A 57671-nucleotide genomic window follows, 5' to 3' on the forward strand; every position below is an offset into this window, starting at 1 on the left:
TCGGATGCTTATATTTCAGAAATCACTCAACGTTTGAATCATCGCCCAAGAAAAAGACTCGGATTTAGAAGCCCGAGTCAGGTATTATTCCAAGAACATGGTGTTGCACTTCAAATGCTAATCTAAGAACTGAAAAAACCAAGTCTAGGCTTGGGTTTTTTATTACCGTGACATTTGTTTTTAATCGAGATAATCATCTGTCGGAATCGGTAATTCTTGCAAGCCACGGCGTAGCGTATCGGACCATTGCTTACTCAGTTGGCGGAAATAAGGATCTTCTTCATAAATCCGTTTACCGTTCGGAATATGCAAGGAATCTTTTTTATAGACAACCGTGTCAAGTGGCATGCCTACAGATACATTGGAGCGCAAAGTCGAATCGAAAGAAATAAGGCTACAGCGTACCGCTTCATCTAAAGGCATATCATAAATCAAGGCACGATCGAGTATGGGCTTACCATATTTACTTTCACCAATTTGAAAATAAGGTGTATCTTCCGTTGCACAGATAAAATTGCCTTGCGGATAAATATTGTAAAGTTGCATTTCTGCACCTTGAATTTGCCCACCCAGCAGAATACTACAATAATAATTGCTTTGTTCGTGTGTATTGGCATCTTCAACGACATCAGCAATGACTTTTTTTAGTGTATGTCCAACCAGTTCAGCCATTTCGAACATGGTATTGACACTATATAAATTCGGCTCTTGCTTCAATTCCAGATGATTGTTCAGATGGCCAATCACTGCTTGGGTTGTCGCTAAATTTCCAGATGTTTGTATCGTAATAAATCGATCATTTTCAATACCAAAAGTATAGAGTTTACGAAATACAGAAATATGATCCACACCCGCATTGGTTCGGGTATCACTTACAAAGACTAAACCATCTTTTAAGCGCAGCGCACAACAATAAGTCATGAGAACTCCTTATGACTTTTAAATTTCAGCAAGCGAGCACTTGAACAATAGAGTGCATCGACTCAATACCACCGCGCTCTCTTATGCCTCGTACTGGTGCAACATCCCAATAATCACGGCCAATTGCCACATAAATATGTGAATTAGGCGTAAATAACTGATTACTGGTATCAAAACAATACCACGTATTTTCCAAAAAAACTTCTGCCCAAGCATGACTAGCAAGGTGAGCCGTATTTGGCACAAATAAGTAACCCGAAACATAACGTGCCGGTAAACCTAGATATTTACACATGGCAATAAAGACATGGCTATGATCTTGACAAACCCCCTGCCGACATTGAAAAGCCTCGATTGCAGAGGTCTGTACAGAAGTTTGATCCGGAGTATAGGGAATATAACCCAGTATCGCTTCAGACAGCGCAATCAGGTTAGCTCGATTGACTCGAGGAACGTAGCATTCCGCAAAGCTCTTCATTTCGGCATTACATAAAGTGCTGAAAGTCGGTTGCAGAAACAGCTTAGGATTAATATCTGTTTCTACACCAAACTGGGTAGTTTGATTTATTTCAACTACGCCTTGCGCCATAATGCTCATCTGGTTATAAGACTGCCGCTGTGAACTGGTGATCCAGATATTATTAAATGCATCGCTCTTAATTTCTTTCTGTCCTGGCACACTTACATCCCAACAATAAACATGCTGGTGAAGATTGGAAACTGGTGTCATTTTAATGTACTGAATACTGTTACACGCCACATCACTATAATGATAATGAGTTTGGTGATTAATCATCAGTTTCATCCATCGACCTCAAACAGGTTTTGTATGTGATCACTAAAGTGATAAAAATTCATACTGTCTGGATTTAATTTGAGTTGCTGCCAAGCACCCTCTAGTTGGTCCCAACCAATCTGTGTCAACAAATCCACAACTTTATGTATATTGTTCAGCGTTTCATCATAATCCTGTTTCAAGCGAATTTGCCTATCCAGCTGTTCTATATTTTGACCCAGACTGAAAAACAGGAAAATATCTTGTTGTTCAGCTTCAATAACTTCATAGCATTCTGCCGCAACATCACAAATATACGCCGCATCGTCATTGGCATTTTTAATCAGCTGATTTAGTTCCGCATAAGCTTTGGCAGAAAGCACTCCTCTTAAGTCGTGCACATTATTTTTAGCATATTCAAATTGCTGACTAAATGAGGCTGGTTGCTCTGTATCCATCAACAATGAATTTAATGAACTTGCATCAAAAGCAGGTAAGCAAAAAGCATGTGCATATGCCAATGCTTCATCATTATCCAGAAATGGGAACTGCCCACATGCATACTGAATCCGTGTCAAATATCGACCTAACCAAAAAATATGTTGAGCATTACTATTTAATAAAATCATGATTTCACTCCCATGGTTAGATGCTTATGAATGAAGATTATCCACCACCCAAGTGTCTTTAACCCCTCCACCTTGTGAAGAATTCACCACCAGCGATCCAGCCTGCATGGCTACACGGGTTAAACCTCCCGGTACAATTTCGGTCCGATATGGTGAGCTTAAAACAAACGGTCTTAAATCAATATGACGTTCAGCCACACCAAAATCAGTCAAGGTTGGGCAAACGGATAAATCCAATGTCGGCTGTGCAATATAAAGATGAGGTGCAGCAATAATTTTATCGCTAAATTCTTCAATCTGAAGGCTTGAAGCTTGTGGTCCAATCAACATGCCATAACCACCCGAACCTTGAGCTTCTTTCACCACCAGTTCTGGCAAATGAGACAGGACATAATTTAAATCTTCAATTTCACGGCATTGATAAGTCGGCACATTCTTCAAGATTGCCTGCTCACCCAAGTAAAAATGAATCATTTTATCAACATAAGGATAAATGGATTTATCATCTGCAACACCGGTTCCCGGCGCATTTGCAATCACCACATTGTGCTGTAAATACGCAGACATCAAGCCTGGAACACCCAACGTGCTATCTGGCTTAAAGCATAAAGGGTCTAAATATGCATCATCGACTCTTCGATAAATTACATCAACCCGCTGTCTACCACGGATGGTTTTGACATAAACATTATCGTTCTCTACAAAAAGGTCACGTGATGTCACTAAAGGCACATCCATTTCTCTTGCCAGAAAGGAATGTTCATAATACGCGCTGTTATAACGTCCAGGTGTCAATACCACAATAAATGGATTATCTACATAGGCATTTTCAGCCAGTATTTCTTTAAGCAAATGAGGGTATTGTTCAATGCCCAGAATATTGTTTTGCTGAAAAAGTTCCGGCATCAACTTTTGACTGATTTTGCGACTTTCCAGCATATAAGACACCCCCGAAGGCGTTCTTAAATTGTCTTCCAATACATAAAATTCACCATGACGATCACGTATAATATCAATCCCACTGATTTGGCTATAGATTTTGCCTTTTAAATCGTGCGCATACATATGCGGCTGATAGGCTTCATGAGTCAATACCTGCAATTCAGGCACAATATTGGCTTTTAAAATATCCTGTTGATGATAAATATCATGTAGAAACAGATTTAGCGCACGCACCCTTTGCGCACAACCCAGTGATACTTTGTTCCATTGTTTTTTCTCGATAACACGTGGAATCAGATCATAAGGAATAGTTCGTTCAATACCTTCCGATTCACCATAAACGGTAAAGGTAATTCCTTCGTAAAGAAAATGATCTTTTGCAGCCTGATTTAATAATTTCAATTCATCTAATGTGTGCTGAGACAACCAATGTTCTATTTTTTGGCAGGTTTCGCCTGGCATCGCTTGATCATCAATCAGCTCATTAAAAAAATGTGATTTAAACTGTTGAAATAACGTATTTATTTTCGCCTGACCTGCACGAGTTCCAAGACTATTTGCAGCCCCGTTATGATTTGCGAAATTTTCCACTGATGGAATCGAATTTGTATCTTGATCTTCTTTAAGCATACAAACCTCGTCATTGTTATCTATTGTAAGTAGAATTAAGCAACAAGCATGCCAGTCATCATTTTGTTTATTTATCCATTATAATCCAGCCCATTCAATGGTAATTTTGAACGAACATGTATCAAAATATAGAGGTGTACAATACGGGGCTGCGGAAAATTAATCTCTGTTTGCACCAATGTATATTTTTAGAATGGCAGGCATGAAACACAAAATTTAGTGATTTGAATTTTTCATCCTGCATGTTTTAGCATAAAAAAATATACTGTTTTTTATTGTGTTCATCTTTTAATGGATATATAAACAACCTACTCGATTTTTAATTTTAGTTATGTCCTCACAAGAAAAAGAAACGTCCAATAGCCTGTATCGCCAGTGGCAAATTTTATCTCGTCTTTCTACCGGGAAATGGATGGGTACCCGAGAATTACAAGAAATTTTGCAACGCGAGGGTATCGATATCAGCCTGCGTACCATTCAACGTGACTTGAATCAGATCTCCTTACGGTTTCCGATTGAAAGCAGCAAAACCGTGCCTCAAGGCTGGCGCTGGCGTTCTGATGCACCTATTCAAAGCTTGCCACATATGACCAGTTCTCAGGCAGTCACCTTTATGATGGTCGAAGAGCATCTCAAACATTTGCTGCCCCCTAGCCTGATTGAAGAAATGAATCCCTGGTTTGATCTGGCCCGTCGCAGCCTGTCAACTCAAAACAATGTACGGCAATGGATTAACCGTGTGCGTATTGTTCCTGCAAATCAACCTTTGATTCCTCCTGTAGTTGACAAACTGGCTCAGCAGGCGATTTATGAAGGTTTGCTACAAGACAAACAGCTGGAATGTGTGTACCAAGGACGTAGCCATTCCGGCGAAGAAAAAACCTATATTTTGAATCCTTTAGCATTGGTACAAAAAGGTGCGATTATTTACCTGATCTGCACCCGACATGACAAAACCGATATTCAGACTTTTGCGCTGCACCGTTTTAAATCAGCCGTGGTTTTAAACACACGCGCCATGCATCCAGTCAACTTCGATATTGATGCTTATATTGATTCTGGCGCATTAGGCTTTAGGGTCGATTACAGCAAGCCTACTGAAAATATAGCCTTAAAACTGATTATGACTGAAGATGATGCCCATTATTTTGATGAAAGCCAGCTCAGTCGCGACCAAGTCATCGAAAAACTGGAAAATGGTATGGCACAAGTGACTGCAACCGTGCCTTTTACTTCACAACTGGCATGGTGGTTAAGAAGCTTTGGTAATAAAATCCAACATATTGAACCCGTTGAAGTTTCCAACGCTGTACGCCAAATTGCAGATGAAGAACTTCAATAAAAAAAGTCCCAATATTTGGGACTATAGAGTTTTTATCTTTGTATCTACAAATTATTTTTATAAATTGGACTAGATAAACATCAAACTTTATACCTTTACCCCAATACAAAGCTTGATAGCTGCTGCTGATATTTGTGGAGTAATCTGTATATCGCTTTAGCAAGCCAGATCTCCAGAATTATATCGAATTGATTTCATCGTCATATGATTACCCTCTTGTGATTTGGTAAAATTAATGTAGCCCCAAATCACATGATTGTGAAATCATAAGATCAGCAAGCCAAAGCTGAATTTTTATTAAGCATTTGTTATGCATTGCTATGATGCTTCATTCATATTGACCAGTTTTAGACCTTCTAAAAAGTCATTTCCATATTCTACTCTCTAACTAAATCTTTAAACGTGTTTTACAAATTAGAACTTGTGCCATGTATATAAAATAGGCAGATTTAAGTGATTCATAATTATATGGAAAACGAGAATGCCAGGTCCTGTTCAGATTGTTAGACATCGGCTTTTAAATACTTTTTTCTCACGTTACTCAGTCTGGTTTACTTTTATTTTCATAGCCTTGACCATCAGCGGCTTCCGGATTATTTACGCACCGCATTATATTTATTATTTTATTTCAGATACTTTACTGAATTCCTTATGGCTAATTTCCGGTATACTGACTCTGGTTGGCTTATATGACATCTTACAAAACAAACATTCCATTCTAAAAAACTACCCAATTATGGGACATTTTCGTTTTATCTTTGAAGATTTTCGCCCTGAAATTCGTCAGTATTTTATTGAAGCAGATCAGGATGCACTGCCTTTTTCACGCATGCAGCGCAGTTTGGTCTATCAACGGGCAAAAAATGAAAATGCCGATAAACCTTTTGGGTCAATTATCAATGTTTATCAGCAGGATTATCGCTTTATCACCCATTCGATTACCCCCTGCCAACCTGCCGACCCGGCCAGCTTTCGTATCCAGATTGGCAATCATCAATGTCTGCAACCTTATAGTGCATCCATCATGAATATCTCTGCGCTAAGTTTTGGCAGCTTGAGTGCCAACGCGATTCGGGCATTGAATCTGGGCGCGAAAATGGGCAATTTTTACCACGATACTGGTGAAGGCAGTATCAGCCCCTATCATCTGGAAAATGGTGGAGATATCGTCTGGGAACTCGGTAGCGGGTATTTTGGATGTCGCACATTGGATGGGAAATTTGATCCGGAAAAATTTAGCCAGCAAGCCCGGTTACCGCAAATCAAGATGATTGAAATCAAGTTGTCCCAAGGTGCCAAACCCGGACATGGCGGTATTTTACCAAAAGAAAAGATTTCAGAAGAAGTGGCTCAAATTCGTGGGGTGAGTCGAGAGCATGATTGTGTCTCTCCTTCCAAGCATTCGGCATTTCATACCCCGATTGAAATGATGCAGTTCATTCAACAGCTACGTGAATTGTCGGGTGGTAAACCGGTCGGATTTAAACTCTGTATTGGCCAGCCCTGGCAGTTCATGAGTATCGTCAAAGCCATGCTGCACACGCAAATTGTGCCTGATTTTATCGTGGTGGATGGTTCTGAAGGAGGAACCGGTGCTGCGCCCATTGAATTGATTGACCATATGGGCACACCTTTACGCGAAGGCTTGCTATTTGTGCATAACACCCTTGTGGGTGCAGGACTAAGAAATCAAATCAAGATTGGTGCCAGCGGCAAGATTATTACGGCGTTTGATATTTCCAGCACCATGGCCATTGGCGCCGATTGGGTCAATTCAGCACGTGGTTTCATGTTCGCGGTCGGTTGTATTCAGGCTCAAAGCTGCCATACCAATCAGTGTCCTGTGGGTGTAGCCACTCAAAATCAGGAACGGCAAAAGGCACTTCACGTACCAAGCAAAGCCGTCCGAGTGTTCAATTTTCATAAAAATACCATGCTGGCCCTGTCAGAAATGATTGCAGCAGCAGGTTTAAAACATCCTGCATCCATCCAAGCTCATCATTTGGCGCAGCGTATTAATGACCGTGAAATTAAAAATTATGAACAACTACATTTCTGGCTTAAGGAAGGTGAATTACTCCACTGTGAAGCCAATTATACGGAAAACTTCTATTATAAAATGTGGAATTTGGCTCATCCCGAGCAATTTTAACAATACCAACAACCGAAATGAAAAGGTCCTTATTCAATAAAAAAAGAACTCTCAAAAATACTACCATCCAATAGTTTAATTTAAGCTCGTTTTGGATACGCGAGTGTGGCAGGGATGCCACACCTTAACTATCCCTTGCGCTGCATTTTAAAGCTGTGCTTAAAACTGGCTCAGGATGTTGCGTATGAGTAACAAAGGCTCAAAATGAGAGAAATTGCCTACACGAAAACATAAAAATTTAAATAATCAAATGAGGCCGTGCTCATTTGAAAAGATCCAATATTGGACATTATTAGATTTCTAAAAATCTAATAATAGCCTGACGAACTTTGGGTATGTAAAAAAGCAGGAATTAAACCTGTTAATGCTGCTCGAATATCAGCCCGTTCATTAATCAATTGATGGGAACCTTCTTCCAGCATCAATAAAGTCTGCAGACGGAACTTGCGACGGATAAACTCAATATTGTAACGCCAGTCCACCGTCTGATCCTGAGCCCCCTGTGCCAGCCAGACCGGAATCCGGCAAGCAGGACGGTCTTCCATTTCCTGCATCCATTTCGACATCGCTAAAATCCAATCCATCCCCATCATCCGTGGCTGTAAGGGATCTTTTAGACGCACAAAACGCAGGAATTCGGGATTGTGATTATTACGCCTAAAATGACGCGGCACCTGTCGCTTAATCCGTCGGATAATGCCCAAACCAACTGAATTATGCCACCACGCCGATTTCGCCGGACGAAGTAATGGTGAAAGCAATAACACGCGATCCACATAGGGATTTTCGCGGCGCTCAGCAAACTCAAGTAAGTGATGCATCCAAATGGCACCACCTGTACTTTGTCCAATGCCTAACCAGGGTTTGGGTAACTGGCTAGCATTTTTTACATAGTGATAAACCGCGTGTAAAACCTGCTGATAATGATCAAAGTTCTTAATATTCGCAGGTGAACCATCACTAAGACCATGACCCGGTAAATCATAGGTAATGACACTGAAACCCTGTTCCAGCAATTCACGAATAATCGGCTGATAAATGCCACTATGTTCCAGATAGCCATGCAGTAAAAATACCGTACCGCGGATTTTTGCCAAAGCTGTTTGATCTAAATGCGGCTCAAAGACCTGTACATGCAATTTAAACAATGGCATTTGTACATAGCCCTGCCAATGCTCACAATCCAGCAAATGTAAACCGTATAACTTGCGATAGGACTGAATTTCTACCGAAGGTTGATAAGGTTGATTCAGATTTAGAGCTTCCAGTAACTGTGGTGTAGTTTCACGGCTTGGAACCGGCAAATCCAGCTGTTGTAAAATCGTCGGATTTAAAAATGGGATATTTGGCATTAAGGTACCTCGCGGCAATCACTGGAACCAAACCAGACATCACGAATCGTGGCTAACATTTCATAATTGGCACGGCGACTATGATCATAGTTTTGTTCACTTGGCCGCCAGTGTGTCAGATGTGTGGGGATAGGGGCTTCTACAGGTACAGTTTCAATACCATTTAATGCAAATAAGCGACGTGTGCGCGGCATATGATAACGATCGGTGATCAGAATAACGCGCGGTGCACCGCCTTTTTTCTGCAGTAATAAAGAGCTAAAACGCGAGTTTTCACAGGTATTCATGCTGCGATCCTCAAGTAATTTGGCATCAACATCATGGGCTTTTAACCAGCGCTGCATATAAGGCGCTTCAACACCACTCAACACGATAGGTAAATGATATTGCTTTTCTATGACCAAGGTTTTTTCCAGACGTAGACGGGTATACTCATTCACCACAATATCTTTGCCATTTTTATCCAGCGTCAGGCCACCACCCAGAACAATAATTGCATAGGGCTTGGAACTTTGCGGTTGTGGCTGCTCATTTTGCTCATGAATCAGTGCGATATCGTCATAAATCGTGTTATCTACAGGTTCTTCAGCAACCTTTTCCTGCTCAACTTGATGGGTCCGTAGAAAATCGAGATATTTCTCCATCAAGGCCTTATTTTCAGAACTGTTTAAATCCAGTAAATCTTTGACCGCCTGAGTCGGATCTTCCGGTTCAGATGCAGCATCAACCTGTTTGGCCAATAAAGGAACACGAGGTTTTTCCTGTTCTTCATCTTCCTGTTGCTGCGCTTCTTCAATCATGGCTTGTAGAGCTTTATAGCGTGCCTGAATAACCGTCAAATCTTGTGAATTGTGGGTTTGAATGGCTTCTTCCATCAATTTCAGATAAGCCTGTCGTGCAATCCATAATTTTGAACCCGGTTCCAGGCTTTCGTGCTCACTGAGTGCTGCCATTTGTTGGCTTTTTGCCGCGACCTGATTCACTTCAACAGGGACAAACGTATTCAGTGCCTTGACTACCCAACCAGAATAAAATGGCGAATAAATCAAAACCATGAAACAGCCGAACAGTACAAACAGCACAGAAGCTATTTGTACCAGTCGAACCATCCAATGCGATTTCGCCATAATTTTTTTATTCCAAATGTGAACGAATTAAACCGGTTTTATCAAACAATACCGGTTCAGGTTCCAATAAAATATCAAATTTTTGTTGCACATCATGCTGTACGGCATGATAGGTGGCTTGCACATCTGCAAGATTCGCCTGATCATAATTGACTAAAACTAGAGCCTGTTTATGAAACATTCCCACCATACCCAATTTTTTACCTTTCCAACCGGCTTGATCAATTAACCAACCTGCAGCAATTTTAACGCCACCTTTGGCTTGAGGGTAATGGGGCAATTGAGGAAATGTTAGTGCTAAATGGTCAAATAATTGCTCTGAAATGATAGGATTTTTAAAGAAACTTCCCACATTAGGATATTCTTTGGGATCTGGTAACTTGCTTTGACGAATCTGTATCACTTGTTTTTGCAAGTTTTCTGCCGTTTGTTCATCTCCGACAGCCTGCTTAAGATCGCCATAATTGAGCTTGAGCTGAGCTTGCTTCAGTAATTTAAAAGTTACATGAGTAATCACAAAACGCTTTGGATCATCTTTAAAAATACTGTGCCGGTAAGAAAAATTACACTCTGCCGCTTGAATGGTACTGAATTGTTCTAATTGACGATCATAAACCTGTACCGATTCGATAAACTCCCCTGCTTCAACTCCATATGCCCCAATATTCTGTACTGGAGAAGCCCCTACCAAGCCTGGAATCAGTGCCAGATTTTGCAGGCCATATAAATGCTGGGCTGTGCTCCATAACACAAAGTCATGCCAGACTTGTCCTGCACCCACTCGTATGGTTTTACTGTGCTCATCTTCAGCAATATCTTCAATGCCTTGAATATCCATATGTAGAACAAGCGCATGAATCTGTTCAGGCAATAACATATTGCTGCCACCAGACAGAATCAATACATTAAGCTGATGCTGCTTGGCATAACTTAATGCTTCCACCAAGTCTTCAGAAGACTTGACTTTAAGATAATGGGATGCAATCGCATCCAGACTTAAGGTATTAAAAGGCTTAAGTTGAATTTGAGTTTGAATATTCATGTGCTTAAACCTTTACTTCACATCAATTTGTTGTTTGAACTGTTGTTTGAAAATGCCGACCCAGGCCAGACTGCTCGATTCACACTGATCAAGTACGCGTTCAAAGCCATCTGCCCCACCATAATAAGGATCAGGCAAAGCCTGTTTCGGGTAAGTTTGATCGTATTCACTCATCAATGCAATTTTGGCCCGAATCTGACTGATGCCATATTCGCTATGCGCCTGTGCTAAAAGCGTTTCAATGTCCGATAAATTTTCATGATCCATCGCCAGAATCAGATCAAACTCAATAAAATCGTGCAGTTTTAATTGGCGTGCCCGTAATGAGGATAAATCATAGCCACGCTGTAAGGCATGTTTCTGGCTACGCGCATCGGGTGCTTTACCCGGATGGTAATTACTGGTTCCTGCCGAGTCAATGATCGTATTCAATTGTTGTTTATCACAAAAATGTCTAAGAACAACTTCTGCTGTAGGAGAGCGACAAATATTTCCTAAACACACACATAACACCTTATATGGCGTTTTGGATGACATAACAACCTCGATTACTGCTTTATTTTCAGGTGTCTTATGTTAAGTTATTTATAGGATGAATCCTATAGAACCTTAAAACAATAATCTTGAATTTGATATAAAAAAGGATGCAATAGATGAGCCATTTTCAATTTCAGACCGTTTCCAATATTATTTCAGGACTGGGCTCAATCTATGAGTTAAATGCATTGCTTCAGCAGCAACCCTATAAAAAACTGTTGCTGGTGACCGATGCCGGCATGATTCAGCAACAATTGCATTTACCGATTATTGAAATATTGGAAAGTATTCATCTTCCCTATGCAATTTATTCCAATGTTCAGGCTGACCCGGCTGAACATATTGTGCTAGATGCGGTTCAATTCGCGAAAAATGAAAAAGTGGATCTTGTTTTAGGTTTTGGCGGTGGAAGTTCCCTGGATGTAGCTAAAATTATTGCAGTTTTGGCCCATCCCGAACAACGGCAAAGCTTGCAAGACTTATATGGAGTAAATCAAGCCAAAGCCCCCCGACTGCCGTTAGTTTTAGTTCCGACTACTGCGGGTACTGGCTCCGAAGTCACGCCAATCTCGATTGTCACCACCGGTGAAACCACCAAAACTGGTATTGTGGCACCTATTTTATTTGCGGATATTGCCATACTAGATGCAACGTTTACCCAAAATCTTCCGGCCCACATCACGGCGGCAACCGGTATAGATGCCATGGTGCATGCCATTGAAGCCTATACCTCAAAAATCAAAAAGAACCCCTATGCCGATATGCTGGCCAAACAGGCATTAAGATTGCTCAATAAAAACCTGAGTGTGGTCCTTGCAGATGGGCAGAATCTGGAAGCGCGTCAAAACATGCTGGTCGGATCAATGCTGGCCGGTCAAGCTTTTGCCAATGCTCCGGTTGCCGCGGTACATGCGCTGGCTTACCCTTTAGGTGGACATTTCCATATATCCCATGGACATAGTAATGCCTTGGTGCTCACTGAAGTGTTAAAATTCAATGCACCCAATGCCAAACAGCTTTATGCAGAACTTATGTGCTGGCTAGATCCAAAAAGTACCGGCAGTACCGATGGCTTGTGCGATTTATTTATTGACCATATGCAGAATCACCTAGATAAAAGCGGACTAGTATTGAAGTTAAAAGACTTAAATATCCCTGAACAGATGCTGCAACAATTGGCGAGTGATGCGATGTTGCAAACACGACTTTTGCAAAACAACCCACGTGAGCTAACTGAGCAGGATGCCGAGCAAATTTACCAAGCCATTTATGTCTAATGTGTAATTTTGATCAATTTTAATTTGTGATACAAATCACAATTTATCTCCTAAAAAGTTTATTTAATCGCTAAATAAACTTTTTTAATTTTCATGAAAATCAGAATATTAAAATAAGTTCGATATTTAATTCACTTCATTACACTTATTTTAATTAAAAACAGTTAATTACAAATGTGATAAATAAATCAAAATTTATGTAATTTTTATTTACTATTCACATAATGCTTATTTTTTTTATTTACTATTGTTTTATCAGGTTTTCTCGGAATCGAAAACCTTAAAAATAAATAGGAATACAGCGATGCAACACACTATAAAAACACTTTTACCTATCTCATTATTTTTTGCCCTGCCATTCGCCCACGCGGCGACAAGTGATGGAAAAATTGGCGCTGTATCTGCTGGATGGTTACATGTCATGCCACAAGGCGATAAACAAGGCGTATATGGACATATCACTGATAAATCACCGGTGCTTAAAAATCAGCCAGCAACCTCGCCAAATGCCGGCTTTGAAGTGCAAGATGCCGATACAGCAGGTTTAATGCTGGATTACTTTGTCAATGACAATGTTTCACTTGAACTAGTACTGGGTGCACCACCAGAAATGGAGCTTTCAGGTAAGGGCCAAATCACCATTCCAGCCATTTTAGGCGCAGGCACAATGACTGCTGCCAACCTGGAAAAATTCGATAAAATTGCCACAACCGATGCCTATACACCTACACTTTTAGCAAAATATCATTTTGGCAATATCCAGCAAAAATTAAGACCATATCTGGGTGCCGGAGTGATGTATGCCCACTTTAGCGATGTAAAAGCAGATCCTCATGTTAATGCAGAACTTAATAGTAATGCCATTCTTGCCTTACTTAAACCAGAGCTGGGTCCGATCAAAGTAGATGATGCCTTTGCTCCCGTTGTGATTGCAGGATTAGATTACAACATCAATAAAGACTGGTTTGCGACTGCATCGGTATCTTATGCTCACCTTTCAACCAAAGCGAGTTTAGATGTTATAGGGAATACCCAACTTGGAGTGAATCCTCCTCGCGACATTATTTTACAAGGACAAAGTGAGATCGAAATTAATCCGATTGTCACGTATCTAGGCATTGGCTATCGTTTTTAATTTCTAATCTGACTCTGTCTTTTCTATCTTTGAGTTTAACTCCCCAATGGGTCATCTGTAGTTCTTTGGATGACTCTTTTTTTAAGTTGTTTTTTGACTTGTTTTTTCATCTACTTCACAGTAAAACAAATAAAATTATTTAATTATTATTCAACATGAAACAAACACCCAAACAACGCACTGATTTTTCATATTTTTTACCCATTCAAACCCGCTGGTCAGATAACGATATGTATGGCCATGTCAACAATGTGACTTACTACAGTTATTTTGATACCGCAGCTAATTCGCTACTCATTGAAAAGGCCAACTTTGACATTCGCTGTTCGCCAGTGATTGGATTGGTGGTTGATTCTGCATGCAGTTTTTTTCAGGAGCTTTCTTATCCTGAAATTATTGAGGTTGGGGTAGCAATTTCCAGACTGGGAAATTCATCGCTACAGTATGACTTAGCCATTTTTAAACAGTCACAAGATGTAGCTTCTGCACAGGGCCATTTCGTCCACGTTTTTGTGGATCGCCAAACACGAAAAAACACCCCGATTCCAGTTGAAATGCGGGATGCTCTCACTCCATATTTACGCTATTAAATTTATTTCAATTGAATATTCTGTATCTCACCATCAAAATTCTGCATTAAGTCTTTCACCGCAGCTTCATTGTGCAGCAGATCTGATGCACGCTGAAAGGCTTTGGCCTTACGTTCATTTTGCATGGTATATGGGGTTGTGGTTTCCACTTCAGCATAATTGACCTGAAAATGGGTGTTTGGCCATTCACTTTTTAAAGCCTGTTCTAAAGCATGCTGTAGCTGGGTCAATAAAGCTTCATATCGTTTAGGAATATTAAAGATTGATTCCGCATTAATCTGCCCGGTCATCACACCTTGTTGCGCCAATTCCTGTACCGCCGGTGAAAGTTCACTATTGCGGAACCAGAACTCCCACTTATCTACCGTCCACACGCCTTCTAAAACTTGTGGTTGAAGTTTCAAGATGTCTTGTGGCATCAATGCTGTATCAATCATTTCTTGAGGCATAGTTGAAACTGTTGAAGTTTCTACGGCATCTACAGCTGGCACAGAAGACAAATCAAATAGTGAATCTTGTGGAGGCGTTGCAACAGATTCTGTGACTTCAGGCTGTTTAACTTCTTGAACGGGAATCTTTGTCTGTTCTGATAATGCAGGTTCTGCTAATGGTGCAATTTCATCAAACAGGAAATCGTCACTGTTGTATTTTTCGGCTTCTTGTTCAGGTGATGTAGCCGCTAGCTCTTCATCCATACCAAATAAAGCATCATCACTCGATGGATCAAAAACAATCTGATCGGCATTCGATTCTGGTTGAACTGGTGTAGCTTCAACCATTGCTTGTACCACTTGAACTGGCTCAACTGTAGATTCAAGCTCTTGTTCTAAAAAGTCATCTGAACTTTGTTCATCCTCTATAGCCTGTACAGCAGAAGGTTCATTGAAGGGATCATCATCATAATATTCATCATCCAAATGATCGACAGCTGCAGATACAGTTTCAGGTTCTGGGCTGATGGCCTGTACTTCATCAACTTGAGGGATGCTTTGCACCTGTTGCGCTATAGGCTGCTGAGCTGGCTGAATAGGCTGATTAGCAACTTGAGTTTGTGACACCAATATTTCATTCGGTTGTAAAGGACGGAATGCCAACAGACGCAGCACACACATCTCGAAACCTTGCTCTTGGGTCACTGCAAGTTGCAAATCTGCACGTCCTTTGCACGCAACCTGATAATAAAGCTGCAAATCTTGCGCAGAAATCAGCTGTGATAATTGCATGATTTTATTATTAATTTCTGCGCTATATTTTAAGCTCAGCTCTGGCAGATATTGTAATAAAGCCAATTCATGCAAGGTTGATATCAATTGATCCAGTACCAGTGACACATCTAAAGCCTGCTGACGAAATTGCATCAACAATTCACTGACACGGGCTTTCTGGTTTTGATGAATTGCCAAGATCAAGTCATAAATAATGGTCCGGTCAATCAGCCCCAGCATATCCTTGACATCTTGGTGCTGGATTGCACCCTGCCCATAAGCAATAGCTTGGTCCGTTAAAGATAAGGCATCACGTAACGAACCTTGCGCAGATTCAGCGATTTGCCAGATCGCATCTTGGTCAGCTTTTATTTCTTCTTTGTTTAAAATATTACTAAGATGTTCTGTAATTTCATCAACTACAAGTGGACGCAAAGTAAATTGCAGACAGCGTGAAATTACGGTAATTGGCAACTTTTGCGGATCTGTTGTTGCAAAAAGGAATTTGACGTGTTCAGGCGGTTCTTCAAGGGTTTTGAGTAAGGCATTAAATGAATGCGTAGACAGCATGTGCACTTCATCGATCAGATAAACCTTGAAGCGACCTTGAGTGGGTGCATAAGGCACGTTATCCAACAATTCACGTGTATCTTCTACTTTTGTACGTGACGCCGCATCAATTTCGATTAAATCGATAAAACGGCCTTCATTGACAGCTTTACAGGTTGCACATACTTCACACGGCGTAGAGGTTACACCAGTTTCACAGTTTAGGCATTTTGCCAAAATACGTGCAATGGTGGTTTTACCCACACCGCGAGTTCCCGTAAACAAGTATGCATGATGCAACCGACCACGTTCTAAGGCACTCGTGAGTGCGCGTGACACATGGTTCTGTCCCACCAATTCATTGAAATTACGTGGACGGTATTTTCGTGCAAGTACTTGATACATGTATGCTCCTTTTTACAGGTCTAAGCATACTGTTTTTTTATAAAATAGTGAATGAATTACTTAGTTATCAGTTACACTTTGGATACTATGAATCTGATTTAAATCAACAATCTTAAAGCTGTTAGCTCCATTTTTATCCCTTTTAAAAATTACTGCATTGGTTTTACTCTGCTCTAAAAGATGATAGAGGTTCCTTTTTTCTGAATCAGCAACCAAAGTCACCTTCGGTAAATTTGAAATCTCAGCATATTTAAACTCCCCAATAATGACAGCTCCAACAATCAGAAGTCCCCCCAACAAACCTAACTTAAAATTACGCGTTAATGACTTATCTGTATTTAAAATTAGAATAGTTCCAATCATTGCTCCAAATACCATAGAAAGGATCATCGAAATTTTAATACCAATAAAGATTAGAAAAAAACCAAATAAACTGACGATTAAGCATATAAAAAGTAGTAAATTATTTTCATAAGATTTACGATTTTTAATCAATAATTTTCGAATTTCTTCAATGTTTTCATATCGAATTTTTATTTTATGTCTATTTTTTTTAGTAATCTTTCCAAAGATCGATTCTAAACCGAAAACCACAAATATACTGACAAAAATAAATGCGATCACTTTGATAACATCTAATAAATAGATAGAGGGAGGAATTAAAGACATTACCCATAAAGCATCTAAACGATAATAAAAGTATGTTTGAGTAATTACGCAAATTGATAAAGCTACAATCGTTAATAAACTAACAAATTCCGTAATACTTAATTCTTTAAATTTCATATTTTTATCAAATAATTTAAATCAATCTAAAGTATATATTTTCAATTCTTTATTCACTTAGATTAGCATTTGAAGTGCAACACCATGTTCTTGGAATAATACCTGACTCGGGCTTCTAAATCCGAGTCTTTTTCTTGGGCGATGATTCAAACGTTGAGTGATTTCTGAAATATAAGCATCCGAATACCTATTCAAATCACTGCCTTTCTTAATATATTGCCTGATTAAACCATTCGTATTTTCATTCGTTCCTCTTTGCCAAGCGCTATACGGATCAGCGAAATACCAGTCTATTTCCAGTGCTTGAGCAGCATGCTCATGCAGGCTGAACTCTTTGCCATTATCTGCAGTAATTGTCTTGAGTCGATCTTTTATTGGCTTAAGAAGGCTGATCGTTGCTTGGCAAACTTCCTCTGCTTTGCGTGAGCCACACTTTTTCAGCCATAAGTAACCTGTCTTCCGGTCTACAATCGACACTAAGGATTGCTGATGTTTCTTGCCTACAATCGTATCTATTTCCAGATCACCAAAGCGAGTCCGGTATTCAATCTCAATGGGTCTATCATGAATGCTTTTACGATTACTCAGCTGACCGCGGGTTTCAGGAAAGCCATATTTACGCTTTCTTTGATTTCTGAATCGCAGGTGATGAAAGAGCGTACCACCCTTGTTTTTATCTAGCCGTATAAAACGATAAATTGAATGCAAACTGATTGGAACATGAGAGGCTATCTGTTCAGGACTCCATTGAAGATGAAGGTAGGCAATAATTTGTACCCACATTTCAGAAGGAATTCTTTTAGGGTTGGAGCATTGACGTCTTAGGGCAATTTTATTTGCGTGTTGAGCAAAATAACCGTTTCTAGCTCGATTACGATTGATTTCCCTAGAAATGGTTGAAGGTGAACGATTCAGTCTGCAAGCGATATGACGCTTAGAAAAACCTTCACGTAACAAGGCATAAATCTGATATCTTTCTTCTAGAGTGAGATGAGTATAGTTCATGATGCAACTTTGACTTTGGTCGGTCGGAAGCAAAATGCTAGCTCATCTTGCTTCCTTCCAATAATTTAATCTCTGTTGCACTTCATTTGAGAATCTAAGTCAATAAAAAACCCTCATAATGAGGGCCTTAAAACTTAAGCTAACTTCTCTAAAACAAAATCGCTTTGCATTTGATAGCGTTTACCTGTTTGATCTGCCCGGATTTCCAAAACTTTTTCTTCCAGATCTACATACAGTAAATTGCGTTTGGCAACATGTACCAGCTCAACTTTGCTCTCATCTTTAGCATCAAAACGAAGCTGTCCCCTTAAGGTTTCAACTTCATTATGACCACTCAAACTTTCACGCGTTAAGGTGTAGGTTTTGTCTTCATGCAGTTCTAGCGCAACAGCCATGCCCGGACAGTCTTCACAACGTGAAAGACAGCCCATACACGGTGTTGTACCTTCATATTTTCCAGCCCATGCTGCAACTTGCTTTTGCGACTCTATCGATGTTTGGCCTTGATTATCTGATTGATTGGTATCCTGACAACCGAGTAATGCCGTACTCGTCATCAAAGGAATCAACATCACTTTTTTCATACAGCATCTACAACCAATAAATTTGCAGGAAAAATAACATAATTAATTGCCATATTTCCAAGCAAAATGTTGCAAATTAAAACCAGCCCTTACGACCACGTAAAACCTGATCTGCACAGCGTAAGGTTTCCTGTGTTAAACCCCATAAACGATAATCTCCGGTGATCGAAGCCACAGGGAAATTATGGGTATAGGCAAAGCTTAATCCACGTTCAGGGTCACACCACGCTCCAGAACCGTTAAATCCCATATGACCAAAGCCTTGGGATGATTTACCCAGGGTCAGTACCCGGTGATAACCTAAGCGCCAATGCAGCGGTAAAGGCATGATACGGTCACGTTTGGTGTATTGCACTGTACTCAGCTCACGCATGACCGATGGACGAATCAGTTGCTGCCCATTCCATTGACCATCATTAGCAAGCATGGCATAGATTTTTGCCAGACTATTGACTGTGAAAACGCCATTCGCCGCAGGAATGACCGCTTTTAAACCTTGATCGCTAAAAAAGGAAAAATGCTTCATGCCTTTGGGAATCATGGCATCCTGAAAGTCTTGTGAACTTTGTCCACTCAGTTCAATCAGCTTGTCGAATGGTGATGCTTTACGTGGTGTTTTAGATGTCTTGCTTTGCTGTATTGGCTTTTTATTTTGCGGAAATAATCGTGCCACACGCTGCAGTTCAGTCTCCGGTACACCAAAATATGCACCATCTAAAGCTAAAGGTTCAACCAAATAAGTTTGCATCAATTCTGCTAAAGGCTTTCCTGTAGCTCTTTCTAATACGCCACCCACTTGCCAGCCAAAGGTTAAGGGCTGATAGGCTGCCGCGGTTCCCGCAGCAAATCGGGGCTTTGCTTTAGCTACCACATCCAGCATATGCGACCAATCGGTCATTTCTACTGCCGCGGCAATGTTATTCCGGATGTCGTATAAACCACTTTGATGGCTCAGCATATGCCTTAAGGTGATTTTATCTTTACCGTTTTGCCCAAATTCAGGCCAATACTTGGCAACAGGTGTATCGTAATCCAATAATCCTTCACTGACCAAAATATGGGTCAAGGTTGAAAGTACCCCTTTGCCCGTGGAATAACAAACCGCTAAGGTATCACTTTGCCAGTTTTCAGTTTCAGATTTTTTGCCGGTGTATATATCAATGACTTTATGGCCCTGAAAATATACTGCTAAAGCTGCACCACCCTGTTTAGCTCGTGCATCCTGCATACGACTGAATTGTTGCGCCAGATCTATGAACCGTGCATCCACATGCCCTTGATAATTCTGAGTCTGGGCAAAAAGGTAATTTTTGAGTTGTTGCATCATTCCATCCCTAGAAATCAGTTTTTATCAGCTTAAAGTAAAAAAGCCTAAATCAAGAATGACTTAGGCTTTCATCTTAAAGTGCTTTCACACTTCCAGTGACATGCGGCTTTTTGTTTTTACTGTTTCGAATTGCAAATTCTGTATTTTTCGCTTCTTGCGCGGTTAAAAACTCGACTTTGGAAGGAAGATACATTGGTAGTTTAAACCAGACATCCGCTTCATAACTGTCAGGCAAGTTTAAACTGGCCAGAGCTTTGGCCTTGCTCCACATGCCGTGTGCAATCGCCTGTTTAAATCCAAAAGCTTTGGCGGTAATGGCGTGAATGTGAATCAGGTTAAAGTCACCAGACGTTAACGCGTAACGGCGGCCGGTATTTTCAGACACATTCCATTCTGCACTGACTTCATAATTCGGAGCTTTACTTTCCACCACTTTCGGTGCAGCTTTAGTTTCAGTTTTTTGGCGTGCCAGATAAGTGGTCGTACCTTCCATCACCACGTCATTCCCCACTTTAGCCGTGGTAATAAAATCAAACTGCACACCCTTATCATGTGGCTTTAAATCACCAAATTTGCATGACAAGCTCAGCTGTTCATTCACGCCGACTTTACGACTTTGTTTAATCTGATTGCGGATATGCACCAAACCTAAAATCGCAAATGGAAATGCTTCTTGCGTCATCATGTGCATTTGCAGGCTTTGTGAAAGTACAGCCAGATAAATTGCGGGAATATAGCCGTTATTTTTAAAGCCACAGACTTCGTTATACGCTTTTAAATGCTTTTGATCGACTTTGAATAAATCCACCACATATTCAACTTGCGGCAGAACTTTTTCACCTTTGGGCTTTTTGAAGATCAAGCCTTGAATCACTTTTGGATAGGCTAAATAAGGTTTTGGAAGTTGACTAAAATGGCGCGTATTCATACTGAACCTTTGAGAAGTTTTATCTTTATGAAGTTCCCTCTCTTCTTAGGAGAGGGTTAGGGAGAGGTTTTAAACTTTCCCTTTGGTTTTTTAATCCCTCCCAGCCTCCCTTTAAAAAGGGAGGAGAAGTCCCCCTTTGAAAAAGGGGGATTTAGGGGGATTCTTAAGCCCCTAACAAGCTTTGACCACAAACACGTACAACGTTGCCATTTAAACCTGTAGAAGCAGAAGATGCAAATAATGCAATGGTTTCAGCAACATCAACCGGTAAACCACCTTGGCTCATTGAGTTCATGCGGCGACCCGCTTCACGAATGGCAAATGGAATCGCTGCTGTCATTTGGGTTTCAATGAAACCTGGTGCAACTGCGTTGATCGTTACGCCATTTTTCAAGATAGGTGCAGTAAATTTCACCACACCGATCACACCTGCTTTAGAAGCAGCATAGTTAGTTTGACCCAAGTTACCGGCAATCCCTGAAATCGAAGATACGCAGACAATGCGACCATTGGCATTAAAGCCATCATTGGCTAGCAAGTAATCGTTCACACGTTCAATCGCAGACAGGTTGATGTTAATCACCAGATCCCAAAGCTCAGGCTTCATATTGGCCAAAGTCTTGTCACGGGTAATACCGGCATTGTGAACAATAATATCCAGACCGCCTTGAGCTGCTGCCGCAGCTTTGATTTTTTCACCCGCATCCGCAGCAGTGATATCAATAGCTAATGTAGAACCGCCAATTTCACCCGCTACACGGTCAAGGTCTGCTTGTTGTTGTGGCACATCTAAACAGATCACATGCGCGCCATCACGAGACAATACATGAGCAATTGCTTCACCAATACCACGGCTTGCACCCGTGACCACCGCAGTTTTACCTGCCAGTGGTTTTGCCCAGTCCACATCCACAGCATCTGCTTTAGATACACGAATCACCTGACCAGACACATAAGCAGAACGTGGTGACAAAGCAAAACGAACTGTAGATTCAAGGTTCGCCTCTGCACCTTCATCGACATACACCAGTTGAGCAGCGATACCTTTTTTGAATTCTTTACCTACAGATTTGACAAAACCTTCCAAAGCACGTTGTGCAATGGCTTGTTTAACCGTTTTTGCAGTTTCTGGTGTAGTGCCTACTACAACTACACGACCAGAAGACTGGATTTGACGGGCAATTGGATTAAAGAAAGCATAAAGCTCATGCAACTGTTCTGAATTTTGAATACCCGATGCATCAAAAATCACGGCTTTAAACTTGGATTCTTTATCACCTTCATTAAACGCACTCAGGCTTAAACCTGCTTTAGCCGCCGCTTGCTGCAGTTCTGCATTGTTACCTGCATAGCTGTTGGCATGAATATTTGCCAAAACTTGTGCAATTGAACCGGATAAAGTCGAAGCTGGCGCCGCACCAAACAAAACTGCACCCTTAACTACAGGTGTAGCAGATTCAAAACGCTCTAAGAAAGTTGGTGATGGCAAACCTAAATTTTTGATGACAAATTTACCAATAGGAGATTTTGCGAATGTTTGGTATTGATCAGTCATGTTTATTATCTCTCATACAAATTAATTTATGATGGCATTGAAGATATTCTTTTAACTTCAAGATGATGTCAGGCACTTATATTTCAATAGTTCCATCAGTTTCCACAGAATAATACTTGAGTTAAACAATGGATGTCTTGACCCGAATGCTTTGCCTAATGTCATTTTAGTCAATTTACCCTCTGGTTGATTATGCTAATGTACCCAACAAGAAGATCATCTACATGCTTGGAAAAGCCTTATGAGCAAAATAACTCAAGAAAATCCAGCAGTCGAAAAATCTGCTACGGAAACTGTGTCAAATACATCAAAGCGTACAACTCGTACCACTAAAAGTTCAGGCACAGCAACAAAGTCAGCAAGCAATACGACTAAAACGACCCAACCTCGTTCTACGTCTACTCGTAGTAAAACTACAGCTTCAGCATCTAAAACTGTTTCAAAATCAACAACTCAAACGTCTGTTCAACAGGATAAATCCATGAGTCAAAACACTGTTCGCCGCGTTGCTATTATCGGTGGTAATCGTATTCCTTTCGCTCGTTCTAATGGCGCTTACTTTACTGCTTCAAACAGCGATATGTTTACTGCAGCATTAAATGGTCTGGTGGAACGCTTTAACCTTCAAGGTCAACGCCTGGGGGAAGTGGTTGCGGGCGCAGTACTTAAACATAGCCGTGACTTTAACATGACTCGTGAGTGCGTATTAAATACTGAACTTGCTCCTGAAACACCTGCTTACGATATTCAACAAGCATGTGGTACTGGCTTACAGGCTGCATTCTTGGTTGCCAACAAAATTGCACTAGGTCAAATTGAAGTGGGTGTTGCTGGTGGTGTAGATACCACTTCTGATGCACCAATTGCTTTTGGTGACGGTTTACGTAAAGCTTTGCTTGAACTGAACATCGCAAAAACAGGTAAAGACCGCCTTAAAGCATTAACCAAAATTAATGTTAAAGATTTAATGGATGCACCAAAAAATGGTGAGCCACGTACTGGCCTTTCAATGGGTGACCACCAAGCAATTACCACGCTTGAATGGGGTATTTCGCGTGAAGCACAAGACGAACTTGCTGCATCTTCACACCAAAAAATGGCAGCAGCATATGAAGAAGGTTTCTTCGATGACTTGATTACGCCATTCTTGGGTTTAGAGCGTGACAATAACTTACGTGCAGACTCATCTGTAGAGAAACTGGCAAAATTAAAGCCTGCTTTTGGTAAAGGCGATGCGCGTACCATGACAGCGGGTAACTCTACGCCACTGACTGACGGCGCATCTTGCGTGCTATTGGCGTCTGAAGAATGGGCAAAAGCCAATGGTCACGAAGTGCTTGCTTACTTAACTTTCCAAGAAACGGCGGCAGTTGACTTTGTAGAGAAGAAAGAAGGCTTATTGATGGCGCCTGCTTATGCCGTTCCACGTATGCTTGAACGTGCTGGTATTACCCTTCAAGATTTCGATTACTACGAAATTCACGAAGCATTTGCTTCTCAGGTTCTTTCTACCCTTAAAGCATGGGAAGATCCAAAATTCTGTAAAGAACGTTTAGGCTTAGATGCTCCACTGGGTTCTATTGACCGTAGCAAATTGAACGTTAAAGGCTCATCTCTTGCAGCAGGTCACCCATTCGCTGCTACGGGTGGTCGTATCATTGCAACTGCTGCCAAGCTGCTGAATCAAAAAGGTTCAGGTCGTATTCTTGTTTCGATCTGTGCTGCGGGTGGTCAAGGTGTAACTGCGATCATTGAAAAATAATTTGAATCTTTGATTCAGGAAAGCTCCTCGATTGAGGGGCTTTTTTATTAGCTATTTTTATTTTTAAATCCTCTATATTCAGCAAGATATTTTTATATACAATTGAATTAACTTAGAATTTTAAATAATCAATGAAAAAGAATTCTGCATTTTTATACACTTTAGAGGTCACTGCACCCTTTTATTATTTTTATCTTGTTCCAGTTGCGATCGCACTCGTCATTGTCAGTTTTGATTTTTCATTTCAAGGTCTCTTTCCAACCACAATTGCATCTTCGCTTTCAAGCCAGCATAAATTTCTGAATGACTTTTTTGCACTGTGTAATTTTTTTGTGATTGGGCTTATCTTGGTTAATTATTTTAGATACCCGTTACGTCCCACACATATTAGGCAAATACGCCAGCATTACGCCACATTAAAACCGCAACAACGAGCCATATTTGGTGGGCTGAGTGTAGTATTTTTCTGCTTTATTTTAGGCTTCATCAACCTCACCTGGTTTTTAATAGATGATGAAGCGCTGCCATCATATAAGGAATGGCGTAAAGGCGATACAGTCACCTATTTACGTAGTTTCGCACATCCTTATATTTCTGCTTTTGCCATCAGTTTTCAATATGTTCTCATCGTGTTCTTAGCATTAATGTTAATCAACATACTGAATACTCAAAAATGTAGACCATGCTGAAAAACCCATGCCTAAGCATGGTTTTTTCACACGGTATTAATTATGTCGTCGATTTTACGTAATGACTGATGTTTAATTTCGCTTCAACGTAGTCATAACACCACTGGAAAATAAAGGTATACACCAAAATACACAGCGTCAGGCTCAAGTCAGTCAAAATCGCCTGCCATAAGGTCATTTCCAAGGCATAAGCCACCATCGGAATCGTGGCGAGCATGAGGCCACCTTCAAAGCCAATGGCATGCAATAAGCGGATTTTGATGGTACGTTTCAGCTGATACTTCGCTTCAAATTTTTCGAAATGCTGGTTAAAAATCATATTCCACAGCACTGAAGTCATCGCCATCGCAATACCCAGCCCGCCTGTCACGTCTAAAGGCATGTGAAAAATAAAACTCAACGCTAACGCAATGATCACCAACAGGATAATTTCATAGCTCAGTGCATGAACAATCCTGCGTTTGGAAATCAACATTTGATCTCTCGCTCTATTATTTATTTGATAAAACGCCATTATATTTTCATATTTTTGAATGTTCGAGTTAGTATCTATCAATATTATTGAAAGATAAGTCCTGAGCACACAATGAATATCAACCAGGAACAACTGATTATTTTTAAGACCGTAATTGAAACCGGTTCCTTTTCAGCAGCAGCACGAAAATTGGGCAAAGTGCCTTCTGCAGTGAGTATGTCAATTGCGCATTTAGAAATAGATCTGAATTTGTCGCTTTTCCAGCGCGTGGGCCGAGAACCCGTACCTACCCCGCAAGCACTCACGTTGTATGAAAAAACCGAACAATTGCTGATTGAGATGAATCAATGGAAACAGCATGCTTTTGCTTTGGGTGAAGGTCTGGAATCGACTTTAAATATTGTGGTGGTCTCCGAACTGTTACATACCCAATGGACAGACTATATTTGTCTGCTTGAACAGCAGTTTCCCGAGTTACAAATCAATATTTTTTCAGCGCCGCAAGAAGATGCCTTAAAAATGTTGCTCAACCAAACTGCACAATTGGCGCTGATGTTTGAACGCGAACAATTAGAAAGCCGTGAACAGTTTGTCGAACTCAAACGCGAGGCTCTGGTTCCGGTAGCGGCTATTGGCTTCCCTTTAGCCATGCTTGAACAAGTCAGTTATGAGCAAATTTTGCAAAGCCGGCAAATTGTGGTGGCCAGCCGTGACCGCAACATTAAACCAGAGTTGCTATTTTCCAAAAAATACTGGCGCACAGATAATCATTTTTCAGCCTGCTCCATGATTATGCAGGGCTTGGGCTGGGGCGTTTTACCGCTGGAAATGCTGAATCAAAATCCGCATCTTCAACAGCAACTGCAAATTCTGAACTTTCTGGATTTTACGCCCAAGTTTGAATATTTTGTCGATCTGGTCTGGAGCCGTGAAAGTCAGCTGGGTGCAGCTGCTCGTTTTTTGATTAATCACATCAGAAATTCGCGAAAAAACACAAAATAGACAGGTGTTATACGTGCTTTTTACTTTGGATAAAAGCAGATTGTGATATAACAAATAGACGGGAAATAACTTTAAGAACTAGACACCAATGACTCAATCAGCTTTAAACCAATTAAAAACCTTAACCACCATTGTTGCCGATAGTAGTGACCTTTCAGCGATTGAAAAATTCCGTCCATTGGATGCAACAACCAACCCTTCACTCATTACTGCTGCAGCCAATCAAGCTGAAAATAAACAACTTATTCATGATGCATTTGAGCAAGCTAAAACTGAAGGTTATAGCGGTGATCTTTTAATTGAACGCACGATTGACATTCTGACCGTCAAATTTGGTGTAGAAATTTTAAAACTGATTGAAGGTCGTGTGTCTACTGAAGTTGATGCTGCTCTTTCTTATGATACGGAAGCGACCATTGCCAAAGCCAAAGAATTACTGGCGTTATATGAAACCTACGGCATTGAGCAAAACCGCATCCTGATTAAAATTGCTTCGACCTGGGAAGGCATTCAGGCGGCCAAAGCCTTAGAGGCTGAAGGTATTCATTGCAACCTGACCTTGTTATTTGGTCTACATCAAGCTCAAGCATGTGCAGATGCCAATGTGACCCTGATTTCTCCATTTGTCGGCCGTATCTTGGACTGGTTCAAAAAAGCGGAAAATGTCGATCACTATCCGATAGATAAAGATCCCGGCGTACTTTCAGTCAAGCAGATCTTTCATTTCTACAAACAGCACTGCATTAAAACCGAAATTATGGGTGCCAGTTTCCGCAGTATTGATCAGGTGCTTGGATTGGCAGGCTGTGACTTACTGACGGTTTCTCCAAATCTTCTGGAAGAACTGGCGCAGGATCAACGTGAAGTGGTCGCTCAGCTGTCAACCAATCATGCTCAAGCACATTGCCAGCATCTGGTTGAAGCGTTGACCAAAGAAACCTTTAAGGCACAAATTGAACATGACCTGATGGCCTCTCAGCTGTTACAAAGCGGAATTGACGGATTTATCAAAGCACGTGACCAGTTAAGTACATTACTTCGCCAGTCATTTGACTTAGATGCTGAAATTAAAGCTTAAATCTGCTCACATTCCCCGCTAAAAAGCCGATTTTGTTATAGTACACAGGTCGGCTTTTTTCATGTCTTGAGAGTGTATTGTGTTCGGAATCACCGATCTCGCCACCTATATCATTGGTACCACCTTAATTGTCCTTTTGCCCGGTCCAAATTCCTTATATGTGATGTCCATCGCTTCACGTTTTGGTATTAAAGCCGGTTATAAAAGTGCCTTTGGCGTGTATATCGGCGACATCATTTTAATTCTACTGACAGCATTGGGTGCAGCTTCACTGCTACATAGCTTCCCGTGGTTATTTACCTTTCTCAAAATTATTGGTGCCATTTACCTCAGTTACTTAGGCATCAAACTCCTCATTGCGGCTTACCATACCTGGAATACTGTTCACTCGCAAAAGCAGATGGATACGGTTCAGGAAAATATTGAACAGCTACATCCCTTTAAAACAGCACTCACCATTAGTATTTTAAACCCGAAAGCCATTCTGTTTTATTTGTCGTTTTTCGTTCAGTTTGTCGATCCGGCCTATCCATATCCTGCGCTAACATTTACTGCACTGGCAGTGGTGTTGCAAATCATTAGCATGAGCTATTTAAGTGTGCTGATTTTTTCAGGGGCAAAACTGGCGACGTTTTTCACTCACCGTTATAAAGTGACTGCCTCATGTGTGGCAGCAGTGGGACTTCTGTTCTGCGGTTTTGGACTCAAACTGGCGACCTCTACCCTGTAAATTCAGACTCGACCAGCTCAAGGTATAAATACAGGGAAGATTCCTTTCATCATCGCTTTTCGCTTAAAAATGAAAGGCGTATGATTGGTATACTTTTCAAGCATTACAACATGATCAGCGCAAAGGAATTATGCAAAAACTTCTCCAAGACTTCTCCGTTCCTGCCCTCTTTGCAGGTTTTATTACGTTCCTTGTCGGTATCAGTGTTTCCTCGGTATTGGTGATTCAATCTGCCCAACTGCTGGGGGCTTCTACAGCACAAATCACCTCCTGGTTCTGGGCGCTGGGTTTGGGCATTGGCTTAAGCGGTTTAATCCTGTCCTGGAAGTTTAAATATCCTGTCGCAACCTCATGGTCAACCGCAGGACTGGCTTTAATCCTGGCTACAGCCAGTGGTTATAGTCTTTATGAGGCAATTGGCGCTTTTTTAGTGTGTGGCTTACTAACGGCAATTTTAGGCTTTTTAGGTATTTTTCAAAAAGTTTTAACTTATATCCCACAAAGTTTAACCAGTGCCATGCTCGCCGGTGTACTGCTAAAATTTGGTATTGCCCTGTTTGCTAGCATGCAAAATGACTGGGGCTTTATTCTGTCATTATTGGCGGTGTATGTGCTTTCTAAACGGTTATCGCCACGTTATAGCATCGTGATTACGGTGATTGCCGGTATTGCACTTTGTCCGCTGTTTTTACAGTTCCATGCCTCAAACATTCAGTTCAGTCTGGCTCAGCCGGTATGGATGGCACCTGAATTTAGCTGGTCAGCCATTTTCGGTTTGGCTCTCCCTTTGTTTGTCATCAATATGGCTTCACAATATTTACCTGGTCTGGCCATGATCAAAAGCTATGGCTATGAACCTCATGTGAACCAACTGATTGGCTGGACTGGAGCAGCTCAAACCATTTTCGCGCCTTTTGGATGTTTCTCTGTGAATATTGCCGCCATCAGTGCCGCCATCAGTCTGGATGATCAGGCCCATCCTGACAGTAAAAAGCGTTATATTGCTGGAATAAGCTGCGGCTTCTGTTATATCTTGATGGGCTTATTTGCCGCGACACTCACCAGTATTTTAATGTCTTTTCCTGGCGTATTTATTACGGCTTTGGCTGGTATTGCGCTTTTAGGCACCATTGGTCATAACATTGCGCTGGCCTTTCATCAGGCGGCTGAACGCGAAGCGGCCCTGCTGACCTTTTTATTTAGTGCTTCCGGCATTCAGTTTTTTGGTATTGGTTCAGCTTTTTGGGGACTATTATTTGGACTTGTTGTTCACTTCATTTTCAAGTTTAAAAATAAATCTTAATCCAGCTTCGCCCGATAACTTCGGGCGATTAACTTTGCTTTAAGTTGCAGCGTTTCAGCTTCATCTTCCACTTCAGTGAATGCGGTCAGCCAAATGCCATCTGCAGCATAACGTAAAATTTTCAGTTCAATATCCGAGTCGGTTTGATGATGTTTCATTAGACGTTCATTGAGCCATTGAATCCAATATTCATTAAAGGTTTTGTCTGTGAGCATGGTCATCGAAATAGCAGACCAGGAATGCTCTAAACCCAAGACCTGTTTTTCCAAGGTCACTTCAATATAGGCACGGGTAAAACTGCCATAGGGTTGCTCATCTTGAGCAATAAGTTGATCAATCACCACATCCAATTGTTGCAAAAGCGACACCACCATCGACTCCAGTAATTTTTGCTTACTGGGAAAATGATGAAACACGCCGCCTTTGGTCACGCCAACCAGATCCGCAACCGCTTGTATAGATACCCCATTCACACCCTTTTCTGCTGCCAAAGCAATCGCATGTTGCAAAATTGCCTGACGGATGACTTGGGGTTCTTTCTTACGCTGATGCGGATTGTCGAGCATTCACGAATGTCCTGTAGAATTTGAAAAAAGATTAATCACCACGACACCCGAAACAATCAAGGCAATCCCAAGCATGGCAGGCAGATCTAAACTTTGGCGAAAGATAAAGTAGCCAATTAAAGCGGTGAGCACAATCCCCACCCCAGCCCAGATTGCATAAGCAATACCCAGTGGAATGACTTTAATCACTTGGGACAATAAATAGAATGCCAATGAAAATAAAACCACCACCACCAGCGAAGGCAATAATTTGGTAAAACCTTCAGACTTCACCAGAAATGTTGAACCAATCACTTCAGAAATAATGGCACATGCCAGCAGTCCATAAGCCAATAATATTGAATTCATCTGTTAAACCCATAAACATACCCAACGGTTGGTATGTTATGTTTTTAGCATTTTTTCTGCAAGCCTATTTTTTAGTTTCTAGCTCTTCTAAATTTTAATTTGAATGTTGACTGAGAAAATCTAAGGTTTTGGCAAAAGTCTGCTGGCTGGCTTTTTTACCCATCATGAATTGATATTCATGCACTAAAAATTCTTTCGAATTTGGATAAAAGACCTCTGTTACCGCGATGTTCTGGTTGATTAAGGCATTCACAAAAGGCACAGACTGGGTTCGGGTTAAAAAGTCCTTATTGCCCCCACTAATGAATACCGGCGGATAATTGGCCGTTAAATATTGAATGGGAGAAATACTTTTTAAAAATTCAGCATCATCTTTTTTATTGCCAGTATAAGCTTGGACCAGATTCACTACGCCCCATTCAATCAGTTTAAGTTCATCCGGTGCAGTATTAATAAAAGCATTCATGTCATAAATACCACAATGCAAAATTAAACCTTTCACCTGCTTACGTTGAATTAAAGGTTGAATACCCGACTGCCGGGCAAAATCTGGATTACTCAGCAAGGCGGCATAATGGCTGGCTAAATTAGCACCGGCTGAGTCACCAGCCAAATACAGTTGATTGGCATTGATATGATAATCCGCAGCATGATCATTAAGAAATTGTAAGGCCTGATTAATTTGAAGCAATTGCTGAGGATAAATTGTTTCTGGTGCAAACTGATATTCTACCGAAACCACATTATAGCCTTGATGGGCTAAACGCTTAAAATAGCCACGGGCATGTTCTTTAGAACCGGATACCCAACCTCCACCATGAATCCAGATCACCGTTGGACGCGGCTGCAATTGCAGCACGTTTTCGGGCTGATACACATCCAGCGTTAAACGAGGGTCTGTCGAATAGACAATATTTTTCTGTACTAAAATATTGTCTGGTGCATGCTGATCAATAAATTTTTTCTGAACATTGGTTGATGCATTGAATACCGTGGCAATCACTTTGGTACTACTTTGAGTATTCTGACAACCACTACTGTGTAGTGCGGCAATTAAACACAAACTTAGGCTTAAATATTTTGAATACACCATCTTTCCTGTTCAGTTTCTTTTCCCAATTTTTAGGAAATTTTTTTATGTAAAGGCATTTTAATCTTTGTTTAAACATTTAGAAATACTTAGACAATGCCGATATTCCACCTCCTTCCTGCCATAAATCACCATGCAGAATGTTGAGTTTTTAACTCAGTTTTTACTGCCAAGCAGTACACACTTATATTTATGATTTTTATATAATTTAATGAATTTTAAAACAATTTTCATAGTCTAAATTGAACATTACAAGACAATGTGCTATGTATAAATGAATAGCAACACAATAAACTCCAAGGAACAATTCTCATGTCTTATCAAAATATTTTAGTTCCAGTTGACGGCTCTGCCATTTCCTTATCTGCTGTTAAAAGTGCAGCACAAATTGCCAAGGGCTTTGGCGGTAAACTCACCCTGATTAGCTTAGTTACTGAAGATCCATTTTCAGATGCAGACTTTTATTATCCATCTCCAATCATGAAAGAATATTTTGTAGAAGCGTTTGCCAATGCCGAAAAAGCATTAAAACAAGCTCAAGGCATTGCAGCTGAAAATGGCATCACGGCGGATACTCAAGTTGTGAAAGGCAATGTTTCTGAAGAAAGCATTATTGAAACAGCCGAAAAGTTGAAAATTGATTTGATTGTTATGGGTTCACATGGCCGTAAAGGTTTTCAGAAATTTTTAATGGGTAGCTTTGCTCAGGATGTTCTAAAAGGAACAAAACTGCCTGTACTCATTGTCAAAGAATAAAGCTAAACAAATGAACCCTTCATATACTGCGGGTTCATTTTACAGAGGCCTGACTTAAAACGGTCATCATGACTGGCTATAAAGAATTATTCATTCGATCTATTCAACAATATCCATAAGGAAAATTTAATGACGTATAAACATATCTTAGTCCCAGTAGATGAATCACCCATTTCTTATGCAGCCGTTGAACAAGCATTAACTTTAGCCAAGTCTTTAAACTCTCAAGTGACTTTAACCAGCGTCATCGCTGTTGATCCCTTTGTTGGTGTAGATTTCTATAAAGTCGCACCTGCTATTACCGATTACTTTATTCAAGCTGAAAAAAATGCACAGTTACGACTGGCCGAAATTAAGCAATCCTTCCTTCGTGATGGTATTGATGTAAATGTCAAAGTCATTCGTGGTGTATCACCTGCTGATGGCATTATTCATGTTGCCGATGAAGTGGGTGCAGATTTAATTATTATGGGTTCACATGGCCGTACAGGATTTAAAAAATTAATGCTCGGTAGTGTGGCACAGGCCGTATTAACCCAGTCACCTATCCCCGTATTGATTATGAAAGTTTAAACAAGCCAAAGTCCCTCTCTCAAGGGACTTTTTTTTAGGCTGACCTATAGTAATTTTGACGAGTAGATTGGGATGTAAACTTGCTGAAGCTCATGATTAAACTGATTAAGTCAGAAGATTTTTAAAGCTTTAAAACAAGGAACCACTAGCCTATTTATTTACTAATATGCTGATGTAAGGTCTGCAGATAAATTTCAGCTTCCAGTTTATTATCAAACGCTTTTTGATAAGTCCCCATAGCCTGTATATTGTTTGGAGTGTATTCGATCTGTACCAGAAAATTTCCGTCAGTGGCATTTTTTGAAACTCTTATCGCAATAATATGTTGAGCGTTCAAATAAAAACCATCTTCAATTTTAACTAACAAAACCAATCTCCAGCTTGCTGAATTAAGATGACGGACTCATGACACCACAGTCCGTTAAATGACAAAAGCCCATCTTTAGATGAGCTTGTGTGTCATTATCTTACGCCATAAATGTGATTTAATCGACAGTTATTACTTTATTATTCAACAAAAAATACATTCATATCATTCAATCTTTCATTTAGTTAATCTAAACACCTGTATAGTCATTTAGCATTCAGGATAGCTCTAAATTAAAAAAGCCTTTTCTCAGTCATTACCAAGAAAAGGCTTTTTAATGATTAAAGTAATGCTCAGTTAGACACTCAGCATACTGTTCAAGGTTTCGGAAACGTTTTTAGATTTTACTTGTGGTTTTAAGGCTTCAAGTGCAGCTTTTACTTCACTGCGCTGAGGTTCTGCCAAAGTGTACCAGCGAGAAAGCACTTGCAGTAAACGCGAACCGACAATCGGGTTTTTCTCGTCCAGATATTTCGCCAGATCAATATAATGCTGAACACCAAAACTCCATGTATTAACAGGATTGGCATTTAGACCACCACTCACCGCACGAATACGGTTTGGTACTTTCAAATCATAATCAGCATGTGATGTTAAGACCTGAATCGTTTCAGCTGTCGCTTTCGGATGGGCTGCCTGAACCATGAACCACTGATCTAAAGACAAGGCTTCTTCTTTAAAGCGATCATAAAAATCAGCCAGAACATCTTTGGCCTGTGGGGCATCATTCCATACCAGCACTTTCAGTGCACCCAAACGTTCAGACATGTTGCCGGTGTTTTGATACTGCTCATGCGCCAAATCAAAAGCAGAAGTATCACCCTGACGAGCCATCATATTCAACATGATGTTTTTCAATGCACGTACACCCATTGCTTGAGAAAATTCATGCTGCAGCTCCGGATCTAGGGCCGCATACGTTTCTTTGCAGAATGCACCTAGTTCACGCGCCAGAGTATTTACCAGTGCATTACGCTGCTCTTGAATCACCGCAGGTTGATATTCACTGTCGATACGGCTACCCAAATAACCTTCGGTTGGGATATCAAACAAACGAGAAGCCAGTAATGGATCTTTTTCCACCAAATCCGGCAAGGTATTTTTAATGGCTTCGATATAAATACCAGCCTCATGACCTTCTAACAAAATACGCTCAAGCAAGGTTTGCGTCGCTTGCCATTGGTTAAAGCCATTGGTTTCATATTGAATCAAGAACGCCAGCTCTTCATCTGAATAGTTAAATTCCAAATTAACCGGTGCAGAGAAGTTACGTAGCAAGGACACTACAGGTTTCGCAGTGACTCCGCTAAATTCAATCGTAGCTTGCTCTTGGTCAAACAGATACACACCATCTTTCACCCCATTTTCAAACAAGGCAGCAGATTGCAGGCTTAACTGTTCACCGCTTGCAGCATCGAACAATGCCAAGGCCACAGGAATAGGTACTGCTTTTAAGTTTGGATATTTAGGATGTGCTTTCAAACTTTGTTTAAAGCTCAAACGATAGGTTTGTTTCGCAGCATCATATTCGCCTTTGGCTTCCAGTTTTGGCGTACCCGGCTGGTTATACCAGGTCAGGAAGTTGGATAAGTCCACACCTGAACCGGCTGTCAATGCAGCCACCCAGTCTTCGACTGTAACGGCCTGACCGTCATGACGGCGGAAGTATTCGTCTGTACCTTGACGAAATTTTACCTTGCCAAGCAAGGTCGACATCATGCGGTTAATTTCCGCACCTTTTTCGTACACGGTAGCCGTATAGAAGTTATTAATTTCAACAAAATGATCCGGACGTGGTGGATGAGAAAGTGGACCTGAATCTTCCGGGAACTGATGCGCTTTTAATACTGCGACATCATCAATACGTTGTACCGCAGCAGACTGCAAATCTTCCGAGAAAGACTGATCACGGAATACGGTCAAGCCTTCTTTCAAGCACAGCTGGAACCAGTCACGGCAAGTAATGCGGTTACCGGTCCAGTTATGGAAATATTCATGTGCAATCACCGACTGTACACGCATGATGGCAGCATCAGAAGTATATTCTTCATCAGCCAGTACACATGAGGTATTAAAGATATTTAAACCTTTATTTTCCATTGCTCCCATATTGAAAGCACTGGTTGCCACAATCATATAATTGTCTAGATCGTATGGGCGACCATAATGTTCTTCATCCCATTGCATCGAATGTTTAAGCGCTTCCATGGCAATGTGACATTTTGGAATATCTTTTTCTTCAGCGTAAATTTCAAGCGCAACGTTACGGCCTTCAGACGTCACATAGGCATCTTTTAAGACAGCCAGATCACCAATCACACAGGCAAATAAATAAGATGGTTTTTTAGTCGGATCTTGCCAAATGGTGTAATGACGACCTTCACCAGTCTCACCCGCTTCCATCAAGTTACCGTTGGCCAGCAGCACTGGAAATTTTTTATCCGCTTCGACACGGGTAGTAAATACAGACAAGACATCTGGACGGTCCGGATAGAAGGTAATTTTGCGGAAACCTTCTGGCTCATTTTGGGTTACGAATAAATCACCACTGGCCTGATATAAACCTTCAAGTTGGGTATTGCTTTCAGGATGAATAATCACCTGGGTTTCAAGCGTGACTTGATCTGGTGCCTGGGCAATCACCAGCTGTTCTGCATCAAGCGTATAATCAGTTTCAGACAGCGGCTTGCCATTTAAAATAATCGATTTTAATTCCAGATCACGGCCCAACAGGATTAAATCACCTGCTGTCTGGCGCTTCATTACCAAAACTGAATTTACTTTGGTATGGTCATCATAAACTTGAATATCCAAGTTGATCGAATCCACCAGAAAAGAAGGTTTTTGATAATCTTTTAAATAAACAGTTTGGTCTGCTTCAACCACTGGGTTAGCCGCGATATTCATATAATGTCCTGATCCTGTATTCTTAAGCCAAAACTTTGTTGTTGTAAAATGCTTCGATCATACGACAACTTTCACAATCTGTCTGTGCTATTGCTTTGAGTTATATATGGGCACTTTGCCTATCATTTTCAATTCGTGAAATGAACATCAACACAATTAATCTGCCAGTTGCTTATTTAATATGCATTGCTCATCCAACCATCTGATTTAACTCTAATGTGTCTGAACAAAATAAATAGACAATCTATGTATTTTGATATCTCTTTATATTATTTGAGTGAAATTTATAGGGCTTATAAAATTGATTAACTCAAAATGACACTTATTTTCAAGATGAGTACATTTTGAGCACGTTTTTTGCTTGTATATCTCTGTGCGAAGCGCACTATAAAAATTAAGCCAAAATTAAAAAGAGGTGTCCTATGTATCTAAAAGACCATATTGTTCGCGTAGAAAATATCAAAACCATGCAGACTCTGGATGCAGCAGGCATCGATCATAAAGTTATTGCCATGTTCATGAGCTGTGAAGGCATTCCAATGCAATCGGTCGATATTTGTGCAATTTTAAATAACTACGATGCTTTAGGAAGCAAAAAACTTCCTTCTAAAAAGGTTCAGGCTTTAATTAATGCAAAGCTCATGGGAGAGGAGGATGAATCATTACCTTGCCCCGCCTCTTATTAATACTTCGTTTTAACATAAGGCTTTCATCCCCTTCTTGGTAGAGATAAAAGCACAGTTTTTATCTCTATCTCAATTAGCTGATTCCATGGAGTCATATATCTCAATCCATAACATCTCTTGTGCTAAAACTTAACTGAATGATGCTCCCTTCAGCATTATTCCATCACGTCCCGCTTAAAGACATGTGTATAATCAATAAGACGATAAACCCGACTTGCGATTGACTCATTTCATGCTTCTTCAGATTCTGCAAAAACAGCTCGATGAAAGTTCATCATGCCCTTTATGTCAGGCATCCATGTTCTGGATTGAAGCAGAACAGTATGATCAAGCTATAAATTTTCATGAATGCAGTCACTGTCAGCACCGGGTTTTCGAAGATGCGCGGCATACCTGTCACTGTGACAAATGTTTGGCCAGTCGTAAAAGAATACTCGCAGAAACACGCCTGCAAGAACAACGCAAACTGAAATCCAAAGATAAAGATGCTGTCGAGTACCGACTAGATCAAATCAGTTTTCTAAATAAATTGTTTTTACTGAGTCTTTTAGACAATCAGGTGCAGGAACATACTACGCATCATGAATACATAGACTGGGAAAGTATTAAATACCATGCCATCACCCCGAACTATCTATTCCAGAATTATTTGATCAAGCAGCTGGTCAAAGAGCAAATCCTGATTGCCAAAGATTTTGCATCCGAAGCCCACCATTACTATGTCAATGTTCGTCTAGACGGTTATTCAGAACCGAGTTTGTTTAGTATTACCCAGCAACTGCGTAACTGGTTCTATGAAAATTTAACCATGGGCGTGCCCTTTAAAAGCGCCGATGAAGTCAAGAATGCGCTTTATCTGGTGCTATATCAAGAAATTATCCAGTTCGCCCAATTCTACTGTCGCACCTGGGGCATCCAGATTGCTGGCAATAACAGTTTCCAGACCTTTTGCTACCGTTTAATGGACTCACTCGCAGTTGGGCAGATTTATTATCTGGTACAAACGGCTCTGGAATATCTGTATCAGCAAAAGGCCCTGCAAGTACGCAATGAAAACTTTATTAACACCAATTTATTAAAGAAAACTTTGCAGCAATATCGCGAACGTGCCGTGACTGAAAAATGGGAAACGTCGACCCTGCCACGTCCGCACAATATTCCATTCAGCAAGATGAGCGAAATCCTGTTGTTCCGTTTTCTGGGCTATGATGAAACGATCTTTTTCCAACCGCATTGGCGACTGTGGAAAAAGATTGAACCACGGTTAAGCTTTTACTCACAAAAGCGCTGTATGTATTGTGGTTCCAATGATCTAACCGTGGATTATGATGCTGAAAATTATGTGACCTTGTGCTGTCGCAACTGTAAGCATCAAGACCACTATTTTACCCAATAGCATTTCACCCGCTAAATGGTGATTGATATGTCTAGTTTCTCCGATTCAACTCTCTATCATTTAAGGAATAATCCCATGGATCAAACTTCAGCATTGGTCGAGCAGATTGTTGAAGCATGGACACAACTGCAAACTCAGCAGCCTTTGGTGCAATGTATTACCAACAGTGTAGCCGCAAATTATGCAGCCAATATCTTACTGGCTGCTGGCGCATCCCCGGCCATGATTGATAATCCATTCGAAGCTGAAAGTTTTACCACGATTTCAGCTGCACTCAGTATCAATCTGGGGACGCCGACTGATGCGCAGATGCAGGCAATGCAAATTTCTGCCAAGACAGCGCAGCTTAGCGGTACACCTTGGGTACTGGATCCTGTCGGTTATGGTCCCATATTAAAATGGCGTTCAGACATGGTTGATGAACTATTGCAATATCATCCCACTGTTATTCGCGGGAATGCTTCAGAAATCAGTACCCTTGCCGGCAATCAGGTAGTTTCCAAAGGTGTAGATAGTACACTGGATAGCGCAGATGTTTACCATCAAGCCAAAGTGTTGTTAACCCAAGCCGAATGTATTGCCATTTCTGGCGAGTCTGATTTCATTTTGACCCGGGCACTAGATGCTGTTATTCAAGTCAACGGCGGCTCATATTTACAGCCCAAAGTCACCGCAACAGGTTGCGCCTTGGGGGCATTAATTGCAGCCTATTGCGCTGTCACCTCACCGACTATTGCCACCATTGCAGCACATAGCCATTTTGCCATTGCAGGAAAACTGGCCTTTGAAAAAGCCCAGACGCTGGGACAGTTCAATGTCGCTTTCATGGATTATATTCACAGTTTAAATCCAGATTTAATCCAGCAATATGCAGATATTAAAATTATTGAACTCTAGACTATACTGTTAATCAAACATTTGTACTCAGACCAGACTTAATACACATGACGATCAAACGATAAATTAAAGATCGTCTCTAAAATGGTTTTCAAATCCAGTTTGCAGATACAAAGCAAGCCCATACCATCAAAATAGTCAGGTACATGCTGCATAAAAAAATTGCTATGCGGCGTAGCCTTATTTCTTAATCGTTGAATATGCTTAGGTGTGGTCTGTGGCATCACGTGAGGATAGACAAAAATATCTTCACGACGCTTGCTGACCTCCTGCTTACGTTGCTGCATCAGCTGCAAAACTTTTAAATATTCTTGCGGTATATCCTTACCTACACGTGGAAAAAAATTTTGTGAGCGAGAAGCGAAAAGAGTATAAACCTTGGGCTGTATTACAGTGGGAACAAACCATAATGGTATAGTCGGGTGCCGAATACGATGATTAATCGCAATACGAATTGCAGTTTTCAGGGTTCTATTGCCTTTGCGGTAGGCAGGTAAAATCCCCGCCCGATTACTCACCACAAAAATTGGATTACCCGCTAAAGATAGTTTGAGTATTGGGATAATATTCTGTCCAACGATTTCATTTTTATGATGATAATGAATAACGAGTACTGAAACTGCATCTTTATCATAGACAAAATTATAAATTTCTTCTTCACAAAAATCCGGGAAAATTTGCTGATCAAATTCACACATGGTTTTAAAAAATCGATGTTTTTGTTCAGTTGCCAGTTTTGCAAAATCTATTATGGTTTCTGTAATTCCCATCACATTGTTCCATTTTTCTTATACATATCAATTATTCATGATCTTTGCTTGCATCTCTATCACTTAAAATGGTGATTTAAGCCCCATTTCAGCATTTTTTCATCATGCTTCTTTATGCTGTATGGTTAAATTTCAAAAAATACTGCCATACATTCCCAATAAAAAAGTCCAACAGCTCAAGTCTGTTGGACTTTTCCGATCAGCTAAAAGAATGGATTAAAGATATCCAAATCCTTTTAACTCTCAACCACAATGCCTCAAGGATAGGTAATCAGCACCGACTTAATCCGGTTATCTTCCATTTCAGTCACTTCGAATTGAATTCCACGATATTCCAGTTGAATCCCCAGACTGACCTCGCCATGCGTTTTATCTAAAATTAGACCCGCAAGGCTAATGTAACCCGCCTCTTCTTCAACCAGATCCATCATGCCCAATTCTAGTTCAAGTTGATACACATCCAGCATACCTGAAGCTTTCCATGTATGATCATCAACTTTTACCAAATCCAGCTGCTCATCGGCATCAGGAAACTCACCAGCAATCGCCTCAAAAACATCAAGTGGAGAAATCAGCCCCTGTACATTCCCAAACTCATCACTTACCAATACCAATGAACCTTTTGAAGTCCGCAGAGTATTAATAGCATCTATCACTTTCATTTTTTCAAAAATATAGATCGGACGATGACGTTTGATCAAGGCTTTAAGTTGTTCTTGATCTTCAAGCACATCAAGCAATTCCTTAGCCCGAACAATAGAAAGTACTTTGTCCAAACTGCCACGGCAAACTGGAAACAAGCTATGCGGGACAGACAATACCTGTTCACGAATCTGTTCGGCACTGTCATCCAGATTGACCCAGGAAATCTGTGTTCTAGGCGTCATGATTGAGGCAACGGATCTTTCAGCAAGAGTCAGTACTCCACCAATCATATATCGCTCTTCATCAGCAAATGCTTCTTGAGCCTCAAAGTGCTGGGCACTATCAGCCAGAGTTTCCACTTTACCCCCCATCAATTTCAAAATAGAGTCTGCAGTGCGGTGGCGTAATGGAATTTTAGAGGCATTCTTAACAGCATTGCGTTTTGAAAACTGGTTAAATACTTCGATCAAGATTGCAACACCAATACCCGAATAGATATAACCTTTAGGAATATGGAAACCAAAACCTTCAGCAATCAGGCTGATACCAATCAGCAATAAGAAGCTTAAGCACAGGATCACAACAGTTGGATGGCGGTTCACAAACGCAGTTAACGGTTTAGAGGCAATCAGCATGACAATTACAGCAATCGTTACTGCCGCCATCATCACATAAATATTATCCACCATCCCAACAGCAGTAATGACCGAATCTAGGGAAAATACGGCATCCAATATAATAATTTGTGCTACTACTGCCCAAAAACCGGCATAAACCACGGAAGATGTCGATTGTACTTCAATCTTTCCTTCCATTTTTTCGTGCAGTTCTGTGACAGCTTTATAGACCAGAAATAGTCCGCCGAAGAGTAAAATTAGATCTCGCCCCGAGAAGCTTAAATTTGCTATCTCGATAATCGGCTTAGTCAAGGTAACGAGCCATGAAATGACTGATAAAAGCCCTAAACGCATAATCAATGCAAGTGAAAGGCCAATGATACGTGCTTTATCACGTTGTTCAGGAGGAAGTTTTTCTGCCAAAATGGCAATAAAGACTAGGTTATCAATCCCTAGAACAATTTCTAAAATAATAAGGGTAAGTAAACCAATCCAAATTCCCGGATCCAATAAAAACTCCATTAGTTTATTACTCCGATTTCAAGAATTTGGTTAAAAGCAAATTTAAACCGACACGGCGACGGATCCATATAAGTGACCTTTTCAACAATAGATAATTTATTATGCACAATCTGTAAAATTTGTAATTATATTTTTGTATTTAAAGAGCTACAACTAAGTTCAAAGCTGAAATCTTGTTCACTTTTATCTTTTAATTTAAGTTAAATGCAAAAATACTTTAAAAAAATACATGTTAATCTTTTATTTAACCTAATGCAGTTGAACAGTAACTATAAATAAACTTATGTTTTTTTATTGAATAATATAATTTTTATAAATTGCTTTTAATACCTATAACATGCTCTTCAAAACATTTTACATTCAAACAATTTTTCAAATGCAATATCACAACATCATTACATTCTGACTTAGCTATTTTCATTCGTGTATTTGTTTCGATAGCCTACCTATACTCTGCTAGCAAAAGATTTTAAGTATTAAAAATATCAATTATTTTTCAAATAGATAACAAAAAATATATGCAATCTTTTTGATAAAACATGCGTAATCTTGATTTTTTGTAAGGAAACTTATTAATATAACTTTCCTTATTGCATTATAAGAAACTTGATATATATTAATAATAAAAATGAGTATTGGTTGGCAAATCTAAAAAAAACAGGATGCCCATCAATCCATCAAACTACAACAATGTCCTAGAGGCAATAACCATGACTAAAAAATACAATAAATTCTTACCTTCTTCTGAAGATTTCACTTTAGAAAATTTTCCATACTACTGGGTAACACAAGTTCACGCCCAATATGTGCAGAATGTTGATCATGCCTTAAAAAAATATGGATTAGACAATTCTCGTCGTCGTATTTTACTATCCTTAAAATGCAAACCCCATGCAAGTGTTTCTGATCTTTCTGAAATGGTGGTTTCAAAAATGTCGACCACAACAAAAATTGTTTATCGATTAAAAGATGAAGGATTAGTTGAAACCTACTCTTGTGAAGATGATGCACGTATTACACGAGTCATTTTAACTGATAAGGGACAACAGATGATCATCAAAATTAATGATCTGACAAATGTAGTTTTAGAACAGTCTTTTGATGGACTGACGCCATTACAAATCGAAAAAATGATAGAAAGTTTAAAATTTATTTTTAAAAATTTAGCACGATAATTTATAGATTATAAATCTATAAAAATAAAATTTATGCATTTTTCTCATAAATTTCTTAAAATAATGTTACAATAATAAAATACAAATACAACAATTAATTGGGGAGAAAAACTCAATGACAAAAAAATACAGTAAGTTTTTACCTTCTGGGGAAGATTTTAAATTAGAAGATTTTCCATACTACTGGATTACGCAGGTACATGCTCAACAAGTACAGAATGTAGATCATGCCCTAAAAAAATATGGTTTAGATAATTCTCGCCGCCGTATTCTTGTTGCATTGCAGTCAAAACCGCATGCAAGTGTATCCGATCTTTCAGATATGGTCGTATCCAAAATGTCGACTACAACTAAAATTGTATATCGATTAAAGGATGAAGGCTTGGTGGATACTTACTCTTGTGAAGATGATGCTCGAATTACCCGTGTAGTCCTCACAGAAAAAGGGAAACAAATGACACAGAAGATTAATGATCTCACGAATGTGGTTTTAGAGCAGTCTTTTGAAGGTCTAACACCATTACAAATTGAAAAAATGATGGAAAGCCTTAAACATATTTTCAAAAATTTATCGCATTAATTTTGCTTAATCAAAAAAATTCAGCTGGGGACTGGTTTTTCTGATTATCGCTTTAGGAACATGTGAGCATTCAAACTCAGCCTCCGGAAATCCTTCTACAAAAGAATGAATATCCGGAGAGTTCCAGCCAAGCCATTCATCTAAACGCTCGTGTGGAATTACAATCACTGAGCGTTTAACACTTCCAGGTTCATGAAACTCCTTCATCATAGGGTGATCTATCGCATCCATCGTAATCATGGTTGCTGAACGAACAATTTCATCTCCTAACCGCGCGATCTCATATAACGCTGCGATATAAATCGCATTACCATCTTTACGCCTTACTCCCCAGCGCTGGGGTTTAGAATCAAAATATTTTGACTCATAAAATTCATTGACGGGTATTACTCCAAACTTACACTTCATTATTGCTTCGCTAAAGCTTGGTTTTTGCAGGAGTGTTTCATTTCGGGCATTGTAGGTCTTAAGAGCAATATTTTTATCTTCTGCCCATTTTGGAATTAAACCAAAATGTACCTTACGCCATTCCAAACCCTGATCTGATTTAAACAGCAAGGGCAACTCATAGTTCGGATAGACTTCATCTGGATATTCAAATGGAATATCAGGAAGATTTAAATCCCGTATCTGATCTAGAGTAAGTGGTTTGAAGTTAGCACACATACGATAACATTTAGCAGAGAACACGGCTCATTATAACGTCGTGCCCTTGTTTTTACTTTTACCTCATCGCTGGAAACGTTAACCAATGTGTACGGCTAAATTCTTACAAAATCCACTGTCTATTAAAGCACCGTAGCCCAGAGTTTTTTTACCACTAAATGTGCATTGGCCTGATCTCAATCTAATAGCCTTGCTATACTTCTTTGTATCTACAACCAGCGCAAATTGCAGATTTAATCTGGGCATAAATTTTATTTCAGATCAGACCTATTTTATTCAAACGATTACGTTTGATACCATCACAGAACAAATTCACTTTTGCACGTCATGTTATCTTCATGCAATAAAAAAGCCCCTGCTGAGGCTTTAAAATTTTATAAATCTGTATTTAAACAAAGGTTAGGTATTAACTCGATTCAGTTTTTGCATAGCAGCATATAAGCGCCAATAAACAAAAAAACTAAAAACTGGATCAATACAGGCATCTTTATATAAATTGATTTTTTCCAGTTCTTCTGTGCTCCATCGTTCCGAAAAGCCCATCCAAACAACATCAAGCAGCACGATAACTGCAATAAAAATCACTAAAGTTTTAAGCACTATTGGCAAATACAGAGCAAAATAACGGTTGAGAAATTGCTGTCCATTTTCTCCGCCATTTATCTTAAATATAGCATTAGTCCAGCTAATCAACAGGCCTAAATTTACTAAAAAAACAGCAAAATTCAATCGTACAGGCTGCTCTGGAGTAATCACCACTAAAAAGAATGACAGCAAGATTAAAATGCTGCTTGCAATATAATAATTTTTATATTGTGCCTGTGTGATGCGATTACTTTTTAAGTCTTCAATTAGTTGGTTTACATTCCAAAAATACATACTGTAAATACTCAATTTTTTATATTCTTTATAAATTAAAAAAAGCCTCCGAAGAGGCTTTTTTTAATTTACAGGATTAGTCACCTGTATAACCTTTTAATTTTAAACGTGCAGCATGTAGAAGTGGCTCTGTATAACCAGAAGGTTGTTCACCACCTTTAAATACCAAGTCATACGCAGCTTGATATGCATAGCCGTCAAAGTTTGGTGCCATTGGCGTATACAGTGGATCATTGGCATTTTGCTCGTCCACAATTTTCGCCATGCGCTTGAACACTTCTTCAACTTGCTCAGCCGTTACGATACCGTGACGTAACCAGTTCGCAACGTGTTGTGAAGAAATACGTAAAGTTGCACGGTCTTCCATCAAACCAACGTCGTTGATATCTGGAACTTTCGAACAACCCACACCTAGATCAACCCAACGAACCACATAACCTAAGATACCTTGTAGGTTATTTTCCAGTTCTTTGGTTTTCTCTTCAGCAGTCCAGTTTGTATCTGTTGCTAATGGCGGTGTCAACAAATCATCTAATGATAATGGCTGAGTGTTCAATAATTCTTTTTGACGCTCAGACACGTTGCATTGATGGTAATGGATTGCGTGAATTACAGCACCAGATGGAGATGGAACCCATGCACAGCTTGCGCCAGCTTCTGGATGCTCAATTTTGGTTTTGTACATGTCAGCAAGCATATCTGGTTTTGGCCACATTCCTTTACCAATTTGTGCCTTACCACGTAGACCCGCTTGAAGACCGATCATTACGTTACGGTTTTCGTACGCAGGGAACCAGATTTGTGACTTCACTTCGCCTTTACGAACGAATGGACCAGCTTCCATAAATGTATGGATTTCATCACCTGTACGGTCCATGAAGCCCGTGTTGATGAAGATGGTACGATCTTTCGCTTGAGCGATACAGTTTTTCAAGTTCACAGATGTACGACGTTCTTCATCCATGATCCCGATTTTCAAAGTCTTCGCTGGTAAACCAAGGGCTTGTTCAGCACGCTCGAATAACTCAACAGCAAACGCCACTTCTTCTGGACCGTGCATTTTTGGCTTAACGATGTACATCGAACCTTTACGAGAGTTCTTGTTTTCGTTTTCGCCTTTAATGTCTGCAAATGTCAATAATGGAGTAACTAACGCATCCATAATACCTTCGTAGATTTCAGCACCATCTACAAGAATCGCAGGGTTTGTCATCAAGTGACCAACGTTACGAAGAAGCATTAACGAACGACCGTGAAGAGTCGTTTCACCACCGATTAAGTTTTTGTGAGTACGGTCTTTGTTTAAAGTACGTGTAACCGTTTTACCATTCTTTTCGATAGACTCTGAAAGTGTACCTTTCATTAAGCCTAACCAGTTACGGTAGCCTTCAACTTTCTCTTCAGCATCTACAGCTGCAATTGAGTCTTCCAAGTCTTGAATTGTGGTTACTGCAGCTTCAAGTACAAGATCTTTTACGCCAGCAGCGTCAGTTTTGCCAATTGGGCTGGTTGCATCAATTTCGATAACAACGTGTAAACCATTGTTCAAAAGTACGATTTCAACTGGTGCGGCTTCATCGCCATTGAAACCAACAAATTGAGCTTCTTTCGCTAAAGTCGTCGTTGAACCATCTTTGAGCGTTACAGCTAATTTTTTGCCTTCGACCGCATATTTGGTTGCATCTGCATGCGAACCGTTTGCCAGCGGGAAAGTTTCATTTAAGAAGTTTTTAGCAAATGCGATAACTTTGTCACCACGAACCGGGTTATAGCCCTTACCTTTTTCCGCGCCACCTTCTTCAGAGATGACATCGAAACCGTAAAGTGCGTCATACAATGAACCCCAACGTGCATTCGCAGCGTTTAAGCAGTAACGTGCATTACGCACAGGCACTACCAATTGCGCACCAGCCAATAATGCGATTTCTTCGTCTACATTTTCTGTGCTGATTTGGAAATCTTCTACTTCTGGTAATAAGTAGCCAATTTCAGTAAGGAAAGCTTTGTAAGCTTCGAGTTCAAATTTGTTGTTGCGGTGCCATTCATCAATTTTCGCTTGAATGTCGTCACGCTTAGCCAATAGTGCTTTGTTCTTTGGGCTAAGATCGACAACGACTTGTTCAAAGTTTTTCCAGTAAGTTTCACTGTCTAAACCCGAACCCGGTAATGCTTCATTTTCGATGAAATCGTAAAGTTCTTTAGCAATCGCTAACTTGCCTTTTTGAATACGTGCAGTCATTGTCTTTCCTGATATTGCTACTTTTTATAACAAGAGATTCTAGTATACCGATTTATACCTAGCTGAATAGTACTATCACATTCCTAAATAGTGACCATTTTTCAATAAATAAATATAGCCATCATTCAATAAAATAAAGATCAGGAATGCAACATTATTATCTGCCTGAATACCTTTTTATAGTTTATAAAGTTTTTTAAATGTCGAAATTAGACTTAAGTGCAGAATTTTGCATTAAAACCGCGCAAAAGCCTTATTTCTTTTACTCTCGAGCAAAGATTAAGCCACGAATATCACAAAATGTCGATAAAACAATCAAAGAATTTTTATTAAAAAAGCGCCTTTCGGCGCTTGATATTTAGCTCGCTTCTGAAGCTGAACCTTGTATTTGTCGGTGTTCAGAATTCAGATAATCATCGGACTGCATTTCAAGTAAACGTGAACGCGTGCGTTCAATTTCGAAAGCCAGTTTCTCGCCCTGATAAATCTCAATAATACTGTCTTCCGAAGTGAGCAGCAGCTTGACACCGCGATCATAAAACTCATCGACCAGGTAGATGAAACGGCGCGTGCCTTCAGACAGATAATCTGTCATATGCGGCACATTGCTGACCAGCACGGTATTATAAATATTGGCAATCTCAATAAAATCTGCCGGGCTACGTGGCTTCAAACACAATTCTGAATATTCACACCACAACACATCTTCAGTATGACCAATCGTTTCTACAATACGGTTATTGATGATAATTGGCTCTTGTGACTGGGTTTGAGTTTGCGTTAAGGCAGTGAAACGCTGTGCAATCCAGAGCTGATGTTCATGTGTCAATGGGTGCTTGAACAGTTGCGCTTGCTTGAGCACACGTAAGCGGTAATCTACGCCAGCATCCACATTCAAAATGACACAGTTCTTTTTCACCATTTCAATAGTCGGCATAAAACGGTCACGGTGAATGCCGTTTTTATATAAACCATCTGGCGCAATGTTTGACGTTGCCACCAAAGTAATGCCACGGGTGAACAACTTCTGGAACAATTCACTTAGAATCATGGCATCTGTGACATTGGAGACAAAGAATTCATCAAAACAGATCACCACAGCCTGCTGGTAAATCTGATCTGCCACCAAATCCAGTGGATTTCGCTGTCCCGACAATTTATTCAGCTCGCGATGTACATGCTGCATAAAATGATGAAAATGCATGCGCATTTTACGACGAAACGGAATCGACTCAAAAAATTGATCCATTAACCAGGTTTTACCACGCCCTACACCGCCCCACATATAGACACCTTGCGGTGATGTTTGACGGCGAAAACGACGAAACGCTTTTTTTGATGCTTTAAAGCGCTGAATCAATTCCTGCCAGACACGATCCAATTCATGTACAGCTTGAGCCTGTGCTTCATCCGGCATGAACTGACCAGAAGATAGTGCTTGAGCATAACGCTCCGCAGGTGACAAAGGAGTAAAGGCTGTGCTGTGCTTAGAGTTTAATTCTGACATATCATTGAATACTATTTTAGGCTATTAAAAGTATAGCGAAGATTGAGATGGAATATATAACACTTTGGCATTAATATACTTAGGCTATTTACAAAACTATTTAAAATACTGGCGTGGACTGTATCCAAACCATCTTTTAAAAGCATGATTAAAAGCTGCCGGTTCTGAATAACCAAGTAACTCCGCAATCATTTCTATAGAGTACTCTTTATATTCAATCAACCTTAAAGCTTTGTCTTTAATCAGTTGTTCACGAATCTGTTTATAACTGCTTTGCAATTGTTGCAATTGATGCCGCAATGTCCGTTCTGGAATCTGTAAGGCTTGGGCAGTTTCTGCCATGGTCGGCATAACACCCTGCTGTAATTCCAAGTAATCCTGTACCCGCTGTACCAATGAAGGCACCGGCTCATCTACCTTTAATCGCTGCAATTCGGCCATGCATTTATTTTCATAGATTTTGAAAGTCATTTGATCTGTCGATGGAATTTGCACACTTAACAATGCCTGATCAAACCAGAAGGCTGCACAAGAACAACCAAACTGTAAATCAGCACCATAATATTCATGATACTTCTCTAAAGATTGCTGATCTTTAGGCGCTGCAAATGGCAATTCAATATGCATGTGAGGAATAGGCAAACCCATCATCTGATAAAGATCCCGAATAAATTTATAGCTTCCAGAAATCTCACATTGTGCTTGCAGCAATCCCAGATCACTCTTTAAATCTTGAGGGAAGTAACACAAAGCCACCAGATCTTCTTGATATTTCAGACTTAAAGATCCGGTTAAATAAGTTAAGGCCTGAAAGTGAATACCCTGCTGCAAAGCGATATGCAGATTATCACTGGCGACCAACAGCATCAGCAAGGGACCGTAGCCCGCAAGTGTATAATGCTGCCCAATCAATAAACCAACTTCTGGTGCAACGCCTTCGCCTATCACTTTCAGCACATCCCGTTCCAGACCAGGATAAATCGTTGAACTTGGATCCAAAGCTTCTGCGCGCAGCCCAATACTTAAAAGCTTATGATCAACCGGTACTCCTGCTTTACGCATACCTTGAACCAAATACATCAAGCTGAGTACTGATCGTTTCATAACACTTTCAAAAAAAGATAACCCTTAATTTTTACTATAATTTTTTACCCTTGCAAATTGCCGAATCTATCAATTTTCTGGATATAACTTTGTGCGAACAGCTAATCTCTACCTTCCATATTTCAATAGCCAAAAATAGAGGTTAAACAGACGGAATACGTGATGGATTAAATCCATATGCGCAGCTTACTAAGCACATAGACTGGTACACTTACCCTTTACCCCCTTATGAAAATTTACATTCCAAGCTAGTCATATCAATGTCTTTTGGTCACAGAATAGACCATTTAATATTCTGGCTAATCATCCTCTAAATTAAACTGCAGGAATTACTGCAGGCTCAAGGTTTAATCGTCATAATACACAGGTATTTATTAATCTTTATTATCCTATGCAATCCTTTTGGTTGATTTTCCAGTTACTCATTTGTTTGGTACTTGGATTTGTCTTGGCTAGACGTTTACCGCAATGGTTAGAACGCATTGCCTTTAAAATTCTGCCCTATTTTACTTATATCTTACTCATTGCAATTGCCATTGAGTTTACCCAAACATTGCATACCATTGCCCAACCTTGGCAAATTTTGAATCATGCTGCACTTTTAGCCTTTTTGACCAGCATAGGCGCATTTATCTGCTGCTATGTATTATTCAAACTTTTAGGCTACCAGCCTAGTCATGGCAAAGTCTCTATGAGCTTAGTCAGTAAGTCGCTTATTAATATCAGTTATGCTTTTATTGCTCTTGGAGTGGGTTATACACTCTCTGAATCTGTCGCAAACCTAGGCTACACCTTGCACCTGAGTACATGGCATCTATTGTTGGTGTTCATGTTCTTGATTGGTTTGGACCTTGCCTACTCACCACTAGACAGATCCTGGTTAAACTGGAAAATTTTATTGGTGCCTTTGGGTTGTATCCTTGGGTCACTAATGGGTGCATTTGTTACAGCTACACTCATTCAAGATATCAGTTTAAAAGATCTGATTATGCTATCCCAAGGTTATGGTTTTTATTCCATGACTGGGATTGTAGTGACTGAACTCAAAAATGCGCATTTAGGCAGTATTGCGCTGATGAATGATTTGTTTAGAGAAATCCTAGCGATTGTGTTTATGTATATTATTGGCTGGCGTTACCCACGTTCTGCAATTTCTTCAGCAGGTGCAACAGCGATGGATGTCACCCTGCCAATGGTGAAACAGGCTTGCGGTAATGACTTTATTCCGCACGCGATGGTGAGTGGTTTTATTCTTTCTGTACTTGCGCCAATTTTAGTGAGTGTATTGGCGGCCTTATAAAAATCGCTCCTTGCGCAGCAGTGCTGCTCACCCTTTAACAAAGGCAGGAAGTCCCCCTTTAAAAAGGAGGGATTTCTCCTCTCTCCCTTTGGGAGAGAGTTAGAGAGAGGGCGAATACTTACAACGTCGCCAAAATATCTTTCAAAGTCTGACGCGGATTTTCTGATTTGGTAATTGGCCGACCAATAACCAAATGTGTAGAACCATCTATCATTGCTTGTTTCGGTGTCACAATACGTTTTTGATCGTCCGCAGCAGAACCCGCTGGACGGATACCCGGTGTCACCAAAGCAAATTTAGAGCCCAAAGTTTCACGCAGCATTTTCGCTTCTTGAGCTGAACAAACTACACCATCCAAACCACTGTCTTGAGTAAGTTTCGCAAGACGCTGCACCTGTTCAAATGGCTCAATATCCAAACCAATATCTTTTAAGTCTTCACGCCCCATTGAAGTCAATACAGTCACTGCAATCAGCTGAGTAGGATAGTTTCCAGCCTTCAGTCGCTCCACACAGGTTTCCATCATCTTGCGTCCGCCAGATGCATGAACGTTGACCATCCATACACCAAGGTCTGCTGCTGCACAAACAGCTTGAGCTGTAGTATTTGGAATATCATGGAATTTCAAGTCCAGAAAAACTTCAAACCCTTTGTCATGCAATGCCTTCACCACACTTGGGCCTTCATGAGTAAATAGCTCTTTACCAACTTTCACCCGACATAATGCAGGATCCAATTGTTCTGCAATCGTTAACGCGTCATATTGGCTTTTAGCATCCAGTGCAACAATGATACTCAAGAGACTTACCTTCACTCAGACAAAAAATTGAGCTTATTATAAGAGTTATTCCAAGCTTTCACAAAGCGATAAAACCATGTTCATTCAAGTTATTATTTTAAATCTCACGTACAGAATTAACGTATAAAAAAACACCCTGAAGAAATTTCTTCAGGGTGTTTCAAAACTTTTAAACCTTTGGTTTTAAACTGATAGAGTTAAAACCTAAAATAATACCCAAATCTGACACTATAAAGGATTAGACGATCTGTCTTCCGGATGGATGTCTAAAACCGTTTTTTCATGTCTGCTATGGGCTGCTGCCTCAGCTGCTGCCAGCTGTGCAGCTTGTATTTGTTCTTTGCGAAGATGTTCAATGTCTTTACGTAGTCGTTTAATTTCCCAGTTATTTTGAAATACCCGAAAAATTTGTACCCCTAACAACAAACCTAATACCACACCTAAAGCCAAGGTCAATAATAATAACAGACCCAAACGCATTGCCGGCACCTGAGTAAACAACAGGTCAACCGTAAGTTCGGTACCATTTTGTAGTACAAGGGCTAATGAATAGCCAAAAAGTACTATTAATAATGCGACTAAAACGTAACGCATAAACACCCCATAATTTTTTATGACTATGCAGATTCGTTTACCGCATCACGTAATGCTTTACCAGGTTTAAAGTGCGGAACTGCTTTAGCAGCGACCTCAACAGATTTACCTGTCTTAGGATTACGACCCACACGTGGATCACGGTGATGCAAAGCGAAACTACCAAAACCACGAATCTCAATACGATTATCAGATGATAACGCGGCTATCATTTGATCAATCATAATTTTAACAGCTTCTTCAACCAAAGGCTCTGCTAAGTGTGGATTTTTTAGGGAAATCCGCTCTATTAAGTCAGACTTATTCAGTGCTTCCGTAGTCATCTGCGACCTCTTTAATTATCAAGCTACTTTGTAGATGATCCGATAATAACCTGTTTAAATACAAAACGGTAGCGTAATAAGTTAATACTACGCTACCGTTTACAGTATTTGTGTAAAAAGTATTAGTTAATTTACATTAACAATACAGTTTAACGCCTACTTAGTGGTTCATTTGAGCTTTGATCAAATCACCAATAGTCTTAGGACCATTGTCTTGACCAGTAGTTGCTTGACGTAAGTTAGCAACTGCTTCTTTCTCTTCAGCTTCGTCTTTCGCTTTGATAGACAAGTTGATAGAGCGAGATTTACGGTCTACATTAATGATTTTAGCTTCAACTTCTTGACCAACTTCAAGGAACTTAGTTGCATCTTCAACGCGGTCGCGGTTGATTTCAGATGCTTTAAGAGTCGCTTCAACTTCGTCAGCTAACTTAACAGTCGCGCCACGAGCGTCAACTGCAGTTACAGTACCTTTAACAAGCGCACCGCGTTCGTTAGCAGCCAAGAAATCGTTGAACGGATCGCTGTTCATTTGTTTGATGCCAAGGCTGATACGGTTGCCTTCAGCGTCTACAGACAAGATAACCGCTTCAACAGTGTCACCTTTCTTGTAACGACGGATAGCTTCTTCGCCTTGTTCGTTCCAAGAGATGTCTGACAAGTGAACTAGACCATCGATACCGCCAGGTAAACCGATGAAGATACCAAAATCAGTGATTGATTTGATAGTACCTGAAACTTTTTCGCCTTTGTCGTGGTCTTTAGCAAACTCTTCCCATGGATTAGCACGAGTTTGTTTGATACCAAGAGAAATACGACGACGTTCTTCATCAACTTCAAGAACCATAACATCAACTTCGTCACCAATCTGAACTACTTTAGATGGGTGGATGTTTTTGTTAGTGTGATCCATTTCTGAAACGTGTACTAAACCTTCAACGCCTTCAGCGATTTCAGCGAAACAACCGTAATCAGTAAGATTAGTTACGCGCGCTTTAACGATAGAACCTTTAGGGTAACGGTTCATGATCGCTAACCATGGATCTTCGCCTAATTGTTTAAGACCTAAAGATACGCGGTTACGTTCGCGGTCAAATTTAAGTACTTTAACAGTAACTTCTTGACCAACTTCAACAACTTCTGAAGGGTGCTTGATGCGTTTCCAAGCCATGTCAGTGATGTGAAGAAGACCGTCGATACCACCAAGGTCAACGAATGCGCCGTAATCAGTAAGGTTCTTGATAGTACCTGTAACTGTTTGACCTTCTTCAAGCTGAGCAAGAAGAGCTTCACGGTCAGCTGAAGATTCAGCTTCCATAACAGCACGACGAGATACAACAACGTTGTTACGTTTAGCATCAAGTTTGATTACTTTGAATTCTAACTCTTTACCTTCAAGGTGAGTAGTGTCACGGATAGGACGAGTGTCTACCAAAGAACCTGGTAAGAACGCACGAACTGGACCGATGTCAACAGTGAAACCGCCTTTAACTTTACCAGAGATAACACCAGTAACGATTTCGCCGTCTTCAAAGATTTTTTCAAGTTTAGTCCAAGTTTCAGCACGTTTAGCTTTTTCACGTGATAAAACTGTTTGACCCATACCGTTGTCAAGAGCTTCAACAACAACGTCAACAGTATCACCAACTTGAACTTCAAGTTCACGTTGGTCGTTTAGGAATTCAGCGCGGTCAACAATACCTTCTGATTTAAGGCCAGTGTCAACTGTTACCCAGTCAGAGTCGATGCTTACTACAACGCCTTGGATGACAGCACCCTTTTCAACGTTGAGGTTTAATTCGCTTTCTTCAAAGAGGGCTGCAAAAGATTCGGTCATGATATTTCCGATAAGTCAGCGGTCTTGGATCAGACAAGGCCGGTTTAATTAAGCGTCTACATAGTCCATATTGAACTGATCAAGCTATGCTTCTGCTGAAAAATTCTTTAATTTGTTAATTGTTGATCGACATAATTTGTCATCAACTTGAATACATCATCAATGCTTAAATTAGAGCTATCGATAATATACGCATCCGAAGCAGGCTTGAGTGGCGCGACTGTGCGCTCCATATCTCGTTTATCGCGAGCTTCGATATTAACTAAAATGTCGTTTATTTTAGCATCCAGCCCCATCCCCTGCAACTGCTTTACACGACGCTGTGCACGAGATTCAGCCGATGCCGTCAAATATATCTTGGCTTGCGCCTCTGGAAAAATTGAAGTGGCCATATCACGACCATCAGCAACCAAACCAGGCGCTTGAGCAAATGCATGTTGACGCGCCAATAAAGCAGCTCTAAGTGCAGGAATTGCTGCAACTTTTGAAGCATACTCTCCCACGCGTTCAGTACGAATCTGTTGTGTTACATCAACTGATTCTAGTAATACCGTCATGCCAGTTTGAGTTGTAACAAACTGTATGTCTAAATTTGTTGCAATTTGGGTACAGGCTTCAAGTTCTGTATCTAACTTTTCAAGCAAGCCTTTATTAAACAATGACAGCCCCAGCAATCGATACAGCGCACCTGAATCCAATAAATGATATTGGTAATGCGACGCCAGTTTTGCCGCTAATGTGCCTTTACCCGAACCACTTGGCCCATCAATCGTAATAATATTTACTGTCATTGCCTTTTCCGCCATTCCCTATACAGTTTTTGCGAGTTTAGAAAAACCAAGTTTAATCGCTGATTTAAGCTGTGCAAGGATTAATTTACTGACAAAAGGTGCACGTGCTTGTAATTCAATCGTATAAGTCACTAAAGTTTTCTCACCATCAACGCGCTGAAATTGAATCACGCCCAAATGATGCTTCACCAATGGGTTTTTAATAATTTTATATTCAATGCGTGAATTCGGCTCAAGCAGTGTAATTTGCTCTTGGAGTGGCTTAACTGGGCCAAACCCCATACGACGCACAGACCCAACTCCATCCGGACGCTCAGGATCTGCTGAATCTTTCACACGCACAACCTGCACTGGCGCAAAAGCCACGTTATAAGTTGCATGTTTAGACAATAGTTCAAATACCTGTTCTACTGGCGCATTAAATTCTTTTTGTATGGTAATAGAGTTCATAGTAGATCCTAAAAGTTATTGTGCTGTTTTATGAAATAGAAATAGCAAATATCATACGCTTTAGCCTTGATCATTTAAGGCCTTTTCTTGTAATTTTTGCTGTCTTTTCTGCTCACGACGCATTTTAAAAAACAGGCTGAGTTGCTCTGAACATTCGCTATGCAAAACACTCTGCTCAAATGCAAAGACATGATTGTAGTAACCCGTTTCAAATAGTCTACGTGCACTGACCAGAGAACCGGCTTTGGGTTCTGTTGCCCCAAAGACCACTCTGGATACACGCGCATGAATTAATGCTCCAACACACATGGTGCAAGGTTCTAAAGTGACATAAAGCACCGAATCGTCAGGCAACCGATAATTATTCAAATGCGCACAGGCTTGGCGCAAGGCCTGGACTTCCGCATGTGCCGTCGGATCACTTAAAGAGATTGGGGCATTATAGCCTGCCCCAATAATTTTATTTTGACTAACAATTACCGCACCGACTGGAATTTCCTGTTTTGATGCCGCAATGGCAGCTTGCTCATAAGCAAACTGCATCCAGTATTCATCAGTCAATTGTGTTGCATCAGTCATAGATTTAGCTAATGATTCCATAATGTTTTAACAGATCATTCCAGCTTTGAATATTTGTTACCGGAGGACAGTCAGATAAAATTGCCTTTAAAGAGCAATCACTGCCTTTTTTCCATTCTGGAGAAAGATCCTTATCTACCAACCGAGCACGAACACCTTCCACAAAGTCAGGATGGCGAATCTTCCAGTCAGAAATTTGCGTTTCCAGTTCAAACACTTCATTCCACGAATGAACATGTTTACCCCATTGCCATAACAACCACGTTAATGCAGCAGTCGCTGGAGAACCCTTTTGCAGGTTTTCACTGGCTTGACGCAACCAGTCACTGCGCGCATCACTTAAGCCAATAATCGATTCGTAGTCATGTTCAAAACTCACCCCACGGCAAACACTTTGAATGACATCCAATGAGTTCTGCAATGGCCCCGGACCAACCGGACGGTGCATACTGTTCAGCGTATCATCAATGGCGCGGTAATCCCCTGCAGGATAATGCCCCCAGTCAATATTGAGGACTTTTTCCAGCACGTTATCACGCTGTGCATCGCAAATATGAGTCGCCCAGCCAATACCATAAGCACCCGCAGAGGTCATGATTGACCCCGTCAGACCGGTAAACAAACCAATGGCACCACGGTCTGCCAAGAAGCGTGTCGCCCCCACATCCGGATATAAACCAATATTGATTTCAGGCATTGCCAACCGCGAATAAGGTGTCACCAAACGAAACGGTGCAGCCATAAACAAGCCCAATCCACCACCCATCACATAACCTTCACCCCAAACCAGGACAGGCTTGGCATAATTATGTAACAGCAAATCTAAAGCATATTCTTGCTCAAAGAATTTATTTGCAGTATCTACTTCATCATT

55 protein-coding genes (1 of these 55 running past the window's edge) are annotated in these 57671 nt (G+C 40.4%); 19 read left to right on the plus strand and 36 right to left on the minus strand.

Annotated features, from left to right (window positions below; genetic code table 11):
* Positions 1–180: 180 nt before the first annotated feature.
* From FB6_RS06055 to FB6_RS06070, 4 genes are read right to left on the minus strand one after another with little or no spacing between them, the layout of a single operon-like run.
* Positions 181–921: a proteasome-type protease gene (locus FB6_RS06055; protein ID WP_174559142.1), complete on the minus strand. Its 741-nt coding sequence runs from the start codon at positions 919–921 to the stop codon at positions 181–183.
* 25 nt (positions 922–946) lie between these two features.
* On the minus strand, positions 947–1726 hold the full coding sequence (locus FB6_RS06060) for a transglutaminase family protein (RefSeq protein WP_174559143.1): 780 nt from the start codon (positions 1724–1726) through the stop codon (positions 947–949).
* On the minus strand, positions 1723–2325 hold the full coding sequence (locus tag FB6_RS06065) for an alpha-E domain-containing protein (RefSeq protein WP_174559144.1): 603 nt from the start codon (positions 2323–2325) through the stop codon (positions 1723–1725). Before FB6_RS06065 ends, FB6_RS06060 begins: the two co-directional genes overlap by 4 nt.
* A gap of 24 nt (positions 2326–2349) precedes the next feature.
* Positions 2350–3897, minus strand: coding sequence for a circularly permuted type 2 ATP-grasp protein (locus FB6_RS06070; protein WP_174559145.1), 1548 nt, complete (start codon positions 3895–3897; stop codon positions 2350–2352).
* A 331-nt stretch (positions 3898–4228) separates the two neighbouring features.
* On the opposite strand from FB6_RS06070, the gene FB6_RS06075 reads away from it, so the two are divergent.
* Positions 4229–5239 carry a helix-turn-helix transcriptional regulator gene (locus FB6_RS06075; RefSeq protein ID WP_174559146.1) on the plus strand — a complete coding sequence of 337 codons (1011 nt, stop codon included), beginning with the start codon at positions 4229–4231 and terminating at the stop codon, positions 5237–5239.
* A gap of 481 nt (positions 5240–5720) precedes the next feature.
* Positions 5721–7391 carry an FMN-binding glutamate synthase family protein gene (locus FB6_RS06080; protein ID WP_174559147.1) on the plus strand — a complete coding sequence of 557 codons (1671 nt, stop codon included), beginning with the start codon at positions 5721–5723 and terminating at the stop codon, positions 7389–7391.
* Between the two features lie 308 nt (positions 7392–7699).
* Here the strand turns inward: FB6_RS06080 and FB6_RS06085 are convergent, their stop codons facing one another.
* From FB6_RS06085 to FB6_RS06100, 4 genes are read right to left on the minus strand one after another with little or no spacing between them, the layout of a single operon-like run.
* Complete coding sequence (locus FB6_RS06085; protein ID WP_174559148.1) at positions 7700–8743, minus strand: alpha/beta hydrolase; 1044 nt, start codon at positions 8741–8743, stop codon at positions 7700–7702.
* Entirely contained in the window at positions 8743–9870 is a 1128-nt protein-coding gene (locus tag FB6_RS06090) for a YdcF family protein (RefSeq protein WP_174559149.1), read from the minus strand. The genes FB6_RS06085 and FB6_RS06090 overlap by 1 nt, the downstream gene beginning before the upstream one ends.
* Before the next feature lie 7 nt (positions 9871–9877).
* Positions 9878–10912 (minus strand): UDP-N-acetylmuramate dehydrogenase, encoded by a 1035-nt coding sequence (murB, locus tag FB6_RS06095; protein WP_174559150.1) that lies wholly within the window; start codon positions 10910–10912, stop codon positions 9878–9880.
* A 12-nt stretch (positions 10913–10924) separates the two neighbouring features.
* Positions 10925–11449, minus strand: a complete 525-nt coding sequence (locus tag FB6_RS06100) for a low molecular weight protein-tyrosine-phosphatase (protein WP_174559151.1) — start codon at positions 11447–11449, stop codon at positions 10925–10927.
* Between the two features lie 116 nt (positions 11450–11565).
* On the opposite strand from FB6_RS06100, the gene FB6_RS06105 reads away from it, so the two are divergent.
* From FB6_RS06105 to FB6_RS06115, 3 genes are all read left to right on the plus strand, one after another.
* On the plus strand, positions 11566–12726 hold the full coding sequence (locus FB6_RS06105) for an iron-containing alcohol dehydrogenase (protein ID WP_174559152.1): 1161 nt from the start codon (positions 11566–11568) through the stop codon (positions 12724–12726).
* 304 nt (positions 12727–13030) lie between these two features.
* Complete coding sequence (locus FB6_RS06110) at positions 13031–13861, plus strand: OmpW/AlkL family protein (protein ID WP_174559153.1); 831 nt, start codon at positions 13031–13033, stop codon at positions 13859–13861.
* Positions 13862–14016: 155 nt separating this feature from the next.
* The gene (locus FB6_RS06115; RefSeq protein WP_174559154.1) at positions 14017–14451 is read left to right on the plus strand and encodes an acyl-CoA thioesterase; all 435 of its coding nucleotides are present in this window, start codon (positions 14017–14019) and stop codon (positions 14449–14451) included.
* A 2-nt stretch (positions 14452–14453) separates the two neighbouring features.
* On the opposite strand, the gene dnaX is transcribed toward FB6_RS06115, so the two are convergent.
* From dnaX to FB6_RS06150, 7 genes are all read right to left on the minus strand, one after another.
* On the minus strand, positions 14454–16610 hold the full coding sequence (gene dnaX / locus FB6_RS06120) for a DNA polymerase III subunit gamma/tau (RefSeq protein WP_174559155.1): 2157 nt from the start codon (positions 16608–16610) through the stop codon (positions 14454–14456).
* Between the two features lie 60 nt (positions 16611–16670).
* A complete protein-coding gene (locus tag FB6_RS06125) occupies positions 16671–17396 on the minus strand; it encodes a hypothetical protein (protein WP_174559156.1) in 726 nt (241 codons plus the stop codon).
* Positions 17397–17453: 57 nt separating this feature from the next.
* Entirely contained in the window at positions 17454–18401 is a 948-nt protein-coding gene (locus FB6_RS06130) for an IS30 family transposase (protein WP_174559157.1), read from the minus strand.
* Positions 18402–18535: 134 nt separating this feature from the next.
* Positions 18536–18985: a copper resistance protein NlpE N-terminal domain-containing protein gene (locus FB6_RS06135; RefSeq protein WP_174559158.1), complete on the minus strand. Its 450-nt coding sequence runs from the start codon at positions 18983–18985 to the stop codon at positions 18536–18538.
* A gap of 76 nt (positions 18986–19061) precedes the next feature.
* Positions 19062–20309: a serine hydrolase domain-containing protein gene (locus FB6_RS06140; protein WP_438819958.1), complete on the minus strand. Its 1248-nt coding sequence runs from the start codon at positions 20307–20309 to the stop codon at positions 19062–19064.
* A 76-nt stretch (positions 20310–20385) separates the two neighbouring features.
* Positions 20386–21240 carry a MaoC/PaaZ C-terminal domain-containing protein gene (locus tag FB6_RS06145; RefSeq protein WP_174559160.1) on the minus strand — a complete coding sequence of 285 codons (855 nt, stop codon included), beginning with the start codon at positions 21238–21240 and terminating at the stop codon, positions 20386–20388.
* Positions 21241–21403: 163 nt separating this feature from the next.
* Positions 21404–22795, minus strand: coding sequence for a 3-oxoacyl-ACP reductase (locus FB6_RS06150; protein ID WP_174559161.1), 1392 nt, complete (start codon positions 22793–22795; stop codon positions 21404–21406).
* 241 nt (positions 22796–23036) lie between these two features.
* On the opposite strand from FB6_RS06150, the gene FB6_RS06155 reads away from it, so the two are divergent.
* Together FB6_RS06155 and FB6_RS06160 are read left to right on the plus strand one after the other, a co-directional pair.
* Positions 23037–24557 (plus strand): acetyl-CoA C-acetyltransferase, encoded by a 1521-nt coding sequence (locus FB6_RS06155; protein WP_174559162.1) that lies wholly within the window; start codon positions 23037–23039, stop codon positions 24555–24557.
* Between the two features lie 131 nt (positions 24558–24688).
* Positions 24689–25246 carry a hypothetical protein gene (locus FB6_RS06160; protein ID WP_174559163.1) on the plus strand — a complete coding sequence of 186 codons (558 nt, stop codon included), beginning with the start codon at positions 24689–24691 and terminating at the stop codon, positions 25244–25246.
* A gap of 40 nt (positions 25247–25286) precedes the next feature.
* Here FB6_RS06160 and aceI read toward each other — a convergent pair whose 3' ends face one another.
* Positions 25287–25721 (minus strand): chlorhexidine efflux PACE transporter AceI, encoded by a 435-nt coding sequence (gene aceI / locus FB6_RS06165; protein WP_174559164.1) that lies wholly within the window; start codon positions 25719–25721, stop codon positions 25287–25289.
* A 111-nt stretch (positions 25722–25832) separates the two neighbouring features.
* Between aceI and FB6_RS06170 the strand changes: the two genes are divergently transcribed.
* The 4 genes from FB6_RS06170 to FB6_RS06185 all read left to right on the plus strand — a co-directional run bounded on the left by FB6_RS06170 (position 25833) and on the right by FB6_RS06185 (position 29834).
* Positions 25833–26723 (plus strand): LysR family transcriptional regulator, encoded by an 891-nt coding sequence (locus FB6_RS06170; protein WP_174559165.1) that lies wholly within the window; start codon positions 25833–25835, stop codon positions 26721–26723.
* Positions 26724–26811: 88 nt separating this feature from the next.
* A complete protein-coding gene (tal, locus tag FB6_RS06175) occupies positions 26812–27801 on the plus strand; it encodes a transaldolase (protein WP_174559166.1) in 990 nt (329 codons plus the stop codon).
* A 79-nt stretch (positions 27802–27880) separates the two neighbouring features.
* Positions 27881–28531: a leucine efflux protein LeuE gene (leuE, locus tag FB6_RS06180; protein WP_174559167.1), complete on the plus strand. Its 651-nt coding sequence runs from the start codon at positions 27881–27883 to the stop codon at positions 28529–28531.
* Between the two features lie 130 nt (positions 28532–28661).
* Complete coding sequence (locus FB6_RS06185; RefSeq protein WP_174559168.1) at positions 28662–29834, plus strand: benzoate/H(+) symporter BenE family transporter; 1173 nt, start codon at positions 28662–28664, stop codon at positions 29832–29834.
* On the opposite strand, the gene FB6_RS06190 is transcribed toward FB6_RS06185, so the two are convergent.
* The 3 genes from FB6_RS06190 to FB6_RS06200 all read right to left on the minus strand — a co-directional run bounded on the left by FB6_RS06190 (position 29831) and on the right by FB6_RS06200 (position 31841).
* A complete protein-coding gene (locus tag FB6_RS06190; protein WP_174559169.1) occupies positions 29831–30400 on the minus strand; it encodes a TetR/AcrR family transcriptional regulator in 570 nt (189 codons plus the stop codon). The two genes, FB6_RS06185 and FB6_RS06190, sit on opposite strands and share 4 nt — an antisense overlap.
* Entirely contained in the window at positions 30401–30748 is a 348-nt protein-coding gene (locus FB6_RS06195) for a DMT family transporter (RefSeq protein ID WP_174559170.1), read from the minus strand.
* 94 nt (positions 30749–30842) lie between these two features.
* On the minus strand, positions 30843–31841 hold the full coding sequence (locus FB6_RS06200; protein WP_174559171.1) for an alpha/beta hydrolase: 999 nt from the start codon (positions 31839–31841) through the stop codon (positions 30843–30845).
* 309 nt (positions 31842–32150) lie between these two features.
* Between FB6_RS06200 and FB6_RS06205 the strand changes: the two genes are divergently transcribed.
* Positions 32151–32594, plus strand: coding sequence for a universal stress protein (locus FB6_RS06205; RefSeq protein WP_174559172.1), 444 nt, complete (start codon positions 32151–32153; stop codon positions 32592–32594).
* Between the two features lie 129 nt (positions 32595–32723).
* On the plus strand, positions 32724–33167 hold the full coding sequence (locus FB6_RS06210; protein ID WP_174559173.1) for a universal stress protein: 444 nt from the start codon (positions 32724–32726) through the stop codon (positions 33165–33167).
* A 154-nt stretch (positions 33168–33321) separates the two neighbouring features.
* Here the strand turns inward: FB6_RS06210 and FB6_RS06215 are convergent, their stop codons facing one another.
* The gene (locus tag FB6_RS06215) at positions 33322–33534 is read right to left on the minus strand and encodes a hypothetical protein (RefSeq protein ID WP_174559174.1); all 213 of its coding nucleotides are present in this window, start codon (positions 33532–33534) and stop codon (positions 33322–33324) included.
* A gap of 297 nt (positions 33535–33831) precedes the next feature.
* Positions 33832–36441: an aminopeptidase N gene (pepN, locus tag FB6_RS06220; RefSeq protein WP_174559175.1), complete on the minus strand. Its 2610-nt coding sequence runs from the start codon at positions 36439–36441 to the stop codon at positions 33832–33834.
* 422 nt (positions 36442–36863) lie between these two features.
* Here pepN and FB6_RS06225 point away from each other — a divergent pair, with 422 nt between their 5' ends.
* From FB6_RS06225 to thiM, 3 genes are all read left to right on the plus strand, one after another.
* Positions 36864–37127 (plus strand): hypothetical protein, encoded by a 264-nt coding sequence (locus tag FB6_RS06225; RefSeq protein WP_174559176.1) that lies wholly within the window; start codon positions 36864–36866, stop codon positions 37125–37127.
* Between the two features lie 232 nt (positions 37128–37359).
* The gene (locus tag FB6_RS06230; RefSeq protein WP_174559177.1) at positions 37360–38523 is read left to right on the plus strand and encodes a hypothetical protein; all 1164 of its coding nucleotides are present in this window, start codon (positions 37360–37362) and stop codon (positions 38521–38523) included.
* Between the two features lie 75 nt (positions 38524–38598).
* Positions 38599–39420, plus strand: a complete 822-nt coding sequence (thiM, locus tag FB6_RS06235) for a hydroxyethylthiazole kinase (protein ID WP_174559178.1) — start codon at positions 38599–38601, stop codon at positions 39418–39420.
* 38 nt (positions 39421–39458) lie between these two features.
* Here thiM and FB6_RS06240 read toward each other — a convergent pair whose 3' ends face one another.
* Together FB6_RS06240 and FB6_RS06245 are read right to left on the minus strand one after the other, a co-directional pair.
* Positions 39459–40190 carry a hypothetical protein gene (locus FB6_RS06240; protein WP_174559179.1) on the minus strand — a complete coding sequence of 244 codons (732 nt, stop codon included), beginning with the start codon at positions 40188–40190 and terminating at the stop codon, positions 39459–39461.
* Positions 40191–40447: 257 nt separating this feature from the next.
* Positions 40448–41974, minus strand: coding sequence for a TerC family protein (locus tag FB6_RS06245; RefSeq protein ID WP_174559180.1), 1527 nt, complete (start codon positions 41972–41974; stop codon positions 40448–40450).
* A gap of 710 nt (positions 41975–42684) precedes the next feature.
* On the opposite strand from FB6_RS06245, the gene FB6_RS06250 reads away from it, so the two are divergent.
* Both FB6_RS06250 and FB6_RS06255 read left to right on the plus strand, forming a co-directional pair.
* On the plus strand, positions 42685–43149 hold the full coding sequence (locus tag FB6_RS06250) for a MarR family winged helix-turn-helix transcriptional regulator (protein WP_174559181.1): 465 nt from the start codon (positions 42685–42687) through the stop codon (positions 43147–43149).
* 115 nt (positions 43150–43264) lie between these two features.
* On the plus strand, positions 43265–43729 hold the full coding sequence (locus tag FB6_RS06255) for a MarR family winged helix-turn-helix transcriptional regulator (protein ID WP_174559182.1): 465 nt from the start codon (positions 43265–43267) through the stop codon (positions 43727–43729).
* A 6-nt stretch (positions 43730–43735) separates the two neighbouring features.
* Here FB6_RS06255 and FB6_RS06260 read toward each other — a convergent pair whose 3' ends face one another.
* The 5 genes from FB6_RS06260 to FB6_RS06280 all read right to left on the minus strand — a co-directional run bounded on the left by FB6_RS06260 (position 43736) and on the right by FB6_RS06280 (position 50124).
* Positions 43736–44395: an SOS response-associated peptidase gene (locus FB6_RS06260; protein ID WP_174559183.1), complete on the minus strand. Its 660-nt coding sequence runs from the start codon at positions 44393–44395 to the stop codon at positions 43736–43738.
* A gap of 399 nt (positions 44396–44794) precedes the next feature.
* Positions 44795–45274, minus strand: coding sequence for a hypothetical protein (locus FB6_RS06265; RefSeq protein WP_174559184.1), 480 nt, complete (start codon positions 45272–45274; stop codon positions 44795–44797).
* A gap of 76 nt (positions 45275–45350) precedes the next feature.
* Positions 45351–47513, minus strand: coding sequence for a malate synthase G (locus FB6_RS06270; protein ID WP_174559185.1), 2163 nt, complete (start codon positions 47511–47513; stop codon positions 45351–45353).
* 358 nt (positions 47514–47871) lie between these two features.
* Positions 47872–49020 carry a cell division protein ZapE gene (gene zapE / locus FB6_RS06275; protein WP_174559186.1) on the minus strand — a complete coding sequence of 383 codons (1149 nt, stop codon included), beginning with the start codon at positions 49018–49020 and terminating at the stop codon, positions 47872–47874.
* A 96-nt stretch (positions 49021–49116) separates the two neighbouring features.
* Entirely contained in the window at positions 49117–50124 is a 1008-nt protein-coding gene (locus FB6_RS06280) for an AraC family transcriptional regulator (protein WP_174559187.1), read from the minus strand.
* Positions 50125–50515: 391 nt separating this feature from the next.
* Between FB6_RS06280 and FB6_RS06285 the strand changes: the two genes are divergently transcribed.
* Complete coding sequence (locus FB6_RS06285; protein WP_174559188.1) at positions 50516–51424, plus strand: lysine exporter LysO family protein; 909 nt, start codon at positions 50516–50518, stop codon at positions 51422–51424.
* Between the two features lie 118 nt (positions 51425–51542).
* Here the strand turns inward: FB6_RS06285 and pyrF are convergent, their stop codons facing one another.
* The 8 genes from pyrF to FB6_RS06325 form a co-directional block, all read right to left on the minus strand.
* Positions 51543–52238 carry an orotidine-5'-phosphate decarboxylase gene (gene pyrF, locus FB6_RS06290; protein ID WP_174559189.1) on the minus strand — a complete coding sequence of 232 codons (696 nt, stop codon included), beginning with the start codon at positions 52236–52238 and terminating at the stop codon, positions 51543–51545.
* 213 nt (positions 52239–52451) lie between these two features.
* On the minus strand, positions 52452–52817 hold the full coding sequence (locus FB6_RS06295; protein WP_174559190.1) for a lipopolysaccharide assembly protein LapA domain-containing protein: 366 nt from the start codon (positions 52815–52817) through the stop codon (positions 52452–52454).
* A gap of 23 nt (positions 52818–52840) precedes the next feature.
* Entirely contained in the window at positions 52841–53140 is a 300-nt protein-coding gene (locus FB6_RS06300) for an integration host factor subunit beta (RefSeq protein ID WP_174559191.1), read from the minus strand.
* Between the two features lie 160 nt (positions 53141–53300).
* Positions 53301–54977 (minus strand): 30S ribosomal protein S1, encoded by a 1677-nt coding sequence (rpsA, locus tag FB6_RS06305; protein WP_174559192.1) that lies wholly within the window; start codon positions 54975–54977, stop codon positions 53301–53303.
* Positions 54978–55084: 107 nt separating this feature from the next.
* Entirely contained in the window at positions 55085–55768 is a 684-nt protein-coding gene (cmk, locus tag FB6_RS06310) for a (d)CMP kinase (RefSeq protein WP_117007573.1), read from the minus strand.
* Positions 55769–55786: 18 nt separating this feature from the next.
* A complete protein-coding gene (locus tag FB6_RS06315) occupies positions 55787–56218 on the minus strand; it encodes an SRPBCC family protein (protein WP_106985795.1) in 432 nt (143 codons plus the stop codon).
* A gap of 60 nt (positions 56219–56278) precedes the next feature.
* Complete coding sequence (gene tadA, locus FB6_RS06320; protein WP_174559193.1) at positions 56279–56797, minus strand: tRNA adenosine(34) deaminase TadA; 519 nt, start codon at positions 56795–56797, stop codon at positions 56279–56281.
* Positions 56798–56801: 4 nt separating this feature from the next.
* Positions 56802–57671: the 3' portion of an enoyl-CoA hydratase/isomerase family protein gene (locus tag FB6_RS06325; RefSeq protein WP_174559194.1), read on the minus strand. 255 nt of this gene lie beyond the right edge of the window; the window shows 870 of its 1125 coding nt (coding positions 256–1125); its start codon lies beyond the right edge, outside the window; it ends in the stop codon at positions 56802–56804.

The sequence above is a fragment of the Acinetobacter bouvetii genome (assembly GCF_902753875.1).
Classification (GTDB): Bacteria; Pseudomonadota; Gammaproteobacteria; order Pseudomonadales; family Moraxellaceae; genus Acinetobacter; species Acinetobacter bouvetii_A.

Excerpts from the sequence above, each read along its gene's own strand:
- FB6_RS06055 (WP_174559142.1), bottom strand. The coding sequence starts at position 921 with ATGACTTATTGTTGTGCGCTGCGCTTAAAAGATGGTTTAGTCTTTGTA.
- FB6_RS06060 (WP_174559143.1), bottom strand. The coding sequence starts at position 1,726 with ATGAAACTGATGATTAATCACCAAACTCATTATCATTATAGTGATGTG.
- FB6_RS06065 (WP_174559144.1), bottom strand. The coding sequence starts at position 2,325 with ATGATTTTATTAAATAGTAATGCTCAACATATTTTTTGGTTAGGTCGA.
- FB6_RS06070 (WP_174559145.1), bottom strand. The coding sequence starts at position 3,897 with ATGCTTAAAGAAGATCAAGATACAAATTCGATTCCATCAGTGGAAAAT.
- FB6_RS06075 (WP_174559146.1), top strand. The coding sequence starts at position 4,229 with ATGTCCTCACAAGAAAAAGAAACGTCCAATAGCCTGTATCGCCAGTGG.
- FB6_RS06080 (WP_174559147.1), top strand. The coding sequence starts at position 5,721 with ATGCCAGGTCCTGTTCAGATTGTTAGACATCGGCTTTTAAATACTTTT.
- FB6_RS06085 (WP_174559148.1), bottom strand. The coding sequence starts at position 8,743 with ATGCCAAATATCCCATTTTTAAATCCGACGATTTTACAACAGCTGGAT.
- FB6_RS06090 (WP_174559149.1), bottom strand. The coding sequence starts at position 9,870 with ATGGCGAAATCGCATTGGATGGTTCGACTGGTACAAATAGCTTCTGTG.
- murB (WP_174559150.1), bottom strand. The coding sequence starts at position 10,912 with ATGAATATTCAAACTCAAATTCAACTTAAGCCTTTTAATACCTTAAGT.
- FB6_RS06100 (WP_174559151.1), bottom strand. The coding sequence starts at position 11,449 with ATGTCATCCAAAACGCCATATAAGGTGTTATGTGTGTGTTTAGGAAAT.
- FB6_RS06105 (WP_174559152.1), top strand. The coding sequence starts at position 11,566 with ATGAGCCATTTTCAATTTCAGACCGTTTCCAATATTATTTCAGGACTG.
- FB6_RS06110 (WP_174559153.1), top strand. The coding sequence starts at position 13,031 with ATGCAACACACTATAAAAACACTTTTACCTATCTCATTATTTTTTGCC.
- FB6_RS06115 (WP_174559154.1), top strand. The coding sequence starts at position 14,017 with ATGAAACAAACACCCAAACAACGCACTGATTTTTCATATTTTTTACCC.
- dnaX (WP_174559155.1), bottom strand. The coding sequence starts at position 16,610 with ATGTATCAAGTACTTGCACGAAAATACCGTCCACGTAATTTCAATGAA.
- FB6_RS06125 (WP_174559156.1), bottom strand. The coding sequence starts at position 17,396 with ATGAAATTTAAAGAATTAAGTATTACGGAATTTGTTAGTTTATTAACG.
- FB6_RS06130 (WP_174559157.1), bottom strand. The coding sequence starts at position 18,401 with ATGAACTATACTCATCTCACTCTAGAAGAAAGATATCAGATTTATGCC.
- FB6_RS06135 (WP_174559158.1), bottom strand. The coding sequence starts at position 18,985 with ATGAAAAAAGTGATGTTGATTCCTTTGATGACGAGTACGGCATTACTC.
- FB6_RS06140 (WP_438819958.1), bottom strand. The coding sequence starts at position 20,309 with ATGCAACAACTCAAAAATTACCTTTTTGCCCAGACTCAGAATTATCAA.
- FB6_RS06145 (WP_174559160.1), bottom strand. The coding sequence starts at position 21,240 with ATGAATACGCGCCATTTTAGTCAACTTCCAAAACCTTATTTAGCCTAT.
- FB6_RS06150 (WP_174559161.1), bottom strand. The coding sequence starts at position 22,795 with ATGACTGATCAATACCAAACATTCGCAAAATCTCCTATTGGTAAATTT.
- FB6_RS06155 (WP_174559162.1), top strand. The coding sequence starts at position 23,037 with ATGAGCAAAATAACTCAAGAAAATCCAGCAGTCGAAAAATCTGCTACG.
- FB6_RS06160 (WP_174559163.1), top strand. The coding sequence starts at position 24,689 with ATGAAAAAGAATTCTGCATTTTTATACACTTTAGAGGTCACTGCACCC.
- aceI (WP_174559164.1), bottom strand. The coding sequence starts at position 25,721 with ATGTTGATTTCCAAACGCAGGATTGTTCATGCACTGAGCTATGAAATT.
- FB6_RS06170 (WP_174559165.1), top strand. The coding sequence starts at position 25,833 with ATGAATATCAACCAGGAACAACTGATTATTTTTAAGACCGTAATTGAA.
- tal (WP_174559166.1), top strand. The coding sequence starts at position 26,812 with ATGACTCAATCAGCTTTAAACCAATTAAAAACCTTAACCACCATTGTT.
- FB6_RS06185 (WP_174559168.1), top strand. The coding sequence starts at position 28,662 with ATGCAAAAACTTCTCCAAGACTTCTCCGTTCCTGCCCTCTTTGCAGGT.
- FB6_RS06190 (WP_174559169.1), bottom strand. The coding sequence starts at position 30,400 with ATGCTCGACAATCCGCATCAGCGTAAGAAAGAACCCCAAGTCATCCGT.
- FB6_RS06195 (WP_174559170.1), bottom strand. The coding sequence starts at position 30,748 with ATGAATTCAATATTATTGGCTTATGGACTGCTGGCATGTGCCATTATT.
- FB6_RS06200 (WP_174559171.1), bottom strand. The coding sequence starts at position 31,841 with ATGGTGTATTCAAAATATTTAAGCCTAAGTTTGTGTTTAATTGCCGCA.
- FB6_RS06205 (WP_174559172.1), top strand. The coding sequence starts at position 32,151 with ATGTCTTATCAAAATATTTTAGTTCCAGTTGACGGCTCTGCCATTTCC.
- FB6_RS06210 (WP_174559173.1), top strand. The coding sequence starts at position 32,724 with ATGACGTATAAACATATCTTAGTCCCAGTAGATGAATCACCCATTTCT.
- pepN (WP_174559175.1), bottom strand. The coding sequence starts at position 36,441 with ATGAATATCGCGGCTAACCCAGTGGTTGAAGCAGACCAAACTGTTTAT.
- FB6_RS06225 (WP_174559176.1), top strand. The coding sequence starts at position 36,864 with ATGTATCTAAAAGACCATATTGTTCGCGTAGAAAATATCAAAACCATG.
- FB6_RS06230 (WP_174559177.1), top strand. The coding sequence starts at position 37,360 with ATGCTTCTTCAGATTCTGCAAAAACAGCTCGATGAAAGTTCATCATGC.
- thiM (WP_174559178.1), top strand. The coding sequence starts at position 38,599 with ATGGATCAAACTTCAGCATTGGTCGAGCAGATTGTTGAAGCATGGACA.
- FB6_RS06240 (WP_174559179.1), bottom strand. The coding sequence starts at position 40,190 with ATGGGAATTACAGAAACCATAATAGATTTTGCAAAACTGGCAACTGAA.
- FB6_RS06245 (WP_174559180.1), bottom strand. The coding sequence starts at position 41,974 with ATGGAGTTTTTATTGGATCCGGGAATTTGGATTGGTTTACTTACCCTT.
- FB6_RS06250 (WP_174559181.1), top strand. The coding sequence starts at position 42,685 with ATGACTAAAAAATACAATAAATTCTTACCTTCTTCTGAAGATTTCACT.
- FB6_RS06255 (WP_174559182.1), top strand. The coding sequence starts at position 43,265 with ATGACAAAAAAATACAGTAAGTTTTTACCTTCTGGGGAAGATTTTAAA.
- FB6_RS06260 (WP_174559183.1), bottom strand. The coding sequence starts at position 44,395 with ATGTGTGCTAACTTCAAACCACTTACTCTAGATCAGATACGGGATTTA.
- FB6_RS06265 (WP_174559184.1), bottom strand. The coding sequence starts at position 45,274 with ATGTATTTTTGGAATGTAAACCAACTAATTGAAGACTTAAAAAGTAAT.
- FB6_RS06270 (WP_174559185.1), bottom strand. The coding sequence starts at position 47,513 with ATGACTGCACGTATTCAAAAAGGCAAGTTAGCGATTGCTAAAGAACTT.
- zapE (WP_174559186.1), bottom strand. The coding sequence starts at position 49,020 with ATGTCAGAATTAAACTCTAAGCACAGCACAGCCTTTACTCCTTTGTCA.
- FB6_RS06280 (WP_174559187.1), bottom strand. The coding sequence starts at position 50,124 with ATGAAACGATCAGTACTCAGCTTGATGTATTTGGTTCAAGGTATGCGT.
- FB6_RS06285 (WP_174559188.1), top strand. The coding sequence starts at position 50,516 with ATGCAATCCTTTTGGTTGATTTTCCAGTTACTCATTTGTTTGGTACTT.
- FB6_RS06295 (WP_174559190.1), bottom strand. The coding sequence starts at position 52,817 with ATGCGTTACGTTTTAGTCGCATTATTAATAGTACTTTTTGGCTATTCA.
- FB6_RS06300 (WP_174559191.1), bottom strand. The coding sequence starts at position 53,140 with ATGACTACGGAAGCACTGAATAAGTCTGACTTAATAGAGCGGATTTCC.
- rpsA (WP_174559192.1), bottom strand. The coding sequence starts at position 54,977 with ATGACCGAATCTTTTGCAGCCCTCTTTGAAGAAAGCGAATTAAACCTC.
- cmk (WP_117007573.1), bottom strand. The coding sequence starts at position 55,768 with ATGACAGTAAATATTATTACGATTGATGGGCCAAGTGGTTCGGGTAAA.
- FB6_RS06315 (WP_106985795.1), bottom strand. The coding sequence starts at position 56,218 with ATGAACTCTATTACCATACAAAAAGAATTTAATGCGCCAGTAGAACAG.
- tadA (WP_174559193.1), bottom strand. The coding sequence starts at position 56,797 with ATGACTGATGCAACACAATTGACTGATGAATACTGGATGCAGTTTGCT.